The 47658-nt window shown below is 72.1% G+C and carries 45 protein-coding genes, 1 tRNA gene, 1 other RNA gene and 2 pseudogenes; 27 read left to right on the top strand and 22 right to left on the bottom strand.

Annotated elements, in window-relative coordinates:
* Positions 1 to 20: 20 nt before the first annotated feature.
* Positions 21 to 287: signal recognition particle sRNA large type (ffs, locus tag RB146_10105), an RNA gene on the top strand.
* 85 nt (positions 288 to 372) lie between these two features.
* Here the strand turns inward: ffs and RB146_10100 are convergent.
* From RB146_10100 to RB146_10090, 3 genes are read right to left on the bottom strand one after another with little or no spacing between them, the layout of a single operon-like run.
* On the bottom strand, positions 373 to 1311 hold the full coding sequence (locus tag RB146_10100) for a 2-dehydropantoate 2-reductase (GenBank protein MDQ7829326.1): 939 nt from the start codon (positions 1309 to 1311) through the stop codon (positions 373 to 375).
* Positions 1308 to 3803, bottom strand: a complete 2496-nt coding sequence (locus RB146_10095) for an ATP-binding protein (GenBank protein MDQ7829325.1) — start codon at positions 3801 to 3803, stop codon at positions 1308 to 1310. The genes RB146_10100 and RB146_10095 overlap by 4 nt, the downstream gene beginning before the upstream one ends.
* 1 nt (position 3804) lies before the next feature.
* Positions 3805 to 4191, bottom strand: a complete 387-nt coding sequence (locus RB146_10090; protein ID MDQ7829324.1) for a hypothetical protein — start codon at positions 4189 to 4191, stop codon at positions 3805 to 3807.
* A gap of 69 nt (positions 4192 to 4260) precedes the next feature.
* Between RB146_10090 and RB146_10085 the strand changes: the two genes are divergently transcribed.
* The 3 genes from RB146_10085 (at position 4261) to RB146_10075 (ending at position 6749) form a co-directional block, all read left to right on the top strand.
* Positions 4261 to 4629 carry a hypothetical protein gene (locus RB146_10085; protein ID MDQ7829323.1) on the top strand — a complete coding sequence of 123 codons (369 nt, stop codon included), beginning with the start codon at positions 4261 to 4263 and terminating at the stop codon, positions 4627 to 4629.
* A 46-nt stretch (positions 4630 to 4675) separates the two neighbouring features.
* Positions 4676 to 5557: a DMT family transporter gene (locus RB146_10080; GenBank protein ID MDQ7829322.1), complete on the top strand. Its 882-nt coding sequence runs from the start codon at positions 4676 to 4678 to the stop codon at positions 5555 to 5557.
* A 313-nt stretch (positions 5558 to 5870) separates the two neighbouring features.
* Positions 5871 to 6749, top strand: a complete 879-nt coding sequence (locus RB146_10075) for a hypothetical protein (protein MDQ7829321.1) — start codon at positions 5871 to 5873, stop codon at positions 6747 to 6749.
* 24 nt (positions 6750 to 6773) lie between these two features.
* Here the strand turns inward: RB146_10075 and RB146_10070 are convergent, their stop codons facing one another.
* From RB146_10070 to RB146_10055, 4 genes are all read right to left on the bottom strand, one after another.
* On the bottom strand, positions 6774 to 7283 hold the full coding sequence (locus RB146_10070) for a ferritin (protein MDQ7829320.1): 510 nt from the start codon (positions 7281 to 7283) through the stop codon (positions 6774 to 6776).
* A 62-nt stretch (positions 7284 to 7345) separates the two neighbouring features.
* On the bottom strand, positions 7346 to 8458 hold the full coding sequence (locus RB146_10065; protein MDQ7829319.1) for an MFS transporter: 1113 nt from the start codon (positions 8456 to 8458) through the stop codon (positions 7346 to 7348).
* 59 nt (positions 8459 to 8517) lie between these two features.
* A complete protein-coding gene (locus RB146_10060) occupies positions 8518 to 8964 on the bottom strand; it encodes a hypothetical protein (GenBank protein ID MDQ7829318.1) in 447 nt (148 codons plus the stop codon).
* A gap of 18 nt (positions 8965 to 8982) precedes the next feature.
* Complete coding sequence (locus tag RB146_10055; protein ID MDQ7829317.1) at positions 8983 to 9279, bottom strand: class I SAM-dependent methyltransferase; 297 nt, start codon at positions 9277 to 9279, stop codon at positions 8983 to 8985.
* 141 nt (positions 9280 to 9420) lie between these two features.
* Here RB146_10055 and RB146_10050 point away from each other — a divergent pair.
* Positions 9421 to 11163, top strand: a pseudogene (locus RB146_10050) (nitrite reductase (NAD(P)H) small subunit).
* Between the two features lie 9 nt (positions 11164 to 11172).
* Positions 11173 to 11670: an adenylate/guanylate cyclase domain-containing protein gene (locus RB146_10045; protein MDQ7829316.1), complete on the top strand. Its 498-nt coding sequence runs from the start codon at positions 11173 to 11175 to the stop codon at positions 11668 to 11670.
* A 180-nt stretch (positions 11671 to 11850) separates the two neighbouring features.
* Here RB146_10045 and RB146_10040 read toward each other — a convergent pair.
* The 5 genes from RB146_10040 to RB146_10020 all read right to left on the bottom strand — a co-directional run bounded on the left by RB146_10040 (position 11851) and on the right by RB146_10020 (position 16079).
* Positions 11851 to 11926, bottom strand: a tRNA-Lys gene (locus RB146_10040).
* A 154-nt stretch (positions 11927 to 12080) separates the two neighbouring features.
* Positions 12081 to 13358, bottom strand: a complete 1278-nt coding sequence (locus RB146_10035; GenBank protein MDQ7829315.1) for a TRAP transporter large permease — start codon at positions 13356 to 13358, stop codon at positions 12081 to 12083.
* Positions 13355 to 13825, bottom strand: coding sequence for a TRAP transporter small permease (locus RB146_10030; protein ID MDQ7829314.1), 471 nt, complete (start codon positions 13823 to 13825; stop codon positions 13355 to 13357). Before RB146_10030 ends, RB146_10035 begins: the two co-directional genes overlap by 4 nt.
* Positions 13826 to 13878: 53 nt before the next feature.
* Positions 13879 to 14856, bottom strand: coding sequence for a DctP family TRAP transporter solute-binding subunit (locus tag RB146_10025; protein MDQ7829313.1), 978 nt, complete (start codon positions 14854 to 14856; stop codon positions 13879 to 13881).
* A 212-nt stretch (positions 14857 to 15068) separates the two neighbouring features.
* Positions 15069 to 16079: a LacI family DNA-binding transcriptional regulator gene (locus tag RB146_10020; protein ID MDQ7829312.1), complete on the bottom strand. Its 1011-nt coding sequence runs from the start codon at positions 16077 to 16079 to the stop codon at positions 15069 to 15071.
* A 243-nt stretch (positions 16080 to 16322) separates the two neighbouring features.
* On the opposite strand from RB146_10020, the gene RB146_10015 reads away from it, so the two are divergent.
* The 6 genes from RB146_10015 to RB146_09990 all read left to right on the top strand — a co-directional run bounded on the left by RB146_10015 (position 16323) and on the right by RB146_09990 (position 23422).
* A complete protein-coding gene (locus RB146_10015) occupies positions 16323 to 17738 on the top strand; it encodes an L-fucose/L-arabinose isomerase family protein (GenBank protein MDQ7829311.1) in 1416 nt (471 codons plus the stop codon).
* Between the two features lie 9 nt (positions 17739 to 17747).
* A complete protein-coding gene (locus tag RB146_10010) occupies positions 17748 to 19403 on the top strand; it encodes a ribulokinase (GenBank protein ID MDQ7829310.1) in 1656 nt (551 codons plus the stop codon).
* A gap of 14 nt (positions 19404 to 19417) precedes the next feature.
* Positions 19418 to 20407, top strand: coding sequence for a tripartite tricarboxylate transporter substrate binding protein (locus tag RB146_10005; GenBank protein MDQ7829309.1), 990 nt, complete (start codon positions 19418 to 19420; stop codon positions 20405 to 20407).
* 10 nt (positions 20408 to 20417) lie between these two features.
* Positions 20418 to 20873, top strand: a complete 456-nt coding sequence (locus RB146_10000; protein ID MDQ7829308.1) for a tripartite tricarboxylate transporter TctB family protein — start codon at positions 20418 to 20420, stop codon at positions 20871 to 20873.
* Between the two features lie 15 nt (positions 20874 to 20888).
* Entirely contained in the window at positions 20889 to 22409 is a 1521-nt protein-coding gene (locus RB146_09995; protein ID MDQ7829307.1) for a tripartite tricarboxylate transporter permease, read from the top strand.
* A gap of 89 nt (positions 22410 to 22498) precedes the next feature.
* Entirely contained in the window at positions 22499 to 23422 is a 924-nt protein-coding gene (locus RB146_09990; protein MDQ7829306.1) for a dihydrodipicolinate synthase family protein, read from the top strand.
* Positions 23423 to 23452: 30 nt separating this feature from the next.
* On the opposite strand, the gene RB146_09985 is transcribed toward RB146_09990, so the two are convergent.
* From RB146_09985 to RB146_09970, 4 genes are all read right to left on the bottom strand, one after another.
* Positions 23453 to 23725 (bottom strand): DUF4242 domain-containing protein, encoded by a 273-nt coding sequence (locus RB146_09985; protein ID MDQ7829305.1) that lies wholly within the window; start codon positions 23723 to 23725, stop codon positions 23453 to 23455.
* 54 nt (positions 23726 to 23779) lie between these two features.
* Complete coding sequence (locus RB146_09980) at positions 23780 to 24157, bottom strand: hypothetical protein (protein ID MDQ7829304.1); 378 nt, start codon at positions 24155 to 24157, stop codon at positions 23780 to 23782.
* Positions 24158 to 24612: 455 nt separating this feature from the next.
* Positions 24613 to 26274: a LuxR C-terminal-related transcriptional regulator gene (locus tag RB146_09975; GenBank protein ID MDQ7829303.1), complete on the bottom strand. Its 1662-nt coding sequence runs from the start codon at positions 26272 to 26274 to the stop codon at positions 24613 to 24615.
* Positions 26243 to 27301 (bottom strand): AAA family ATPase, encoded by a 1059-nt coding sequence (locus tag RB146_09970; GenBank protein ID MDQ7829302.1) that lies wholly within the window; start codon positions 27299 to 27301, stop codon positions 26243 to 26245. Before RB146_09970 ends, RB146_09975 begins: the two co-directional genes overlap by 32 nt.
* A 70-nt stretch (positions 27302 to 27371) precedes the next feature.
* On the opposite strand from RB146_09970, the pseudogene RB146_09965 reads away from it, so the two are divergent.
* The 4 genes and pseudogenes from RB146_09965 (at position 27372) to RB146_09950 (ending at position 29762) form a co-directional block, all read left to right on the top strand.
* Positions 27372 to 27919: pseudogene (locus tag RB146_09965) on the top strand (phage integrase N-terminal SAM-like domain-containing protein).
* 375 nt (positions 27920 to 28294) lie between these two features.
* Entirely contained in the window at positions 28295 to 28705 is a 411-nt protein-coding gene (locus tag RB146_09960; GenBank protein ID MDQ7829301.1) for an SRPBCC family protein, read from the top strand.
* Positions 28702 to 29124 (top strand): VOC family protein, encoded by a 423-nt coding sequence (locus tag RB146_09955; GenBank protein ID MDQ7829300.1) that lies wholly within the window; start codon positions 28702 to 28704, stop codon positions 29122 to 29124. The genes RB146_09960 and RB146_09955 overlap by 4 nt, the downstream gene beginning before the upstream one ends.
* A gap of 134 nt (positions 29125 to 29258) precedes the next feature.
* The gene (locus RB146_09950) at positions 29259 to 29762 is read left to right on the top strand and encodes a GNAT family N-acetyltransferase (GenBank protein MDQ7829299.1); all 504 of its coding nucleotides are present in this window, start codon (positions 29259 to 29261) and stop codon (positions 29760 to 29762) included.
* A gap of 234 nt (positions 29763 to 29996) precedes the next feature.
* Here RB146_09950 and glnA read toward each other — a convergent pair whose 3' ends face one another.
* The gene (glnA, locus tag RB146_09945; protein ID MDQ7829298.1) at positions 29997 to 31454 is read right to left on the bottom strand and encodes a type I glutamate--ammonia ligase; all 1458 of its coding nucleotides are present in this window, start codon (positions 31452 to 31454) and stop codon (positions 29997 to 29999) included.
* A gap of 199 nt (positions 31455 to 31653) precedes the next feature.
* Here glnA and RB146_09940 point away from each other — a divergent pair, with 199 nt between their 5' ends.
* The 3 genes from RB146_09940 to RB146_09930 all read left to right on the top strand — a co-directional run bounded on the left by RB146_09940 (position 31654) and on the right by RB146_09930 (position 33805).
* Positions 31654 to 32730 carry an isocitrate/isopropylmalate family dehydrogenase gene (locus RB146_09940; GenBank protein MDQ7829297.1) on the top strand — a complete coding sequence of 359 codons (1077 nt, stop codon included), beginning with the start codon at positions 31654 to 31656 and terminating at the stop codon, positions 32728 to 32730.
* Between the two features lie 69 nt (positions 32731 to 32799).
* On the top strand, positions 32800 to 33576 hold the full coding sequence (locus RB146_09935; protein MDQ7829296.1) for an enoyl-ACP reductase: 777 nt from the start codon (positions 32800 to 32802) through the stop codon (positions 33574 to 33576).
* Between the two features lie 76 nt (positions 33577 to 33652).
* Positions 33653 to 33805 carry a hypothetical protein gene (locus RB146_09930; GenBank protein ID MDQ7829295.1) on the top strand — a complete coding sequence of 51 codons (153 nt, stop codon included), beginning with the start codon at positions 33653 to 33655 and terminating at the stop codon, positions 33803 to 33805.
* Positions 33806 to 33830: 25 nt separating this feature from the next.
* Here RB146_09930 and RB146_09925 read toward each other — a convergent pair whose 3' ends face one another.
* Positions 33831 to 34739 (bottom strand): CPBP family intramembrane glutamic endopeptidase, encoded by a 909-nt coding sequence (locus tag RB146_09925; GenBank protein ID MDQ7829294.1) that lies wholly within the window; start codon positions 34737 to 34739, stop codon positions 33831 to 33833.
* 91 nt (positions 34740 to 34830) lie between these two features.
* Here RB146_09925 and dnaX point away from each other — a divergent pair, with 91 nt between their 5' ends.
* The 4 genes from dnaX (at position 34831) to RB146_09905 (ending at position 38148) form a co-directional block, all read left to right on the top strand.
* Positions 34831 to 36564, top strand: a complete 1734-nt coding sequence (gene dnaX, locus RB146_09920; protein MDQ7829293.1) for a DNA polymerase III subunit gamma/tau — start codon at positions 34831 to 34833, stop codon at positions 36562 to 36564.
* 9 nt (positions 36565 to 36573) lie between these two features.
* Positions 36574 to 36888, top strand: coding sequence for a YbaB/EbfC family nucleoid-associated protein (locus RB146_09915; GenBank protein MDQ7829292.1), 315 nt, complete (start codon positions 36574 to 36576; stop codon positions 36886 to 36888).
* A gap of 12 nt (positions 36889 to 36900) precedes the next feature.
* Positions 36901 to 37494: a recombination mediator RecR gene (recR, locus tag RB146_09910; GenBank protein MDQ7829291.1), complete on the top strand. Its 594-nt coding sequence runs from the start codon at positions 36901 to 36903 to the stop codon at positions 37492 to 37494.
* Between the two features lie 183 nt (positions 37495 to 37677).
* Positions 37678 to 38148 (top strand): ribonuclease H-like YkuK family protein, encoded by a 471-nt coding sequence (locus tag RB146_09905; GenBank protein ID MDQ7829290.1) that lies wholly within the window; start codon positions 37678 to 37680, stop codon positions 38146 to 38148.
* 9 nt (positions 38149 to 38157) lie between these two features.
* On the opposite strand, the gene serS is transcribed toward RB146_09905, so the two are convergent.
* Together serS and gspE are read right to left on the bottom strand one after the other, a co-directional pair.
* Complete coding sequence (gene serS, locus RB146_09900; protein ID MDQ7829289.1) at positions 38158 to 39450, bottom strand: serine--tRNA ligase; 1293 nt, start codon at positions 39448 to 39450, stop codon at positions 38158 to 38160.
* Between the two features lie 97 nt (positions 39451 to 39547).
* Positions 39548 to 41290: a type II secretion system ATPase GspE gene (gene gspE, locus RB146_09895; protein ID MDQ7829288.1), complete on the bottom strand. Its 1743-nt coding sequence runs from the start codon at positions 41288 to 41290 to the stop codon at positions 39548 to 39550.
* A 227-nt stretch (positions 41291 to 41517) separates the two neighbouring features.
* Here gspE and RB146_09890 point away from each other — a divergent pair, with 227 nt between their 5' ends.
* From RB146_09890 to RB146_09880, 3 genes are read left to right on the top strand one after another with little or no spacing between them, the layout of a single operon-like run.
* Complete coding sequence (locus RB146_09890) at positions 41518 to 43077, top strand: hypothetical protein (GenBank protein ID MDQ7829287.1); 1560 nt, start codon at positions 41518 to 41520, stop codon at positions 43075 to 43077.
* Between the two features lie 19 nt (positions 43078 to 43096).
* Positions 43097 to 44188: a type IV pilus twitching motility protein PilT gene (locus tag RB146_09885; GenBank protein MDQ7829286.1), complete on the top strand. Its 1092-nt coding sequence runs from the start codon at positions 43097 to 43099 to the stop codon at positions 44186 to 44188.
* Positions 44185 to 45261 carry a PilT/PilU family type 4a pilus ATPase gene (locus RB146_09880; GenBank protein ID MDQ7829285.1) on the top strand — a complete coding sequence of 359 codons (1077 nt, stop codon included), beginning with the start codon at positions 44185 to 44187 and terminating at the stop codon, positions 45259 to 45261. Before RB146_09885 ends, RB146_09880 begins: the two co-directional genes overlap by 4 nt.
* A gap of 79 nt (positions 45262 to 45340) precedes the next feature.
* On the opposite strand, the gene RB146_09875 is transcribed toward RB146_09880, so the two are convergent.
* Positions 45341 to 45766, bottom strand: a complete 426-nt coding sequence (locus tag RB146_09875) for an archease (GenBank protein ID MDQ7829284.1) — start codon at positions 45764 to 45766, stop codon at positions 45341 to 45343.
* Between the two features lie 116 nt (positions 45767 to 45882).
* On the opposite strand from RB146_09875, the gene selD reads away from it, so the two are divergent.
* Positions 45883 to 46938 (top strand): selenide, water dikinase SelD, encoded by a 1056-nt coding sequence (gene selD / locus RB146_09870; GenBank protein MDQ7829283.1) that lies wholly within the window; start codon positions 45883 to 45885, stop codon positions 46936 to 46938.
* A gap of 100 nt (positions 46939 to 47038) precedes the next feature.
* Here the strand turns inward: selD and RB146_09865 are convergent.
* On the bottom strand, positions 47039 to 47658 hold a 620-nt coding region (locus RB146_09865), incomplete at its 5' end, for a CPBP family intramembrane glutamic endopeptidase (GenBank protein ID MDQ7829282.1).

Here is a 47658-nt window from a genome sequence, read left to right as displayed (position 1 = left end):
TAGGGTACAATGAGGTGCGGCCGTGCTAGGTGGGGAGCTAGCGGTTCCCTGTACCCGCAATCCGCTACAGCGGGGCTGAATCCCCGCCCGAGGCCCGGGGCGTGAGGGCCCGGTCCGCGGCGGTCCGACGACGAAGGTCGGGTCCTGCGCAACGGGATCTGACGAACCCCGCCAGGCCCGGGAGGGAGCAACGGTAAGTCAGTCCTCCCGTGTGCCGCAGGGGCACCTGACCGGAGCCGGTCCCGCGGCGCCCGCCTCGTGTCCTGGGGTCGACGGTGGGTGCACGGCCGCGTTCCCCGCGTGCGTCCGCTGCGCGCGCCCGCCGAGCCGTCTGCCCTTCCGGTGCCGACCCCCGCGCAACCGATCGGTCAATCATCCGCCGCCCGTGCCCATCCCCACGGCCCGCCGATGGTGGGGGAGCAGCGCGGCGTAGACCGCGAAGGCCAGCGGGGTAGGCACCCCCGCCTCGCGGCCGTAGCGCACCAGCGTCCCGTGGAGCGCCTCCACCTCCAGCCGCCGACCGGCCAGCAGGTCGGTGGCCAGAGAGGCCCGGCTGTCCGGCAGCTGGGCCTCCGCCAGGGCCAGGTGACGGTCCACCAGGTCCGGCGGCAGGGGCACGCCCCTGGCACGCGCCACCGCCACGCCCTCCTCCAGCAATCCCCGGAAGAGCGCCCAGGTGGGCGGCGAGGCCCGCACCTCACCGAGCGGCAGCCGGGTGAGCGCGCTCACGCCCGCCAGCGCGCAGATGAAGATGAACTTGCTCCATTTCTCGGGCCGGATGTCCGCCAGCGCCTCGGCCTCGAACCCCGCGGCGCGGAAGCGCGCCTCCCAGGCGCGCAGGCGGTCGGTCAGGCCACGCCCGGTCCAGGCGCCGAACCGGATCGCCCGCGGCCCCCCGGTCTGGCGCACCACCCCGGGGGCCTCGATGGCCGCGAAGATGTACGCCGTCCCGCCCCACACCCGCTCCGGCCCGAAGCGCGCCGCCAGCACCTCTTCGTTGTCGACCCCGTTCTGCAGGGAGAGGATGACGGTCTGCGGGCCCACCGCCGGAACGATGCGCGCGGCGGCGGTCTCCGTGTCGTAGGCCTTCACGGTGAAGAGCACCAGCTCGGCCGGCTCGTCCGGTGCGCCCAGGGCGCGGGCCGGGGCGAAGAGCTCGCCGTGGACGGTGTGCAGGCGCACCCCGCCCTGGGCCTGCAGGGCGTCCAAATGCGCCCCCCGCGCCATGAAGGTGACGCGCTCGCCGGCGCGCGCCAGCAGCCCCCCGAAGTAGCCGCCGACACCGCCTGCGCCGACGACCAGGACGCTCACGAGCGGGAGGGCTCGTCCTCTCCACCGGCGGCCGGGATGGGGGCCTCGGCGGGCTGCCGCTCGTCGCGGCCGGGGCGGGGGGCGAACTGGCGCAGCCGCTCCGCCAGCTCTTCAAGCCGCCGGGCCACGCGCGCGTTTACGGTCCCCTCGGGGAACTTCCCGTCCGGCCCGCGCTCGCCGGCGGGCAGGCCGGTGAGGATCTCCAGCCCCTCGTCCACGGTGCGCACCGCCCAGATGTGAAACTGGCCGCGGCGGACCGCCTCCACCACCTCGTCGTGCAGCATGAGGTTGCGCACGTTCTGGGCGGGGATGATCACGCCCTGGCGCCCGGTCAGCCCCAGGGCCTTGCACACGTAGTAGAACCCCTCGATCTTCTCGTTCACCCCGCCGATGGGCTGGATCTGGCCGTGCTGGTTCACCGAGCCGGTCACGGCGATCCCCTGCTCGATGGGCACCTGACCGAGGTCGCTCAGCAGCGTGTAGAGCTCGGTGGAGGAGGCGGAGTCACCCTCCACCTCCTCGTAGGTCTGCTCGAAGGTCAGCGAGGCGTTCAGCGTGAGCGGGCGGTCCTGGGCGTAGCGCCCCCCCAGGTAGTTGGCCAGGATGAAGACGCCCTTGCTGTGGATGCGCCCGGACATCTGCGTCTCGCGCTCGATGTTCACCACCCCCCGCGAGCCCACGTAGGTGCGGGCGGTGATGCGGTTGGGGCGCCCGAAGGCGTAGTCGCCCAGCAGGTGGACGGCCAGACCGTTCACCGTCCCCACGCGGGCGCCGTCGATGTCCACCAGGAGCTGCCCCTGGGCGATGGCCTCCCGGATTCGCTCCTCGATCCGGTTGCTGCGGTAGACCTTCTCCTCCAGGGCCCGGTCCACGTGCGCCGCCCGGACCACCGTGGCCCCCTCCCGCTGCGCCCACGCCGAGGCCTCGGCCAGGACTTTGACCACCTCGTGGAAGAGGGCGGTGAGCTTCTCCTGGTCTCCGGCCACGCGCACGCTGTACTCCACCAGCCGGGCGACGGCGTCGCGGTGGAAGGGGAGCAGGCCCTGCCGCCGGGCCACGACACCCAGGGCCTGGACGTATTCCCGCAGGGTGGCCTCGCTGCGAGGCAGGTCGACGTCGAAGTCGGCGCGGATCTTGAACAGCTCCCGGAAGTCCTCGTCGAACAGGTAGAGCAGGTGGTAGACCAGCGCGTTGCCGATGAGGACGACCTTCACGTCCAGCGGGATGGGCTCCGGGCGCAGGGTGGCGGTGGGGATGAGGCCCAGCTGCTCGCCCAGGTTCTCGATGCGGATCTCCCGGCTGCGCAGCGCCCGCTTCAGCGCCTCCCACGCCATCGGCGCCAGCGCCACGTCCCGCAGCTGCAGCAGTAGGAAGCCGCCGTTGGCGCGGTGCAGGGCGCCGGGCTTGATCATCGTGAAGTCGGTGACGAGCGCGCCGAACTCCCCCCGGTACTCCACCTTGCCGATGAGGTTGTAGTAGGTGGGGTTGGGTTCGATCACCACCGGCGCCCCGCGCGTCTCGGCGTGGTCCACCAGCAGGTTCACGCGGTAGCGCAGGAAGGGGTCGCGCCGCCGCACCTCGACCGGCAGGGGGAAGAGCGGACGCGCCGGCTCCTCCTCCTCTTTGAAGAGGTCGAGGTTCTCCACCACGTCGTGCTTGAGGCCGTCCAGGTAGGCGGCCACGCGCGGGTTGGCCCCGTACCGCTCCCGGACCGGCTCCACCGCCCGCTCCACCACGCGCTCCACCGCGTCCCGTTCGAGCTGGTGCAGGGCGTCCCGCGCCTCGCGCTCCAGGTTGCGCACCTGCCGCAGGGCCTCGCCGATGCGCTCGCCCAGCTGCCGGGCCCGCGCCTCCAGGGCCTCGCGTTGCTGCGCCGGCAGGCGCTCCAGGAGTTCGGGGGCCAGCGGCTCCCCTGAGGGCCCCACGGGCACCGGGAAGACACCCGCGGGCGTCCGCTGGATGGCAAAGCCCAGCTGCCGTCCCTCGGCCTCCAGCTGCTGCCAGACGGCGTTCACCCGGTCCTCGTAGGCGCGCAGCGTGTCGCGCCGCCGCTTGCCGAAGTGCTCGCTGGCCAGCAGCTGGCGGATGCCCTCGCGCAGCTCGTCGACCAGCCGGGCCATGTCCCGCCGGAAGCGCCGCCCCTCCCCGGGGGCGAAGCGGATCGCCACCGGCTCGTCGGGCTGCTGGAAGTTGTAGACGTAGCACCAGTCGGACGGGGTGGGGCGCAGCGCGGCCAGCTGCTCGATCTTCTGGCGGGCGTAGGTGGTGCGCCCGGTGCCGGTGGGGCCGGTGACGAAGACATTGTAGCCCGGCTGCGGCACGCCCAGGCCGAAGTCCAGGGCGCGGACGGCGCGCTCCTGTCCCACCATGATCTCGTCGTGCGGCAGCTCGTCGGTAGTCTCGAAGGGGAAGATGGCGGGGTCGCACCACCAGCGCAGCCGCTCGACGGGGACGCGGAGCCGCTCGCGGGCGTCGGTGGCGGGGACGCTCACGTCACGACCCGGCCGTCCCGTGCCCGCCGGCCGGGCCGCCTGCCCGGCCGCGCGGAGCGGCGGGCAGGCTGATGAAGCCGGCCTGTCGCCCTCTGCTGGTACCTCGCCCCTGGGGGACGCGGGGGTGGTGGGCGATGTTCACGTCGAGGTGCTTGCCGCAGGCGCAGACCACCTGCTGGGTCTCGGCGGCGTTCACCCAGACGTGCCCCGACGCCTCGGCCCGGCGCCGCGCCGCCTCCACCGCGCCGGAGCGCTCGTCCTCCTCGTCCTCGCGGCGCCCCATCTCCGCCGTCCCGGTCCCGCTCAACCGGTAGAGGAGGGCTTTCGGGTAATAAACTGTATAGCGGCGCCCGCACCCGCCGCAGGGGAACGTGAAGACGAGAGCCATCGTTCAGCATTCTAGACCGAAAGGAATGGCAGGCATAGAGCGGGAAGGGTCCTCGGGGAGGCGACGCCGATGCGGATGCTGATGCTGGGGATGGTCCTGGGCATGCTGGTGAGCGGGCTGGCGCTGCTCACGCCGATCGTGCTGGCGCAGGGCGTGCCGCCGTTGCAGGAGTTCATCCCCCTCCCCGGCCCCGGTGACCGCACCCCGGGCACCCGCCCCGGGCAGCCGCAGCCGGGACAGGGCGACTGCCCCATCCTCTTCTACTACAACGGCCAGCTCTACGAACTCCGCCCGGGCCAGGGACCCGAGGACGGTCCCGGCCGCCCGGGCAGCCCGCCGGAGTTCTTCTACCTGAACCCGTACCGCGGGCCGGCCATCCCCGGGCTCCCGCAGCCGGGACCGGGGCCGAACTTCCAGCCGGTCCAGCCGCGCTCCTGAGCGCACCCGCGCCCGCCTCCTGACCGTCCCGGCGCACGCGGCCGGGATGGCGGCCGTCTTCGCGTTGCTCTCGGCGGCGTTCTTCGCAGGCAACGCCGTCGCCGTCCGCCTGGCCCTGCACGGCTCCACCCCCGAGGTGGTCACGCTCCTCTCCGTGGCCACCAACGTCCTGACCCTGTGGACGCTGGCCGCTGTCACCGGCCCGCTCGTGCCGGCCGACCGGGGCGCCGCCCTCATCTTCCTCGCCGCCGGGCTGCTGGCGCCCGGGCTGGCCCGCCTGGCCATGTACACCGCCATCGGACGCATCGGGATCGCGCCCACGGTGGTGGCCAGCAACACGACGCCGCTCTTCACCGCGGCCGGCGCGGCCCTGCTCCTCGGGGAGCGGCTGACCGCCGACATCGTGCTCGGGACCGTGGCCGTGGTCCTGGGCGTGGTCCTGACCGCCAGCGCGCCGCCCCTGGGCCACGGAACGGCCTCTCCACCGGAGGCCCGACCGCGGCGCGGCGGCATAGCCCTCGCCCTCAGCACCGCGGTGCTGGCCGCCGTCTCCTTCCTGCTGCGCAAGGTGGGGCTGGAGCGCCTGCCGGCCCCGGCGCTCGCGGCGGCGCTGACGCAGACCGGGGCGCTCTTACTGCTGCTGCCCCTGGTCCTGCTGCGCGGGCGGCGGGAGCGTCCCCGCCTGGCCCGCACGGCCCTCCTCCCGGCGCTGGCTGCGGGGCTGCTCAGCACGGGCGGGTTCCTCACCTACTTCCTCGCCCTCCACCAGGGCGAGGTGAGTCGGGTGACGCCGCTCGCCAGCACCACGCCGCTGTTTGCCGTGCTGCTGCTGGGCGTCGGCTACCGTCAGGTCGAGGCGGTGAGCGCACGCACCGCCGCCGGGGCGGCGCTGACCGTGGCCGGCGTGGTCCTGGTGGTGGCCGGGTAGCGGCCCCCACTGTGGAGGGTGGTCAGCCCTGTTAGACTGGGCGTGATGGTTCATCCAGCTGCAGCCGCAGCGCTGTGTCCCGCCGATGACCCCGGAGCAGCCTGAAGGACGTCCGGCTCGCCGACGCCGCCGCGGTCGGCGCCGCCGCGGGGCCGCGCAGGCGGCGACTCAGGCCACAGCGGCGGGGGCGCCTGCGCCGGAGCCGGAGCGGGCTGCCGGGACGGGCTCCAGCCCCGACGGCAGCGCCGCAGCTGGCGCCGCCCTCCTCCTCCCGCCGGCGCTCTCTGCCGGACCCAGCGCCCCACACCAGGCCGTGCCCCTCCCCGAGGGCAGCCCCCAGCCCGCACCGTCGGCGGTTGAAGGCGCCCCGGCCCCCGGCGATCTCCGCATCCGCATCCGGGCGGCCATCCTGGACTTCCTGGCGCGCCACCAGGAGACCCAGGTCCCCACGCTCCTCGACGCGCTGGCGCGGCAATTCCCGGGCTTCGGCCGGGCCGAGGAGACGGTCGCGCTGGAGGTCCTGCACGAACTGGCCACCAGCAACATCCTCCTGCCCGCGCTGGACCGCCGGCACCTGGGCTGGCCGTGGGTGCGCGTCACCGAGTACGGTCGGCAGGTGCTGCAGACCGGGCGCCCGGTCCCCTACGACCCCGACCGGTACCTGGCGGCCGCCCAGCAGCGCCTGCCCACGCTGCCTCCGTTGGTCCTCGACGTCCTGCGCGAGAGCGTAGCCGCCTTCCACCGGGGGTTGATCCGGGCGAGCGCGCTGCTGCTCGGCGTGGCGTCGGAACTGCTGATGCTGGAGCTGACCGAAGCGTTTTTGGCCACGCTGCCCGAGGCGGAGCGGCGGTCGCTGTCGGAGTGGTGGGCGGAGAAGAGCCTGTACGCGCGCTACCGCCTCTTCCGGGAGGCCTTCGAGGCCAGGCGGGAGGCGCTGGCCCTGCCCGACAGCGTCAGCAAGGACATCGACGCCATCCTGGACCTCGTCTTCAACGCGGTACGCCTGCAGCGCAACGAGGCCGGCCACCCCACCGGGGCGCCCCTCAACCCGGTGCTCATGGCCGCCACGCTCCAGGTCTTCCTGGAGTACGCCGAGCGCATCACCGGGCTCATCGCCTTCCTGCGGCAGACGACAGTCCGCCCGCCCTCGCGCCGCCGGCGCCGACGCACCCGGTCGTCCCGGGGCGAGTGAGCCGGCGGCGAGCCGGACCGCGGGCTACTCCTCCTCGCTCTCCTCGTGCGGGTGCCCCTCGCGGGCCAGGAAGTCCTCCACCAGGAGCAGCTGCGGGCCGGCCCGGCGCACCACGCTCAGCAGGCGCTCCATCGTCGAGACCTCCTCCAGTTGCTCCCGCACGAACCACTGCAGGAACTCCTGCGTCGTGTAGTCCCCTTCCTTGACCGCCTGCGCCAGCAGGCCGTGGATCTGCCGCGTGACCTCCTGCTCCCACTCCAGGGAGAGGCGCACCGGCTCTTCCGCGCCGCCGAACTCGCCGCGAGCACCGGGCGTGGCGGGCACCTCCACGCGGCCGCCCGCCTCCACGACGTAGCGGACGAAGCGCATGGCGTGCTCCCGCTCGTCGTCGGCCTGCTGGAAGAAGAAGCGGGCGAGCCGGGGCAGGTTCTCCGCCTCGAAGTAGGCCGCGATCGCCACGTACTGGAGCATCGCCCCGAACTCCCGCCCGATCTGCGCGTTGAGGGCGGCGTTCATCTCCCGGCTGATGAGCATCGTGGCCTCCACCGTGCGACCTGGATCTGTGCCGCGTTCCATTATAGGCGCCGTGGGCACCGCTATCGGCGCCACCCCACCGCCCATACCGCCGCCGCCTGCACCCCCACCAGGGCCAGCCAGGCCGGCGGGTACCCCACGCGCTCGACCAGCCCGCCGAATGCCGGGGAGGCCAGCATCGTGAAGACGTAGAGGACCGTGAAGAGCACCCCCAGGGTGGCGGCCCGCGCCACGGCGGCGCGCTCGGCCACCGCGGTGAGCGCGAGCCCGTTCCACCCCAGGAACGTGAAGCCCCCGGCAAAGGCGAGCAGTGCGGCGGCAGCCGGGGAGAGGTGGCCGGACGCCCCCACCGCGGCCAGCGCCGCCGCCGCCCCGCCCCCGGCCAGCGCGGCCAGCGCCAGCGGCCGCCGCCGGTCGCCGCGGAAGTGCCAGTCGGAGAGCCACCCCCAGGCCAGACGGCCGGCCACGCCGCCCAGGTGCACCAGCAGGAGGAGGCGCGCGGCGGGGGCGAGCGCCCACCCGAAGCGGTCGACGGCGTACAGCGGCAGGTAGCCGGTCAGGCTGAACTGGCTCACCACCAGCAGGCACGCGGCCGCCGTCGTGGATCGCAGGATCGGGTCGCCGGCGAACCGCCGGGCGGTGGCGCCCAGCCCTGTCGCGGGCGGCGGCGCGCCCGTCCCGGCCAGCCCGGGCACGACGAGCCAGGTCACCGCCGCGGCGACCAGCGCCGCCAGGCCCGAGGCCAGCAGCGCCGTGCGCCATCCCCACGCCTCGGCCAGCCACGGCAGGAGGAGCGCCCCGGCGAAGCCGCCGAGCGGCAGGCCGGCCTGACGGATCCCCATGGCCACCCCGCGCTCTTCCGCGGGGAACCAGCCCACCACGGCGTGGCTGCCGGTGATCTGGCTGGAGGGGAACCCCACGCCGGCTGCGGCCATCAGGAGCACCAGGGGAAGGAAACCCGGCGCCGCGGCAGCCAGGCCCACCACCACGCCCGTGGTTGCCGCGCCCAGGGCCATGACCCGCCGCTCGCCCAGACGGTCTGTGAGCGCGCCCGTGGGAAGGAATGTCAGCAGGGCGCCCAGGTCGAAGGCGGCCAGCAGGACCCCGACCTGGACCAGCGAGAGGCCGAAGTCGGCGCGGATGAAGCCGACGATGGCCGGGAGCCCGAACCGCACGACGGTCAGCCCGGCCTGGTGGACCGTGGCGGCCGCGAGCAGCCACCAGCGCGATCGGCTCAGGGGCGATCTTCCCGCTTCCGCAGGACCGTCAGGCAGAACGGGTCGCGTACGACGATGCGGGCGTCCGGGTCCCGCCGCAGCTCCCGGATCAGGCGCTCGCGCGTCTGCGGCGGGAGGTGGGCGGCCGTCCACTCCCGACGCAGAAACTCCTCCAGCGCGGCCAGGGAGCGGAAGACGGCGGCCAGCATGAACTGCTCCCGCCCTGCGAAGCCGAAGAGCCCCTGCCGGATCACCCGCTCGACCGCCCGCTCGCTTGCGACATAGTCGGCGTGGTAGTCGCCACGCTCGTGGAGGTGGCCGACAGGGACCGCCCGGCCGGCCACGCGCACTTCGACGGGCAGGTACTTGGTCCGCCGGCCGCCCGGGTCACGGTCGGGCCGCAGGTCCAGGAGCCAGCCCTCAGGCTGCAGGACCCGGTGCGCCTCTGTCAGGGCATGGACCATGCCCCGGTGGGCGATGCATCAGAGCGACCACGAGAAGAGGACGGCGGTGAAGGTGGCATCCGGGAAGGGGAGCGCCTCGGCGCGGCCCACCTCCAGCCGCACCCTGTCCTGCCACCGTCGCAGCCGTGTCCGGGCCCGGGCGACCTGGTCGGGATCGGGGTCGATACCCACCGCCGACCGGACGAGGGGGGCCAGGCGGCGAGTCAGCCGGCCGTCCCCGCACCCCACGTCGAGGAGGACGGACCCGCGCAACAGCGCATGCCGGAGGACCGTCCGCACCTCCCGCCGTTCCGGGTCGAGCCGCACGCCGCGCATGGCGTCACCTCCAGAAGAGAGTTCGGCTCGGGGAGATGGTGTCCTGTCAGCGCCAGGCTCCTCGCGTGCCCGGGCGCCCCGGGCGGCGTGTGACATGGGTCACAGGGCGCCTGCGGCCCGGCCCTGCTAGAGTGGAGCCGGATGGACCGCTTCGTGCGCGTCGCCACGCTGGAGGAGTTGCGCGCCGCCGGTCGCCTGGTCGTCCAGGCGGACGGGTACACGCTGGCCCTGTTCCTGGACGGCGACCAGGTCTTCGCTGTCGACAACCGCTGCCCCCACATGGGCTTTCCGCTCCACCGCGGGACGCTCAAGGACGGCATCCTCACCTGCCACTGGCACCACGCCCGCTTCGACCTGCACAGCGGCGGGACGTTCGACCGGTGGGCGGACGACGTACGCACCTTCCCCGTGGAGATCCGCGACGGCGAGGTGTGGGTGGACGTCACGCCGCGGGGCGACGTGCGCGCCCACCAGCGGGAGCGCCTGTGCGAGGGGCTCGAGTACGACATCCCGCTCGTCATCGCCAAGGCGGTCGTCACCCTGCTGGAGACGGGCGACGACCCCGACGAGGCCTTCCGCATCGGGCTGGACTTCGGCGTGCGCCACCGCAAGGCGGGATGGGGGAGCGGCCTCACCATCCTCACCTGCCTGCGCAACCTGCTGCCGGTGCTGGACCGCGAGGACCGGGCGCGGGCCCTCTACCACGGCCTGGCCGCCGTGGCCGCCGACACCTTCGAGCAGGCGCCCCGCTTCGAGGTGCGGCCCCTGCCCACCCTGGGGGCCAGCCTGCGGGCGCTGAAGCAGTGGTACCGCCGCTTCATCGAGGTCCGGGACGCCGAGGGCGCGGAGCGGTGCGTCGTCTCGGCGCTGCGCGCCGGCGCCACGCCCGCACAGATGGCCGATCTGCTGCTGGCGGCCGCCACCGACCACCGCTACCTCAGCGACGGCCACGTCGTCGACTTCACGGTGAAGGCCCTGGAGGCCCTCGACCATGCCGGATGGGCGGGCGCGGAGATGGTGCTCACCAGCGTCGTGGGCGCCTGCGCAGGCGCCGAGCGCATGGAGGAGTCGAGCGCCTGGCGCCACCCCGTCGACCTGGTGGCGATCCTGGAGGAGGCGTTCGAGCGCCTCCCCGATGCCCTGCGGGCCCAGGCGACGGCCGGGGACGGCGCCGTCCCCTGGGAGGGCGGCCCGGCCCTCGTCGATGTCCTCCTGGGCGAGGACCCGCAGGCGATCGCCGACGCGCTCCTGGCGGCGCTGCGCGAGGGCGCCGCCCCGGAGGCGGTGGCCGCCACGGTGACTTACGCGGCGGCGCTGCGGTTGGCCCGCTTCCCCACGACCAACGAGTTCACGGACTGGAACACGGCGCTGCACACCTTCTCCTTCGCCAACGCGGTGCAGCAGGCGCTCGGGCGGGTGCGCTCCCCCGAGCTCGTGCGCGGGGTGTTCGACGCGGCGATGAGCGTCTACCTGGACCGCTTCCTCAACGTGCCGCCGGCGCCCCTCCCCGCCCCGGCCGAGGGGGAGACGCCCGAAGCCCCCGAGGCGCTGCTGGCGGCGCTACGCGCGGCGCTGGACCGGCAGCAGCAAGTGAACGAGGCCGGGGCCCTGGTGGCCCGCTACCTCTCCGGGGGCGGCGACCCGGCGCGCTTGCTGGCCACGCTGGGCAGCCTGCTCCTGCGCGAGAACCGCATCTTCCACGCCATCCAGGCGGTGGAGGCCGCCGTCCGCCAGTTCCAGGCGCTCGGCCCCACGGCGCAGGGCGTGCACACGCTGGTCGCCGCCGCGCGCTTCCTGGCTGCGCACAGTCCCACCACCCGGTCGCAGCAGCAGACCTTCCAGATCGCCTACCGCCTCCACCGCGGCGAACGGCTCTACGCCGAGCCCGACCGGGTGCTGCGCACCGTCCTCTTCATCGACATCGTCCGCTCCACGGAGGTGGCCGCCGAGCTGGGCGACCGGCGGTGGCGCGACGTCCTGGGCAACTTCCAGGCCCTCGTGCGCAACGAGCTGGGCCGCTACGGGGGCCGGGCAGTGGACCTGGCCGGCGACGGGGGGCTGGCCACCTTCGACAGCCCGGGCCGGGCCATCCGCTGCGCGCTGGCCATCGCCGCGGCGGTACGCCGCTGGGGCATCGCGGTGCGGGCCGGGGTCCACACCGGCGAGGTGGAGGTGAGCGGCGACCGGGTCACCGGCATCGCCGTGCACGTGGGCGCGCGGGCCGCGGCCGCCGCCGCGCCGGGCGAGGTGCTGGTCACCGGCACGGTGCGCGACCTGGTGGCCGGCTCGGACATCCGGTTCGAGGACCGCGGCACCCACACGCTGCGGGGCGTCCCCGGCACCTGGCACCTCTTCGCCGCCCACGCCGACCACATGGGGCGGCGAGGGTGACCTCGCCCGCGTGAGTCCGGCCGGCCGGGTGCTCGGCGGGCCGGGCCTGCACGTCTTCTGGCAGGCCCTGAGGATCTGCGCGTGAGGGCGCATACGCCCGGGCGCGGGGGCGCGGGCTCGTCTGACTGCGCCGGGAGCAACACAGGCGGGACGCCGGAGCCCGGCGTCCCGCCTGGATCCTGGAGGGCCGTGAGGGACTCGAACCCCCGACGCGCGGGTTAAAAGCCCGCCGCTCTACCCGCTGAGCTAACGGCCCCCCTGGTCCACCAAACCATGGTATCCCAACGTTGCCGGTCTCTCAACGCACCGCACTGCCTCAGAATGGTCCCTCTTTGACCAGCGGGGCAGGCCGTGCAGCGGCCCACCTTCAGCGAAGTCGGCGGCTGCCCGCAGGCCCTGGAGCCCGCGTGCTAGCCCAGGACGAGCCGGGGCAAGAAGAGCACCAGGTCCGGCCACACGGTGATGAGGAGGAGGACGATCACCAGTGGGATCAGGAACGGTGCCGTCGAGCGCACCACCGTCTCAAAGGGCAGCCCGGCCACCCGGGAGATCACGAACAGCACGATCCCCACGGGTGGAGTGAGCGTCCCGATCATGAGGTTCAGGACCATCACCACCCCGAAGTGCACGGGGTCGATCCCCAGCAGCTTCGCGGCCGGGAGGAGGACCGGAGTCAGGATGATGATGGCGGCAAGACCCTCCAGGAAGCATCCCACCACCAACAGAAGGAGGTTGACCGCCAGCAGGAAGACCAGGGGGCTCGGGGCCACGCTGACCAGCCACGCGGCCAGGTTCTGTGGGACCTGAGCCCGGGCGAGCACGAAGGCGAACAGCGAAGAGGTCATCACCAGGATCAGGATGACCCCGTTGGCCTCCACCGTGTCCAGAAACAGGCGCGGGAGGTCCCGCACCCGCAGCTCCCGGTGAATCACCAGGCCCAGGAGCAGGGCGTACGCGGCGGCCACCGCACCGGCCTCCGTGGGGGTGAAGACGCCGCTCAGCATGCCGCCGAGGAGGATGGCGGGGGTGGCGAGGGAGGGCAGCGCTGCCCACGTGCGGGCCGCCACGGTACGCACCGGCGGCAGAGGGTGCCGGGGGTAGCCGCGGCGCCGGCTGACCCACGCGAGCTGCAGCATGAGCGCCAGAGCCATCAGCAGCCCCGGCACCACGCCGCCCAGAAACAGCCGACCGATGGACGCGTCCGCGGTGACGGCGTACACCAGCATGGGCACGCTGGGCGGGATGATGGGGCCGATGGTGGCGCTGGCTGCGGTGACGGCGGCTGCGAAGTCCCGCTCGTACCCTTCGTCCGTCATGGCCTTGATCTCGATGGCGCCCAGCCCGACGGCGTCTGCCACCGCAGATCCGGACATCCCCGCGAAGATCACGCTGCCGACCACGTTCACGTGGGCGAGCCCGCCCCTCAGCCAGCCCACCAGGCACTCCGCAAACGTGTAGATCCGGTTGGTCACGCCGGAAGTGTTCATCAGCATGCCGGCCAGCATGAAGAAGGGGGCGGCGAGGAGGGTGAAGGAGTTGGCCGCGGCCGTGACCCGCTGCGGGACCGCCAGGAGGACATCCCCCTGCGCCCACAGGTAGAGCGCCGAGGACAGCCCCAGGGTGACGAACAGCGGGAGGCCAAGCGCCAGCAGCAGGATCCAGAGAACGAAGAAGGCCCCCGCGCTCACCGCTCCCGGGCCTCCCGGAAGTGCTCCCACAACGCCTCCCATGTGTACAGCAACATCAGGGAGCCGGAGAGCACCGCGGCCGCGTAGATGACCGACCAGGGTAAGGGAAAGGTGATGGCCAGCGTGCTGCGGGACAGCCAGACCAGCTTGGCGCCCTGCACTGCCAGGACACCCAAGAAGCCAGCCGTGCCCAGCAGCCCCAGCCGGTGCACCCACAGGCGGACCGCGGGGGGCACCCGGTCGACCATGGCCCCGATCCGGACGTGGGTGCCGCGCCGGAAGGCCATGGCGGCACCCAGGTAGCAGGTCCAGATGTACAGGTAGCGGGCGGCCTCCTCGGTCCACACGAGCGGTCGGGCCAGGACGTAACGGAACGCCACCTGCGCCAGGATCACGAGGAAGATGGCGAACAGCAGGACAGCCCCCAGGGACGAAGCGGAGCGGTAAAGGAACTCTCCACCCGACACGGAACGGCTCCGGCGGGAAGGCGTCCATCCGGCGGCCCCGGGCCGCGTCGGCTTCAGCGGGTGTTCACGATCCGCTGGAACAGCCCCGGACCCCACTGCGCCTCGAACTGCTTCGGCAGGCTCTCCAGGACCGGCCTCCGGAAGGACTCCACGTCCGGCTGGATGACCTCCATGCCAAGCTGGCGGAACTTGTCCAGCAGCGTGCGCTCCCGATTCAGGATCTCCTGGTTGTGCCACGCCACAGCCTCCTCGATCGCCTCCACCAGGGCACGCTGGAACGGCCGGCCCAAGGCCCGCCACGTGCGCTCGTTGATGAGGATCAGTCGGGGCGTGAGGATGTGGCCGGTGAGGACCAGGTACTTCTGGACTTCGTACAGTTTCGCTGCGTCGATGGTCGGCAGAGGGTTCTCCTGACCCTCCACCACATTCTGGCGCAACGCCAGGTACAGCTCCCCGAAGGGGATCGGAGTGGGCTTGGCACCCCACGCGCGGACCATGGCCACGAACACCTCGTTCTCCGGCACCCGCAACTTGAACTCACGGAGGTCCGCCACGGTGTGCACGGGCTTCCGTGTCGTGGTGAGGTGGCGGACACCATAGTACGTGGCCGCCAGGATGCGGACCCCGCGCTTCTCGATGAAAGCCCTCGAGAGCTCCTCCGCAATGGGGCTCTTCATGACCGCGCGGAGGTGCGCCTCGTCACGCCACGCGTAGGGCGCCTCGAGCGCGCCCAGAGGAGGGAAGAACTGACCGATGGCCGCCGCACCCTCCGTGGTGAGCTGCTGGGTCCCCACCATGACGTTCTCGATCTGGTCCCGAGTAGTGCCCAGCTGGCCCGCGGGGTAGGCCTGGATCTGGAGGTACCCCTGGGTCCGCTGGGACACGCTGCGCGCGATGCGTTCGACCATCTGAACCGAAGGGTGGTCCGGCGGGAGGACCTCCCCCCACCGCAACACCATGACCGCGCCCGCGGGCACGCTCCACGTGAGGGCCACGAGTGCCAGGGCAACCCCGAGTGCGCGCCAGACCATGATCCCCACCCCCGGGGGTGCAAGATGTGATAACGATTGCAGATTATCAGACGCGTCCCGGCTGTCAAGGGGCGCATTGCCTCACAACGGATCCAGGTGAGGGCGGGGCCGTCGCCTCGTCGCACATCACTCCGGAGGGTGCGTGAGGCACCGGGCCCCAGAAACTCAGGTTTCCCTATGAGTCAACCCGCACACCGCATGGCCTCAACCGGTCAGCGCCGCTGCAGCACGGCGCCGCAGGACTCACGGATCACCAGGCGGGTCTTCAGCACGATCTCCTGTACGGGCCGCGCGGGGTTCTCCAGCCGCTGCATCAGCAACTGGGCTGCGCTGGTCCCCAGCGTGTAGGCCGGCTGGGCCACCGCCGTCAGGGTGGGTGTCAGGATCGGCGCCCAGTCCATGTCATCGAAGCCGATCACGGCCATCTCCTGGGGGACGCGCACCCCGGCCTCCTTCAGAGCCAGCATGGCGCCGATGGTCATCAGGTTGTTGGCCACGAAGAGGGCCGTAGGCGGACGGTTCATCTCCAGGAACTCCCGGGCCAGCCGGTAGCCGCTCTGCTGCTTGAAGTCGCCCTCCCGCACCAGGGCCGGATCGGCACGCAGGCCTGCCGCCTGCAGGGCCGCCAGGTAGCCGGCCAGCCGCTCCCGCCCGGTGAAGACACGGACCGGGCCGCTGATGATGCCGATGCGGCGGTGGCCCAGCGCGATCAGGTGGCTCACCGCGGTGCGGGCCCCCTCCATGCTGTCCACCAGGGCGGCGTCGGCCCGGATCCCCTCCAGGCGCCGGTCCACCAGCACCAGGGGAAGGCCGGTGCGCAACCAGCGGCGCAGGTGCGGGGTGACCTGGCCGCTTGACGCCAGGAGCAGCCCGTCCACCTGCTTCTCTCGCAGGATGCGCAGGTAGAGGTCCTCCTTCTCGGGGCTCTCGTCGCTGTTGCACAGGATCACCGCGTAGCCGTGGCGGCGGACGACGTCCTCCACGCCGCGGACCACCGCGGCGAAGAAGGGGTTGGCGTTGTCGGAGACGATCACCCCGATGGCGTGGGTCCGCTTCTTCACCATCCCCCGGGCGAGGGCGTTGGGGGTGTAGTCCAGCTGCCGGGCCGCACGCAGGACCCGTTCCCGCGCCCGCTGGCTGGCGTAGCCGTACCCGCCCAGCACCCGGGCAGCCGTGGCCACGGACACCCCCGCTTTGCGCGCGACGTCCTTCAGGGTCGCCATCGAGGCACCATCATACTCCGGCTCGTTTGGCCCGTCTCCTGCCGCATCCTGCACCGGCAAGCAGGATCCCACGGCGAACTCCCCCTACTCCGGGACTGGCAACGGACGGCCTCCGGGCGGGAGGAGTCGGCGGTCCGGCGGCAGAATACCAGGATCTGAAACCGTTATCACAACCGGGCCGGCGCACGGGGACGGGGCAGGAGGAGGGACCGGCCGGTCAGGCGTAGGGGGCGAAGGTCAGCCATGGGGTCTCCGAAGGTCGGCATCCTCACCTTCTCCGACGGCAGACCCCACGTCCACGAGGAGCTGCTTCCCCTCACCCGGCAGTTCCAGGACCGCCTGGCGGCGCGGCTGCGGGCCGCCGGCTGGGAGGTGGTCACCGGCCGGGAGATCGTCTGGACCACCGACCTGGCCCAGAGCGAAGGGAGGTACCTGGCGGCCCAGGGCGTCGAGGCTACCATCTTCAACTACGCCATCTGGGCCTGGCCGCACTACTCGGCTATCGCCGCCCAGTTCGTCCCCGGGCCGATCCTGCTCCTCTCCAACGTCAACCCCCGGTATCCCGGGCTGGTAGCCATGCTCGCAGCGGCGGGCAGCCTGGACCAGGTGGGGGTCTTCCACGGCCGCATCTCCGGCGACATCGACGACGACGCGGTGTTCCTGCGGGTGCAGCAGTTCCTCCGCCCGGCGGTAGCGCGGAACCGGCTGCGCGGCCAGGTCTATGGGGTGATCGGCGGGCGCTCCATGGGCATGTACACTGCCGTCCCCGCCCTGGACCAGTGGCGGCGGGACTTCGGCATCGACATCGAGCACATCGACCAGTTCGAGATCGTGCGCCGGGCGGAGCAGGTCCCCGATGCCCGCGCCGAGGCGGCCATCGCCTGGCTGCAACGCCACGGCGCCACCATCCACTACGACGGCCAGAAGCTGACGCCGGAGCTGCTGCGGCGCCAGGTCAAGGCCTACCACGCCGTGCGCCAGCTCGTGACCGAGTGGCGGCTGGACTTCTGCGGCATCAAGGGCCAGCCGGAGATGACCACCCACTTCGCCACCATGGATGTGGCCGAGGCCTTCCTCAACGACCCCTACGACTGGGAGGGGCCGCACGAGCCCATCGTCTGCGCCACCGAGGCGGACAGCGACGGTGCGCTGACCATGCAGATCTTCAAACACCTGGCCGGCACACCCGTGCTCTTCGCGGATGTACGGCACTACGACGCCGCCGACGACGTCTGGGACCTGTGCAACTCCGGCCAGCACGCCACCTACTTCGCCGGCCGCTCCTTCGACCCGGCGGTGAACCTGAAGCGCGTCCACCTCTACCCGGCCATCATCTACTTCCCCGCCGGCGGAGCGTCGGTGATGCACGTGGCCGCCCCGGGGCCGGTGACGCTGGCCCGGCTGGCCCGGCGCAACGGCACGTACTGGATGGCCATCGTGCCGGGGGAGTTCGTCGAGTTCCCCCCGGAGGTGCAGGCGGAGAAGGTGGCGGCCACCACCCCGCAGTGGCCGCATGCGTTCGCCCGCTTCCGCGTTCCCGCCGAGCAGTTCCTGGCCGAGTACGACTCCAACCACATCCACGGGGTCTACGGCGACTGGGTGGCGGACCTGGTCTGGTTCTGCCGGATGAGCGGCATCGAGCCGCGCGTCTTCGCCTGAGGGACTCCCGTGGCGCGCTACAGCATCGGGATCGATTTCGGCACCGAGTCGGCGCGGGCGGTGCTGGTGGACGTCGGCAGCGGCGAGGAGGTGGCCACGGCGGTCCATCCCTACCGCCACAGCGTCATTGACCGCGCCCTGCCCGATGGCACCCCCCTCGGCCCCGACTGGGCGCTGCAGCACCCCGGGGACTGGCTGGAGGCGCTGGAAGTGCTGCTGCGGCAGATGGCCGCCGCCGGCGGCCACGCGGTGGCCGGCATCGGTGTGGACTTCACCTCGTGCACGCTGCTGCCGGTCCGGGCCGACGGCACGCCGCTGGCGCTGGAGGAGGCCTTCCGGGACCGGCCGCACGCCTGGCCCATGCTCTGGAAGCACCACGCCGCCCAACCCTACGCCGACAGGATCAACGCCTCCGGGTGGGAGGGGCTGCGCTGGTACGGGGGCCGGACATCGTCGGAGTGGCTGTGGGCGAAGGTCTGGCAGGTCCTGGAGGAGGCCCCGGAGGTCTTCGCTGCCGCCGACCGCTTCATCGAAGGGGGAGATTGGATCGTCTGGCAGCTGGTCGGCCGCGAGGTGCGCAGCGCCTGCCAAGCCGGCTACAAGGCGCACTGGCAGCCGGGCGACGGCTATCCGCCCGCGACCCTGCTGCAGCGGCTGCGCCCGGGGCTGCCGGCGGTGCTCGACCGCCTGGGCCCACCACACCCGCTGGGCACGCCAGCCGGCGGCCTCACGACGGGATGGGCCGCCCGCAGCGGCCTGCGGGCGGGTACGCCCGTCGCCGTGGCCATCATCGACGCGCACGCCGCCGTCCCCGCCGTCGGCGTCGCCGAGGCCGGGCGGCTGGTGGCCATCGTGGGGACGTCCACCTGCCACATGATCCTGGGCGAGCAGCGCCACCCGGTCCCCGGGATCTCGGGAGTGGTACAGGACGGCATCCTGCCGGGGTTCTACGGCTACGAAGCGGGCCAGGTGTCGGTGGGCGACATGTTCGAGTGGTTTGTGCAGACGTACGGGGTCCCCCGCTACGGCGCCCCGGTCACGGCCTTTGCCCGTCTGGAGGGTGAGGCCGCAGCCCTGGCCCCGGGCGAGTCGGGGCTGCTGGCGTTGGACTGGTGGAACGGGTGCCGCACGCCCCTGGTCGATGCCGACCTCTCCGGCGCGCTGCTGGGCCTGACCCTGGCCACGCGGCCGGCCGAGATCTACCGCGCCCTGCTGGAGGCCACCGCCTTCGGTACCCGGCTGGTCCTCGACACCTTTGAGGAGGGCGGCGTCGCCATCACGGAAATCCACGCCTGCGGGGGGCCGGCCAGCAGGAGCCCGCTGCTGCTGCAGCTCTACGCCGATGTCACCGGCCGGCCGCTCTACGCCTATGACGTGCCCCACGCCTCGGCGCTGGGGGCAGCGGTCCACGGAGCGACGGCCGGAGGGGCCTATCCCGACCTGCTCGCGGCGACCCGAGCCATGGGAGCGCGTGCTGTGCAGCGGTACGAACCGCGTGACGGTCCGCGCCAGGTCTACGATGCCCTGTACGAGGTCTACCGGGAACTGCACGCAGCGCTCTCCCGGCCGGAGGGGGCCATCAAGCGGCTGCGCCGCCTGCGACGCACGGCCCCGCGCGAGCCGATCCCGACCGGAGCGCGACGCCCGACCACGGCATTCTCTTGATGGGAGGTGCGGGGATGAGACAGTCTGCACTGTTCCGCGGAGCGCTTCTGCTGCTGGGAAGCGCTCTGGTGCTGCTCGCAGCCGCGCCGCTGAGCTCGGCGCCGCCGCCCTATCCGACCAAGGCGATCACCATCGTCGTGCCCTGGTCCCCCGGGGGTGGGACGGACCGCACGGCCCGGGCCATCGCCGCCGTGCTGGAGAAAGACCTCCGGGTGCCGGTGGGGGTGGTCAACCGCACGGGCGGTGGGGGCGTCATCGGCCACATGGCCACCGCCACCGCCGACCCCGACGGGTACACCCTGGGGATGATCACCATCGAGATCACCATGATGAGCTGGCTGGGGCTGACCCACCTGACCTATGCCGACTACAGGCCCATCGCCCTGTTCATCAACAACCGCGCGGGCATCACCGTGCGCGCCGACGCTCCCTGGAAGGACTACAGGGAGCTGATGGCCTACATCAAGGCCAACCCCGGCAAGCTCAAGGCCTCCGGCACCGCTGCCGGAGGGATCTGGGACCTGGCCCGGGTCGGCTGGCTCCTGGCCGCCGGCCTGACCGCAGACCACGTCAAGTGGGTCCCCAGCACTGGGGCGGCCGCCGCCCTGGCGGAGCTGGCCGCGGGTGGCGTGGACATCTGCACCTGCAGCCCGGCCGAGGCCCTGCCCCTGGTGGAGGCGGGCAAAGCGCGGGTGCTGGCGGTGATGGCGGACAAGCGGTGGGATCCCCTCCCCAAGGTACCCACGCTCAAGGAGATGGGCGTCGACTTCGACATCGGCGGCTGGGCCGGCATGGCCGCTCCCGCCAGGACGCCGGACCACATCATCGCGTTCCTGGACGCCGCGGTGGGGAAGGCCGTCCGGTCCGCGGAGTTCACCAACTTCATCAAGACCAGCGGATTCTGGTTCGACTACAGGAACGCGAAGGACTTCACCGGGTTCCTGATGCGGGAGCACCTGAAGAACGGCAACCTCCTGAAGGCGGGAGGGTTCGTCACCAAGTAGGCGAGGGGCCATGGGAGCCTGGGACGCCGTAGCAGGTGTGCTGCTGGCGCTCCTGGGCTCCTATGTGTTCCTCGCTGCGCGGACGTTTCCCCACCTGCCGGGAGGGTATCCCGGGCCGGGCCTGTTCCCCCAACTGCTGGGGGGCCTCCTGGCGCTCTCCGGAGCGGGACTGCTGGCTCACGGTGCGCTGACGGGCACGCTGCGGCGGCGGATACCGCTGTTGGGGGCTTCGCGGAAGGAGCAGGTTCGCGCGCTCCTGGTGGTCCTGGCGGTCATCCTGTACATCCTGCTGGTGGACCGCCTGGGCTTCGTCCTCCTCGCCTTCCTGATCCTGGCGGGATTGATGCTCGGACTGGGGGTCCCGGCCCGCTGGAGTGTCGGCCTGGGGGTCGCGCTGACGGTCCTCTTCTACCTCCTGTTCGGAAGACTCCTGCACGTGCCGCTGCCGGGCGGGCTGGTCCCCTGAGGATGCCCTCCCCCGATGGCTGAGCTCATCCTCGAGAGCCTGACCGCCCTGGCCGACCCGGGCGTCATCCTGGTCATCCTGCTCGCGGCGCTCTACGGGCTGTTCATCGGCGCGATCCCGGGGCTGACCGTCACCATGGCCGTGGCCCTCTTCGTCCCCTTCGCCATCTTCCTGGACCCGATCCCGGCCCTGGCGGCGATCATCACCCTGCAGGCGCTGGGGATCTTCGCCGGCGACATCCCGGCGGCGCTGGTGCGCATGCCGGGGACGCCGGCCTCCGCCGCCTACGTCAGCGACTCCTACGCCCTCAGCCAGCAGGGCCAGGCCCGCCTGGTCCTGGGCGTGGATGTGGTGGCCTCGGCGCTCGGGGGCCTGATGGGATCCGTCGCCCTCATCGCCGGGGCATCGGCGCTGGCGGAGTTCGCCCTCACCTTCAGCAGCTACGAGATCTTCTGGCTGGCCCTGCTGGGGTTGAGCACCACCGCCTTCATCGCCACCGCCTCCCCGCTGAAGGGCCTGGTCTCCGTCACCCTCGGCCTGCTCCTCTCCACGGTGGGCATCGACATCACCCTGGGATTCCCCCGGTTCACCTATGGCGTGCCCTTCCTGCTGGGCGGGATCAGCTTCATTCCCGCCATGATCGGCCTCTTCGGGGTGAGCGAGATCCTGCGCACGGTCCTCAAGGGGGAGATGCACCTGGCCTACGCCCGGCTGGAGCGGGGGCCGTCCTTCCTGCCGGCCCTGCGCACAGTCTGGCGCCACCGGATCAACGCCGTGCGGGGCGGGCTGGTCGGGCTGATCTCTGGGGTGCTGCCGGGTGCGGGCGCGGACATCGGCGCCTGGCTGGCCTACGGGGTGGCCAAGCGCTTCTCCAGGGAGCCGAGGAAATTCGGCCGGGGATCGATGGAAGCCATCGTCGAAGCGGGGGTGGCCAACAACTCCGACCTAGCCGCCGAGTGGATCCCCACCCTGGTCTTCGGCATCCCCGGCGACGCCTTCACCGCCGTCGTCCTGGGGATCCTCATGATGAAGGGGATGCGGCCCGGCCCGGCCATCCTGCACAACTACGCCGACGTCCTGGTGGCCGTCTACATCACCTTCATCCTGGCCAACCTGCTCATGGTCCCCCTGGGGTTCCTGGCCATTCGCGCCAGCAGCCTGCTGGTGCGCCTGCCGCGCAACGTGCTGGTCCCGGCCATCCTGATGATGTGCGTGGTGGGGGCCTACGCCATCAATAACAACCTCTCCGACGTGGGCCTGATGCTGGCCATGGGCGTCCTGGGCTTCATCCTGGAGGCGTTAGAGTTTCCCGTAGCGCCCATCGTCCTGGGCTTGGTGCTCGGCCCGCTGCTGGAGCAGAACTTCATGATCAGCCTGATCAAGAGCGAGGGCCACCTCGCCCTCTTCTTCAGCCGACCCGTGAGCGCGGTCCTGGGCGTGCTCACCGTGGCGGTCTGGCTCCTGCCGCCGGCCACGCTGGCCTGGCGGCTGCTGCGGCGTCGCAGGTCCGCCCCACAGCCCGTTGCCGAGGGGTAACCGCGGGCCGGCGCGCACGCTTTCTGCCGAGGCCGTCACGCGCTCGGCAGCTGCAGGCTCACCGGGCATAGGAGCATAGGAGGGCAGCGATGTTCGACCGGACGAAGCTGCGCGGCGTCGTCGTCCCTGCGGTCACCCCCTTCGAGGAGGACGGGTGCACCGTGAGCGAAGCGGGCGTGCGCCAGCTGGTCGACTTCCTCGTGGAGCAGGGCGTCCACGGGATCTTCGTGGCCGGCACCACCGGGGAGGCGGCCGCCCTGGACGACCTGCAGTGGCGTCGCCTGGTGCAGGCCGCCAGCAACGCCCTGCGTGGTCGGGTTCCGCTTCTCGCGGGTGTCATCGCCCCCACCACGGCCCTGGCCGCGGCGCGGGCCCGCCAGGCATCCGACCTGGGTGCAGACGTGGTGGTGGCCACTACGCCCTACTACTACCTGCCCACGCGGACCGAGCTGGTGGCCCACTTCCGGGCAATTGTCCAAGCCACGCCGCTGCCGGTCCTGCTCTACAACATCCCCCAGAACACCAAGGTGCCCATCACCCTGGCGGCCTGCCGGGAGCTGGCCGACCTGGAGCAGGTCGTGGGCCTGAAGGACTCCGCGGGCAACGTCACCGAGTTCCGCCAGGCCGTCCTGGCGCTGCGTGCCGGGGGGCGCGACTTCCGCATGTTTCTGGGCACCGACCACCTGACGGATGTGGCGGTGCTGGTGGGGGCGCAGGGCACGGTGCCCTCCCTGGGCAATGTGGCCGGGCGGGAACTGGTGGCGGCCTTCGAGGCGGCAGAAGCCGGCGACTGGGCGCGCAGCGCCCACCACCAGGAGCGGGTGGCCGCCCTGGCCCGCATCTACGACGTGCGGGGGGAGGTTCACCAGACGGGCATCATCGTCGGGCTGAAGTGCGCGCTGACCCTGCTGGGGGTCGCCGCGGGCCCGCCGGCACCGCCCGCGCTGCCGCCAAGCAGCGAAGAGGTCCGGCGGGTGGAAGCGATCCTGCGGGAGGGCGGACTGCTCCGTTGACGCCGCATCGCGATCGCCTCCTCTCAGTGACTACGGTGAACCCCTCCCGGCATCACCGCGGGAAACGTCGACCGCCTCAACGACCCGCAGGAACGGGATCTGCGCCGCCCGGCAGACGGCTTCCACGGCCGCAGCGTCGGGGGCCTCGAACAGGTACATCACGCGCCAGTCGCCCGGCACCCAGATCGCCCGCAGGTAGCGGACGGCCGTTCCCCCCGCACCCGGCGCGCATGCCCGGCGGGCGCGCTCCTCGGTCCCCCTCAGTTGCTCCGGCGTCATCCCGGGGAAATCGCAGTCGGCCATGTATACCGGCATCGTCCCGATCGAGATGTCACCCAACGGCCGCCAGGACGGCAGTCACGATTTCAGCTCGGCCCGCAGCTCCTCCAGGATCCGGGGATCGATGGTCCGAACCATGTCGGCCACGCTGACCTTCAGCAATCCCACGTCGGCCAGCAGCTGTCCGTAGAAGCGGAGGCTGCGTTCCGGGCTCAGGTTGCGCCAGTTCGCCGGCACCATGCTCGCGGCGTAAACGACGTTCTGGAAGTTGGCGGGGCCGCCGAAGAGGCCGCGGTCGGTTGCGCGTTTCACGGCGTCGGCACGGCTCGCCGTCTGCGCGTCCGCCGACCGGAGGATGGCCCGCACAGCGCGCTTTGTCGCCATGGGGTTGGTGCGGTACCACTCCTGCTTGGCGACAAGCAGGCAGCAGGGCAGCGTGGACCACGGCCGGTCCATGGAAAAGCCACGTCGATGTCAACACGCCCGCTGGCCAGTTGCCCGCCAGCGAGGAGCTCCGTCCGGGTGAAGCCTTCCTGCTGGAGGAATGGTTCAACCGCCATGACCGGGTGATCGCAGGGAAGCATGCCGAGCCGGATCGTGGTGGTCTCGGGCGGGGGCTGCGCCGCGCCCTGCGCGACCTGGCCGGTTTGAGCGGGCGTCATGATGTACTCGGTAAGCCAGGGGACGGCGGCCAGTCCCGCGGCAATGCCGGCGCCGCGGCGAAGCACCTCACGTCGAGTCAGCATGGGCATCCCCCTTTCTCCCGCCCACGCCCGAGCCCGTCCGCCGCAGCCACCAACCAGGTGGACCGACCTCGGGCCATGGTGCCGGAACCCGCCCCGAGAGCGTAGCAACGGGCGGGCCAGGAGGCGTCACCAGAAGTCAGTAGGACGATAGTGATTCTGGCGGGGTCAGGAGGAAGGTTTCAGGCTCCGCTCCACAGCCCAGGCGGCGACCTGCGCGCGCGAGGCGAAGTCCAGTTTGCCCAGAATGTGCTGCACGTGGGTGGCGGCCGTGTTCTCGCTGATGAACAGCCGGCGGGCGATCTCCCGGTTGGGAAGCCCCAGGGCGATCAACGCGGCGACCTCCCTCTCCCGCGGCGTCAGAGGATCCACCGGGCGCGGCATCCGGCTCGGCGGGGGCAAAGGCATCTCCACGCCCAGGGCCTCGGCCACCGCCACGCTCAGGGAGAGCCCCGTCCCCGCAGCGACCGCACGGTGGAAGGCTTCGGAGCCCAACTGGTCCTCGGCGCCGGAACGCGCGCGTGCCAGGCGCTCGGGCCGCGGCACGGAGGGGAACCAGCCCGGCCACCGGGTGATACCGATCCGGTCCAGCAGCGCGTCGGCGGCACCGAACAGTCTGGCCGCCCGTTCCACCTGCCCGTGGTCCGCGGCCAGCAGGGCCAGTCCTTCCAGGCAGCGGGCCAGCCCCAGCCGGTCCCCGACCTGCTGGAACAGCTCCAAAGATTCCCGGTTGTAGACCATCGCCCGGTCGTCAGCACCTGCGTCCTGCCAGACGACGGCGAGTTCCCCAAGGGAGGATGCGATCATCCCGGGATCGCCGAGCTCCCGCCGCATCCGCAGGGCTTCCTCATGAAACTGCCGTGCTCCGTCATGATCGCCGCGCACCAGCGCCACGCGCCCCAGGTGCACAAGGGCCTGGGCCATACCGTCCCGCTCTCCGAGCGCCTCAAACGCGCGCCAGGTGGCTCCACCCAGGGCCGCGGCCTGGACCAGGTCGCCCTCCGCCAGTGCGGTGGCGGCCACGCCGTACGTGGACCAGGCTGCGCCGCGGTCGTCGCCGAGTTCCCGGGAGAGCGCGAGGCTGCGTTCAAACGGCTCCCGCGCGCTGCGGAAGTCATGCCCCTCGATGGCCACAAGGCCCACCAGCCGCAGCGCTGTGGCAATCCCCTGCGAGTCCGACAGGGACTCAAAGAGCGCCAGGCTCTGCGCAGCCAGTTCCCGGGCCCGCCCCATCTCCTGCCGGTCCCGGGCGATCAGGGCAAGCGTACGCAGGCAGTGCGCCGCGGTCTGATGGTCCTCCAATTGCCCGGCGAGAGCAACAGCCTCCCTGGCCAGGGAGGCTGCCGCGGTGTAGTCGCGCACACGCCAGGCGAGCACGGCCGCGCCGTGCAGGACCCTCAGGCGGAGGGAAGGAGGTGCCGCCTTGACCAGGGGGAGCGCCACCGCGGTCCAATGATGGCCCTCCATCCAGTATCCGCGGACGTTCCAGAAGCGCCACAGTGCGGCGACGAACCGCAGCAGCGGCGCGGAGTCTCCCCCCTCCGCGCGCACTCTGTCCAGAGCGGCGCGGAGGTTGGGGTAGTCGCGATCCAACCGGTGTATGACGCAGGCCTGCTCCCGGCCGGTCAGCGCAGGTTCGGCGCCCTCGACCAGGGCCAGGTAGAACTCGGTGTGGCGGCGCTGTGCCTGCTCCACGTCGCCGCTGGCGACCAGTTGCTCCAGGGCGAACTCCCGGATGGTTTCCAGCATCCTGAAGCGCGGAGTCGCCCCGGGTTCCGTCTCCCGCCGCAGCAGGCTCTTATCCACCAGGGCGGCGAGCCCTGAGAGCACATCCTCCTCGAAGTCCGCGCACACGGCTTCCGCCGGCATCAAGGGCGAAGTCACCGATGAAGACCGCCAGACGGCGAAAGAGCGCCTGCTGGGATGGTGTCAGACGTGAGTAGCTCCAGCCCACCGCCGCCCGCAGCGTCCGGTGGCGGGCCGGCAGGTCGCGCGCCGCCCGCTGCAACAGCGTCAGCCGGTGGTCCAGGCGCTCGCGGATCGCTTCCGGGGAAACCGCCTTGACCTGCCCCGCCGCCAGCTCCAGCGCCAGCGGGAGACCGTCCAGGCGGACACAGATCTCGGCGACGGCGCGCGCGTTTTCGGGGGTCACGGCAAAGGCGTAGTCGACGGCCCGGCCGCGGGCGATGAACAGGGCGACCGCGGGAACCGCAGACAGTGCCGCGGGGTCCGGCAGGTTACGCAGGTCGGGAACCTGCAGGGGCGGGACGGCGATCTGATGCTCCCACATGAGGCGGAGGGGTTCTCGGCTCGTCACCAGAACCTTCAGCTGCGGCGCCGCCGCCAGCAGGGCGGCCACCTCGGGAGCCGCCTCCACGACGTGCTCGAAATTGTCCAGCAGCAAGAGGAGGTGCCGCTCGCGCAGGGCCCGGATCAGGGCCTCCACCGCGGACAGCTTGGCGCGCGGGCGAATTCCCAGCCTCTGCGCGACGGACCAACTGACCCGCGCCGGATCCGTGACCTGAGCGAGATCCACGAAGACCGCGCCGTGGGCAAACGCTGCGGCCGCGGAGCGGGCTGCCTCCACGGCCAGGCGGGTCTTCCCGATCCCCGGGGCCCCGGTGAGCGTGAGTAACCGGATGTCGGCCCGCTGCAACGCCGCCGCGATGGTGGCGAGTTCCGCCTCTCGCCCGACAAGCGGAGTGGCGGTGGCCGGTAAATCCACTGGCACGACGGCCCTCTCCCTGGCCTGCCCCGCTGGGCTGCCGCCCCGGTTGCAGTGTCCGTTCTCGCTGGCGATCCCTTGCTCCTGCGCGGTCGAGGCGCCCGCGCCCAGACCAAGGGCAACGACGAGCAAACCAGCAGCTCCCCCCCACACACAGCGCACATTGGGACGATTACTGGTAGTGGAGCGTCTCTCTTCGACCATGGAACCCGTTCCTCTGCCTGCGGCGGGCCGGTCGGGTCCGCCGCCGCGGCTCCTCGACCGCGTGCGGGACGCCCTCCGCGCGCATCACTACAGCCGACGCACCGAGGAAGCGTACATCGCCTGGATCCGCCGGTACGTCCTGTTCACGGCAAGCGTCACCCGACCGAGAGGGGCGCCGCGGAGATCGCGCAGTTCCTCACATCGCTGGCCGTGCAGCGCAACGTGGCGGCCTCGACCCAGAACCAGGCCCTCAGCAAACTCCCCGGGGCCCTGATGCGGAAGTACCTCAGCGCGGGCCGGGAGTGGGGCTGGCAGTGGCTCTTCCCGGCCACCCGGATCTACGTCGACCGGGCGACCAGGCAGGCGACCTGCCACACCCTCCGCCCCTCGTTTGCCGCCCACTTGCTGGGGGACGGACATGACATCCGTACGGTTCAGGAACTGCTCGGCCACCGCGACGTGAGCCCGACCATGATCTACACCCACGTGCTGAACCGCGGCCCCGGGGCGGTTCGCAGTCCGGCCGATCGGTTGGCCGGGCTGTAGGGGAGGTGGCCAGGCCCCGGCGAGTCACCGGCCGCCAGAGGGCCTTCGGGATTGTAGAAGCAACGTCAGCATGTGATGATGGGCGCCAAGGACAGCCGGCATGCCAGCGGTGGCCACAGGTCGGGGCAGGACAGGTTAGGCAGGTCTGCCTATCACGGAGCCGGGTAGCTGGTCGCGGGCGGGACTCGTTAGGGAAGCGGGTGGGATCAAGGAGAGAAAGGCGACAGGTGCTAGACTGCGAGACTCGCTGCGTTGGAAGTGCTAGACAGGTCTACCCAATTCTTGTTGGGCCCCAGAAGGCGACCCGGGGTGTTGATTTGATCCCTCGTCGTTCGACTGGCGGGTGCGCACCCACGGGCGTTAAAGGAGAGAGACATGAAGATCACCGTTGAGATCTTCGTAAAGGCCGACCTGAGCAGGGTCTGGGATGCCTGGAACAACCCGGAGGACATCAAGCAGTGGAATGCCGCCCAGGACGACTGGTATACGACCCGGAGCTCCGTCGATTTGCGCGAAGGCGGACGGTTCCTGTCGCGCATGGAAGCCAAGGACGGCAGTAAGGGATTCGACTTCGAGGGCACATATACCCGTGTCGTGCTCCATAGGATCATCGAATACCGGATGAGTGACGGGCGCGAAGGCACGGTCGCGTTCGTCGGGCAACCCGGGGGCGTTTTCGTGCAGCAGACGTTCGATGCGGAGACCGAGAACTCGCCTGAGCTCCAGCGAACGGGTTGGCAGGCCATCCTGAACAACTTCAGGCGGTACGTGGAGGCGAAGAAGTGAAGCCGCGTATCACGGTTCTCACAATCGGGGTCGCAGACTTGGAGCGGTCGGTCCGGTTCTATCGGGATGGCCTGGGGCTCCCTACCGAAGGCATCATCGGCAAAGAGTTCGAGTATGGTGCGGTCGCCTTCTTCAGACTCGAAGGTGGACTGACACTGGCGGTGTGGCCGCGCCAAAGCCTCTCACGTGATACGGGGCTTCCTGTGGATGCGGTGAGTTCGACCGAGTTCAGCCTCGGTCACAACGTAAGGTCCAAGGCCGAGGTTGACGCAGTTATGAAGGAGGCTCAGGCGGCGGGAGCGACGATCGTGAAGAAGGCTCAAGACACTTTCTGGGGCGGGTACTCCGGGTACTTCAAAGACCCGGATGGTCATCTCTGGGAGGTCGCTTGGAATCCACAACTATTACCCGAAGACTGAGGCCCAACAGGCGCTTGCAGCCGACGCGGCTACGCCGCGCGGCTGAAGCGCGGCGTTAGGGAGACGAACTTCATGTGAGCCGGATGAGCCCGGGGCCCGTGACTATCCGTCTACTTTTGGGTGAACGCTCGGAGATGGCAGAGCTCCAGCGCGTCATCGAAGAGGCGCCCACGTACGCTCAGCTCGTGACAGGTGTCCCGCCGGGACCCGCGGACGCTCAGAGCACGTTCACCATTCTGCCTGAAGGCAAGACCTACGAGGACAAGTTCGTCTTCGGCATCTACCGCGGGAGCGAAATGGTCGGTTGTGCAGACTTGATCCGCGGCTATCCTGACGCGGCGACGGCTTACCTCGGGCTCCTGCTCGTCTCGGAGAAGCATCAGGACCAGGGAATCGGCCGTCTAGCCTTCCATCTGCTCGAGGAATCCGTCCGAGGCTGGAGGACCTGTGACCGAATTCGCACAGCCGTGGTATGGACCAACGATCGCGTCATCCCCTTCTTGAAGGGGCTCGGGTTCGAGCCTACCGGGGAGATCAAACCCTACCGCTACGGGTCGGTTGCATCCGAGAGCATTCTCTTCGAGAAGTCCTTGGATCTCCGGCTGCCTAACACGGGGCTGGAGCGAGCCGGCGGATGAACGAGCCGTTGTCCGAGCGCGTACCGGTGCCATCCGACCGCTCAGCCGCAGGTCGTTGGTTGGGCAGCGGCATCGCGTTCGAAGTCGAAGACGTCGATGCCGACTACCGGCGGCTTGCTGCCGCCGGGTATCCCGTCAAGGGGTCAACGCAGTTCCCCTGGGGGGCCTCAGCCTCCCTCGGAGATCCCGACGGGCGCATGGTTGAGCTGGATGGGCCAGACCTAGCCGCGTGGCCTACGCGTCGTAGTACAGGTAGAACTCCGCCGGGTGCGGCCGCAGGCGCACGTAGTCGACGTCCCGCCGCCGCTTCGTGGCGATCCAGGTCTCGATGACGTCCGGGGTGAAGACCCCGCCCTCCAGCAGGAAGGCGTGGTCCTCCTCCAGCGCCCGCAGCGCCTGGTCGAGCGACCCGGGCACCTGCGGGATAGCCGGACCCTCGCCGTCCAGCTCGTAGAGGTCCACGTCCATCGGCTCCCCGGGGTGGATGCGGTTCCGGATGCCGTCCAGCCCGGCCATGAGCATCGCGGCGAACGCCAGGTAGGGGTTGGCCGTGGGGTCGGGCGGCCGGTACTCCACGCGCACGGCCCGGGGGCTGGCCGAGTAGACGGGGATGCGGATGGCCGCGCTGCGGTTGCGCTTCGAGTAGACCATGTTCACGGGGGCCTCAAACCCGGGCACCAGCCGCCGATATGAATTGGTGGTGGGGGCGCAGAACGCCATCAACGCCGGGGTGTGCCGGAGGAGGCCGCCGATGTAGAACAGCGCCGTCTCGGACAGGTTGGCGTAGCCCTGGGGGTCGTAGAAGAGGTTGGTGCCGTCCTTCCAGAGGCTCTGGTGCGTGTGCATGCCCGAGCCGTTGTCGCCGAAGATGGGCTTCGGCATGAAGGTGGCGGTCTTGCCGCGCAGGCGGGCGAACATCTTCACCAGGTACTTGTAGAGCATCAGCCGGTCGCCCATCTCCACCAGCGGGGCGAAGCGCATGTCGATCTCGCACTGGCCGGCGGAGGCGACCTCGTGGTGGTGCACCTCCACCTCCACGCCCATCTCCTCCATCTTCAGGACGAGCTCGCTGCGCCACTCCTGCAGGCTGTCCACGGGCGGGACGGGGAAGTACCCCTCCTTGTGGCGCGGGCGGTGGGCCAGGTTGGGGCGGTCGTCGCGCCCGCTGTTCCAGATGCCCTCGTCGCTGTCGACGGCGTAGAAGGCGCTGTTCGCGCTCTCGCTGAAGCGGACGTCATCGAAGACGAAGAACTCGGCCTCCGGGCCCCAGTAGGCGGTGGTGGCGACCCCGGAGCGTACCAGGTGCGCTTCCGCTTTGCGGGCGATGTAGCGCGGGTCGCGCGAGTAGGGACCCCGGGTGACCGGGTCGTAGACGTCGCAGATGAGCAGGAGGGTGCGGGTCGCCGCCAGCGGATCGATGCGGGCCGTCGCCGGGTCGGGGACCAGGTTGAGGTCGCTCTCGTGGATGTGCTGGAAACCTCGGATGCTGCTGCCGTCGAACCCGACGCCCTCGCTGAAGATGTCGACGGTGAGTTCGCGCACCGGCAGCGAGAAATGCTGCCACTGCCCGAAGAGATCGGTGAAGCGCAGGTCGACGATCTGCACCCCCTGCTCCCGCGCCATGGCCACCACCGCTTCCGGGGTGGCCTCGGGAGCCTTGGTCTGGCGCTCGCGGGTCACCGCCACGCCCATCGCCTCCTTCCCCTGCCGCGTCCGGCAGGAGGCCCAAAATGCGACGGCGCCCCGCTGCAACGGGGCGCCGTGGCCCAACGACGTGCTGTAAACTTCAACAAACGTATAGCACGCCCGCCCCGGCCCGTCAACAGGCAGTAACGCGGGAGGGGGTCTCCTGGACGAGCGGGGGGCGGACCAGCCTGGGGGGCTCGGGAGTATGGAGATCGCCGTCCTCACCGGGGATCAGACCGGCCAGGAGCTGCTTGAGGAGGCCCTGCGTGTCCTGGACCCCCGGGTGACGGGTCTGGACCTGCAGTTCGTCCGCTTCGACCTGAGCCTGGCCACCCGTCGGGCCACGCGCAACCGGACGGTCTACGAGGCGGGAGAGGCCCTGCGCCGCCTGCGCTACGGCCTCAAGGCCGCCACCATCACCCCCGAGGGTGCGGAAGATGTGGGCAGCCCCAACGCCATTCTGCGGGAAGTCATGGGGGCCCACGTGATCCTGCGGACGGGCCGGCCCATTCCCGGGGTGCGCCCGCTCACGGCCGCCGTCCGACCCATCGCCGTGGTCCGCATGGCCGTGGGCGACGCCTACGGCGCCCGGGAGTGGCGGGAGACCCGGGACGGCGATGAGGTCGCCTACCGGACCACGGCCATCAGCCGCAGCCTCTGCCGGGCGGTGGCCGAGTTCGCCTTCCGCCACGCCGCCCGGACGGGGGCGCGGGTCTTCGGCGGGCCGAAGTACACGGTCAGCCCCATCTACGAGGGGCTCCTCAAGGAGGAGATGGACGCCGCCGCCCGCCGCCACCCGGAGGTGCCCTACGAGCCGCAGCTGATCGACGCGGTCTACGCCCTGCTGCTGCAGGCCACAGGCGAGGCGCTCGTCATCCCCGCCCTCAACCGCGACGGGGACACGCTGAGCGACCTGGTCCTGCAGATGTTCGGCTCGATCGCGGGAGCGGAGTCGCTGGTCCTGGCGCTGGGAGCGGACTACGCGCCCGAGGTCGTCCTGGCCGAAGCCCCGCACGGCACGGCGCCGCGCCTGTTCGGCCGCAACATCGCCAACCCCATGGCCATGATCCTGGCCGGGGCCGCACTCCTCGGCTACCTGCCGCTGCCGGGGGCGGGGCGGGTCGCCGCAGCGGTGCAGGAGGCGGTCTTCGGCGCCGTCCGTGACGGGATCCGGACGGTGGACCTCGGCGGGGTCGCCACCACCACCGAGTTCACCGACGAGGTGATCCGCCGCGTCGCACGGCCTGCGCGAGGCGGTCCCGGAGGAGCGCCGGGAGAATGATGGAGGCGCGTCGAACCTCCGCCGTGGAGGTGATCGCCCGTGCTGCTGCGGGGCAAGCGCGCCCTGATCATGGGCGTGGCCAACAAACGCTCCATCGCCTGGGGGATCGCCACCGCCTTCCACCGCGAGGGGGCCGAGCTCGCCTTCACCTACCAGAACGAGCGGTTGAAGGCGAACCTCGACGAACTGCTGGACACGCTGGGCGGGCGGGAGCGCTTCCTCGCCCTCCCCTGCGACGTCACCTCCGACGAGCAGCTGGACCAGGCGTTTGGGACGCTGCGGGAGCGGTGGGACCGGCTCGACGCGGTGGCCCACTGCATCGCCTACGCCGGTCGGGAGGAGCTGGCCCGCCCCTTCCACGAGATCTCCCGCGGCGGCTTCGCCCTGGCGCTGGACGTGAGCGCCTACTCCCTCATCGCCGTGGCGCGGCACGCCGCCCCCCTGATGACCGCCGGCGGCAGCATCCTCACGCTCACCTACAACGCCGTCGAGCGGGTGGTCCCGGCCTACGGGGTCATGGCCGTGGCCAAGGCGGCGCTGGAGACCGCCGTGCGCTACCTGGCCGCCGACCTGGGCCCGCGGCAGATCCGCGTGAACGCCATCTCCGCCGGCCCGCTGCGCACGCTGGCCGGCAGCGCCGTGCGCGGCATCTCGCGCCTGCGTGACCTGACCGAGGAGCTGGCGCCGCTGCGCCGCAACATCACCCAGGAGGACGTGGGCGATGCGGCGGTCTTCCTCGCCAGCGACCTGGCGCGGGCCATCACCGGCGTGGTGCTCTTCGTGGACAGCGGCTTCCACGTCATGGCCGTCCCGGCGGCGCCGGAGGGCGGGCCGACGGCCGAGTGAGGGCCTCCAGGAGGCGCGCACCGCCGCGTCGAATCCCTTGGCGCATTGCCGAATCCTTGACGAGGCGGCTCACGACATGTTCTGGAAAGATCCCTTCCTCCGCGCCCCCGTTCGCCGGTATGGCCCCGCTCCCCGCCCCTCCTCCCCGCCCGCCTGGGCGTGGGCGCTCATGTGGTTCCTCACTGGCGCAGTCGCGGCGCGGGTCATCAGCGGGCTGTTCGGCTTCTAGGGTTGGGGCCTAAGGTCGGGGGCCGTCAGAAGTCCCACCCGTACAGGCGGCCGAGCACCGCCACCACGTTGTTCACCGCGTGGATGACGACAGGCGGGAGCAGGCTCCCCGTGCGCCCGTAGGCCACCGCCAGCACCACGCCCAGCAGCAGGATGGGCAGGGCGTGGATGACCTGCTGGTGGACGGCGGCGAAGAGGACCGCACTGCCGGCGGTGGCCCAGCGCGGGCCCCACCGCGCCCGCAAGCCGCCGTAGATCACGCCACGGAAGTAGACCTCCTCGCCGAGCGGCACCACCCCGGCCAGCAGCGCCAGGAGCCAGGCCAGGCGCCACCCGTGCGCGCCGGCGACCACTGCGGCCAGCGGGTCCTGGGCGTGCTCGGCCACGGCGCGGGCCGCGGCCTGGGCGTGTCCCTCCACCAGCCCGACCAGGAAGATCGCCACCTCCTCGGCCCAGACAGCCACCGGAATCATCACTGCGCCCAGGAGGAGCCCGAGCAGCACCAGCGGGACGGGCCGGGGGGCGCTCAGGCCCAGCCGCTCCACCGGCAGGCGGTAGCGGTAGGCGATCCCGAAGACGGCCAGGGCCACGAACCCCAGGTTCTGCAGCAGGATGAGCCCGGAGAGCTCGGAGAGGTGCAGCGGGCCGTCCAGCACACCGGCCAGTTCGGCCACGAGCGGCAGCGTGAGGGCGAAGTAGACGGCGATCCCCACCATCTCCGCCAGCCCCCAGGTGCCGGAGGGATCGGGGGAGCGGGCACCCAGCAGGTACAGCGGGAGGAAGATCGGCAGGGTGAAGGGGATGAGGACGCCGAGCCCCCACAAGGCGGCCTCGAACCGCGGGCGCTCGGGGGGCAGCCGGCGCAGGGCGTCCTGGAAGACCCACACCCCCGCCGCAAGCGCTATGATGAGGAAGAGGAGGTAGGCGATCGGCACGCCTGCAGGGGATTCGGGCAGGCCGCCCCTGGCTCCTGTCGAACTATCCGGTGACGGCGCCGCTCGCGCCGATTCCCCCGAGGTGACGTCCGTGTCCGTCGTCTCCGTGTACCGCCGCTGGCGCCCGCAGACCTTCGAAGAGGTCATCGGGCAGCAACGGATCACCCGCACCCTGCAGAACGCCCTCCGGGCGGGGCGGGTGACGCATGCTTACCTGTTCACCGGCCACCGCGGGACCGGGAAGACGACGCTGGCCCGCATCCTGGCCAAGGCGCTGAACTGCGAGCGCGGCCCCACCCCCGAGCCGGACAACACCTGCGCCGCCTGCGTGGCCATCACCCATGGCACCAGCCTGGACGTCATCGAGATCGACGGCGCCAGCCACACCCAGGTCGACCACATCCGCGACCTGAAGGAGCGCATCGTGCTGGCCCCGGCGGAAGGGCGCTACAAGGTCTACATCATCGACGAGGTGCACATGCTCAGCACCAGCGCCTTCAACGCGCTGCTGAAGACGCTGGAGGAGCCCCCGCCGCACGCCGTCTTCGTCCTGGTGACCACCGAGCCGCACCGCGTCCCGCCCACGGTGGCCTCGCGCTGCCAGCGCTTCGACTTCCGGCGCGTGCCGCTGCGCGAGATCGAGGAGCGGCTGCGCCGCATCGCCCGCGAGGAGGGCTTCCGCATCGACGAGGCGGCGCTGCGCGCCATCGCGCGGCTGGCCGACGGGTCGGTGCGCGACGCGGAGTCCATCCTCGACCAGGTGAGCGCCTACCGGGAGGAGGGCATCACGGCCGAGGACGTGCTGGCGATCCTGGGGGCCCCGGCCGAGGAGACGCTGCAGGCCCTGGCCGGCGCGGTGCTGCGCGGCGACGTCGTGGAGGCGCTGCGCGTGGCCTCCGCCCTCCTCGACGAGGGGCGGGATCCCCGCCAGGTGATGCGGATGCTGCTGGAGCACTTCCGGGATTTGCTGGTGGCGCAGGTCGCGGAGGACCCGGCGTCGGCGCTGGACACCACGCCGGAGCGCCTGGCCGGCCTGCGCGCGCAGGCGGAGGGGGCCGACCAGGGGACGGTGCTGCGCGCCCTGCGGGTGCTCAGCGACGCCATGGTGGAGACGCGCACCAACCCGCAGCCGCGCCTCCTCCTGGAGGTGGCGCTGATCCGGGCGGCCCGGCCCGAGATGGAGGCGGCGGCCCCGGGCGCGGGCATCCTGCCCGCAGGGCCATCCGGCGTCGCCACCCGCCAGGGACCGACCCGGCCCACGGCCACCCGCCCTGCCCCCTCGCCCCCCCCGAGGCGACGGCCCGCACCGCCGGGGCCGGCCAGCGCGCCCCCCGTTGAGCCGGGGCCGACCGGCGGATCCTCCGCACCGCCAGGGCCGGCCAGCGCGCCCCGCGCATCGCCGAATGCGGCCGAGCCCTCGACAGCATCGGACGGCCGCCTCCCCACGCTCGACGAAGTGCGCGCGCGGTGGGCGCGGGTCCTGGAGGAGGTCAAGCGGGCCAGGATGCTGTGCCACGCTCTCCTCATCGACGGCGTGCCGGTGGCGGTGGAGGGGAACACCCTTGTGGTCGGCCTGCGCCCCGGGTACAACTTCCACGTGGACAGCCTCCACCGCCCCGACAACCGGGAGATCGTCGAACGGGCGCTCCTGCAGGTCTTCGGCCGCCCCCTGCGCCTGCGCTGCCGGGTGCAGGAGGAGGCCGAGCTGGCCGCCGCCGTCGCCGCCCCTGAGCCCGCGGCGACCGGCGACCCGCTGGTGAGCCATGCGGTCGAGCTGTTCGGCGGCGAGGTCGTCGAGGTGAAGCGGGTCGACGAGACGGGGTGAGCGGGGGCCATGTTCAACGTCGGGAAGATGATGAAGCAGGTGCAGAAGCTCCAGGCCGAGATGGCCCGCATGCAGGAGGAGCTGGCGGCCGAACGGGTGGAGGTCACCGTAGGGGGCGGCGCGGTGCGGGCGGTGGCCAACGGGCACGGGGAGCTCGTGGACCTCACCATCGACCCTGCGGCCGTGGACCCCGGCGACGTGGCGCTCCTCCAGGACCTGGTGCGGGCGGCGGTGAACGAGGTTCAGCGCAAGGCGCGGGCGCTGGGCGAGGAGCGGATGCGCGCGCTGACGGGAGGAGTCCGCTTCCCCGGTCTCGCCATCTGAGGCGGCCCGCGCATGCACGCCCCACCCCTGGCCCGTCTGGTCGACGCGCTCGGCACCCTCCCCACCATCGGCCCCAAGACGGCGCAGCGCCTCGCCTACCACATCCTGCGCCTCCCGCCCGAGCAGGCGGAGGCCCTGGCCCAGGCCATCCTGGAGGCGCGGGCGCGCACCCGCTACTGCAGCGTCTGCTGGAACCTCACCGACGAGGACCCCTGCGCCATCTGCCGGAATCCCCAGCGCACCGCCTCGGTGATCTGCGTCGTGGAGGACCCGCGGGACGTCGTGGCGCTGGAGCGCACGCGCGAGTTCAAGGGCCGCTACCACGTCCTGCACGGCGCCATCTCCCCGCTGGACGGGGTGGGGCCCGACGACCTGCGGATCGCAGAGCTGCTGGAACGCGTGCGCACCGGCGAGGTGGACGAGGTCATCGTGGCCACCAACCCGCAGGTGGAGGGCGAGGCGACGGCGATCTACCTGGCCAGGCTGCTCAAGCCGCTCGGCGTGCGGGTGACGCGCATCGCCCACGGCCTGCCGGTGGGGGCCGACCTGGAGTACGCCGACGAGGTGACCCTGGCGCGCGCCCTGGAGGGGCGGCGGGAGCTGTAACCGCCGTCGTCGCGCCTGGCTCGGCACGGGCGGGAAGCCGCGCCCGGCCTGCCCTGCGGCTCGTCCGGCTCGTCCGGCCCTGGGGTCCGTCCGGCTCGTCCGGCCCTCCACGGCGCGAACCGCCTGCTATACCGCCCTCCACGGCGCGAACCGCCTGCTATACTGGATAGGGAGCGATCACCGATGGACTTCGTCAGCCCGACGCACGGGAAGCTGACCTTCAGCCAGATGTTCCGGCACCTGGTGGCTTTCATGGAGGAGGAGCCGGACCAGCGCTACCACCTGATCATCGGCACCGACTCCCTGCTGGGGGACGAGACCCACTTCGTCACTGCCATCGTCGTGCACCGGGTGGGCCACGGGGGCCGGTACTTCTACCGGAAGCTGCGCAACCGCAAGATCGAGAGCCTGCGCCAGCGCATCCTCTTCGAGACGGCGCTGAGCCTGGAGGCGGCCAGCCTCATCACCGCGGAGCTGGCCCGCAACGGCTACTCCAAGCTCCCCGTGGAGATCCACCTGGACGTGGGGGAGAAGGGGGAGACGAAGCGGATCATCCGCGAGGTGGTAGGCATGGTGACGGGCTCGGGCTACGCCGCCGTCACCAAGCCGGACGCCTACGGGGCGAGCAAGGTCGCCGACAAGCACAGCAAGTAGCCGGCCGGGTCAGGAGGGGGTCATCGCGCGCCGGGGCGTGACCGGGCGCAGCACCGTCCGCCCGTCGAGGTAGGGCCGGAGCACCTCCGGGACGGCCACGCTGCCGTCGGCCTGCTGGTAGTTCTCCAGCACGGCGATGAGCGCGCGGCTCGTGGCCACGGCCGTCCCGTTCAGCGTGTGCACGTAGTCGCTCCGCCGCCCCTCCCGGAAGCGCAGACCCAGGCGCCGCGCCTGGAAGTCGGTGGTGTTGCTGCAGGAGGTCACCTCCCCCCACCCGCCGCGGCCGGGCATCCACGCCTCGATGTCGTAGGTTTTGGCCGAGGCCGCGCCGGTATCGCCGCCCGCCAGCAGGACCACCCGGTAGGGGATGCCGAGCCCCTGCAGGATCTCCTCCTCGACGCGCACCAGGAACTCGTGCTCCTCCCAGGAGCGCTCGGGGTGGGCGTACGAGAACATCTCCACCTTGTCGAACTGGTGGACGCGGAAGAGGCCGCGCACGTCGCGCCCGTAGGAGCCGGCCTCGCGGCGGAAGCACCAGGAGATGCCGGCGAGGCGCAGCGGCAGCCGGTCGGCCTCGAGCGTCTCGTCCATGTAGAGCCCGGCCAGGCTCTGCTCCGAGGTGCCGATCAGCGCCAGGTCGTCCTCCGGCAGCAGGTAGGTCTGCTGCGGGTCGAAGGCCACGCCGCCCCAGGCGCCGGTGATGACGCGGGGCCGCACCAGCACCGGCGGGATCACCGGCAGGAAGCCATGGCGCAGGAGGACGTCGAGGGCGTAGCGCACCAGGGCCATCTCCAACAGCGCCCCGTCGCCCAGCAGGTAGTAGAAGCGCGAGCCGGCCACCTTGGCCCCGCGCTCCAGGTCGAGGATGCCGAGCGCCGTGCCCAGGTCGACGTGGTCCTTCGGCGGGAAGGGGAACTGCGGCGGTGCGCCCCAGGTGCGGACGACGCGGTTCGCCGCGGCATCGCCCGGGGGGACGGTCGCGTGCAGCAGGTTGGGCAGCGCCCGCACCGCCGTCTCCAGCGCCTCGTCGGCGGCGCGCAGGTCGGCCTCCAGCGCGCGCAGCCGCTCCGCCAGCGCGCGCGCCTCGGCCAGCCGCGCCGCCTGCGCCTCCCCCTCCAGGCGGGCCACCTCGGCGGAGAGGCGCTTGTGGGCGGCCCGCGCCGCCTCGGTCTCCTGCACGACCGCCCGGCGGCGCTCGTCCAGGGCCAGCACCCGGTCGACCAGCGCCGGATCGAGCCCGCGCCGGCGCAGGGTCTCGCGCAGGAGGTCCGGCTGCCGCCGGATCAGCCTGAGGTCGAGCATGGCCTCACCGTCACCTCATGCCCACGTTACTGTGCCGCCCCGTAAATCACAAACGCCCGCCTCCCGTGAGGCGGGCGGTCCGGAGGGGCGGGCGGGGTCAGTCGACGAGGACGACGCGCAGGACCTCCTCCAGCGAGGTCGTCCCGTCCAGGGCCCGGGCCAGGCCCTCCTCGCGCAGGGTGCGCATCCCCGCCGCCAGAGCGGCCTCCCGGAGGGCGGCGGCCCCCGCCCCGCGCACGATCAGGTCGCGCAGGGCGTCGTCCACCGTCATCACCTCGTACAGCCCGAGGCGCCCCCGGTAGCCCAACCCCCCGCAGCGCGGGCACCCCCGGGGACGGTAGACGACGGGAGCCTCCGCCGGCTCAAGACCCAGGCGGGCCAGCACCTCCGGCGTCGGCGCGTACGGCTCGCGGCACTCCACGCACAGCGCCCGCACCAGGCGCTGCGCCACCACCCCCAGCACCGAGGCGCCCACCAGGAAGGGCTCGATCCCCATGTCCGCCAGGCGCGTCACGGCGCTGGGGGCGTCGTTGGTGTGGAGCGTGCTCAGGACCAGGTGGCCGGTGAGCGAGGCCTGCACGGCGATGCGCGCCGTCTCCTCGTCGCGGACCTCCCCCAGCATGATGATGTCCGGGTCCTGCCGCAGGAAGGCGCGCAGGCCGCGGGCGAAGGTGAGGCCGGCCCGCGGGTTCACCTGCACCTGCACGATGCCGGGGAGCTGGTACTCCACCGGGTCCTCGATGGTGAGGATCTTCACGTCGGGCCGGTTCAGGCGGTTGAGGGCGGCGTACAGCGTGGTGGTCTTGCCGCTGCCGGTGGGGCCGGTGACGAGGATCAGCCCGCAGGGCTTGGCGATGAGCCGCTCGAAGCGGGCCCGGGCCTCCGGGCGGAAGCCCAGGCGCTCAATGGGCACCATGGCGTTGCCCTTGTCCAGGATGCGCATGACCACGCTCTCGCCCCACATGCTGGGGACCGTGGAGACGCGCAGGTCCACCGCGCGCCCGTCGAGCGCCATCTCGATGCGCCCGTCCTGGGGCACGCGCCGCTCGGCGATGTCCAGGTTGGCCATGATCTTCAGGCGGGAGACCAGCGCGGCGTGGGCCTGCATGGGCACCGCCATGACCTTGTGGAGGGTGCCGTCCACCCGGAAGCGCACCACCACCTCCCGCTCCTGCGGCTCGACGTGGATGTCGCTGGCCCGCTGCCGGACGGCCTGCACCAGGATGCTGTGGGCCAGCCGGACGATGGGCGCCTCTTCGGCCACCGCCCGCAGGTGGCCGACCGCCGCTTCGCCCTCGGGCTCGTCGCGGCGCACCTCCTCGAGCACGTCGCCCACGGCCCGGTCGAGCGCCGGGTAGCGTCCCAGGGCCAGGCGGAAGTCCTCCGGGGTGATGAGGACGGGGACGGTGTCAAGGCCGGTCACCTTGCGCAGGTCGTCCAGGGCGACGACGTCGAGGGGGTCGACCATCCCCAGGCGGAGGGTCCCGCCGGCGACCTCCAGCGGGACAGCCTGGTAGCGGCGGGCCAGGTGCTCGGGGACGAGGGCGAGGAGCTGGGCGTCCGGCGGCCGGTCGGAGAGGGTCGCGAACTCCACGCCCAGGTGCGCCGCCACGGCCGCGGCCACCTCGCGGCGCGGCTCCACCTCCATCTCCAGGATGACGCGGGCGAGGTGCTGCGAGGTCTCCTGCTGGCGGCGGGCCGCCTCGACGAGCTGCTCCGGAGTCAGGAGGCCGGCGGCGAGGAGCGCGTCGCCCAGGGACGCGACCCGGCGCCACCCGCGCTCGCCCTCCAGGACCGAGAGGCCCTGCCCGGGCCGGCTGCCTCCGTCGGATCCCGCCATTGCACGCGCAAACCTCCCCGGGGATGCCCTACACCTTCCCTGCCCAAGCCGCGACGGGGCATAGACGTCGGCCCTGCCCAAACCGTCACGGGGCGTGCCCTGCCCAAACCGTCACGGGGCGTAGAGGTCGGCCGCGCCCAACGCCACAGCCGGCGACCCGGCCTGCCGGCGGCGACTATGGAGCGGGCGGGATTGGGCAAGAGGGTCTGGAAGCGAAAGGAGCGCGCATGCGCCTCGGAGAGATCCTGGTCTCGGCGGGGCTGGTCACGCCCGAGCAGATCACCGCCGCCCTGGCCATCCAGCGCGAAACCGGCGAGCGCATCGGCGAGGTCCTCCTGCGTCAGGGGTGGATCTCCGAGGACGACCTGGCCTGGGCGCTGAGCAACCACCTCGGGTTCCCCTACGTCTTCCTGACCCCGGAGATCATCGACCCGGACGCGGTGCGGCTCCTCCCGGAGGAGGTCCTGCGCACGCACCGCGTCGTCCCCATCCTGCGCTTCGAGCGCGAGCTGACCCTGGGGATGGTCGACCCCACCGACGAGGAGGCGGTGGAGACGGTGCGCCGCCTGACGGGGCTGGAGGTCAAGCGCGCCCTGGTCCGCCCGGCCAACCTCTCGGCGGTGCTGGGGCGGCTCTTCCACCGCCGCGACGGCGAGCCGGCCGGCGGGGAGGGGGTCTCGGCGGCCCGGCAGTTCCTGCGCTTCCACCTGGTGCAGGCGCTCCAGCAAGACGCCACGGAGATGTACGTCGACCCGGCCGCAGACAGCCGTGTGGCGCTCGCCTACCGCATCCGCGGCGTGGCCGTCGGCCGACCGGCCATCCTGCGCGAGCTGTACGAGGACATCCTCACCGACCTGCGGGGGGAGACGGGTCTCGCCGACAGCGGACAGGGGAGCTTCACGACCCGCCTGGGCCAGAGCACCCTCACCGTCGAGGTGACGCTCACGCCCACGCGGTGGGGGACGGCCGCCGCTCTGGTGCTCCACCCGCTCCGCGAAGCGCCCCCGGCTCTGGAGGCCCTCGGCGTCGCCCCGCTGGACCCCCCGCCCGTGGGGCGCGGACTGGTGCTCGTGGCCTGTCCCGACCCGCGCGCCCGCCGGGCCGTCCTGCACGCGCTGGCCGCGGCGCGGGCCCCTGCGCGCCTGGTGTGCGTCGAGGCCGTGGCGACGGTCGACTACCCCCGCACGCCCCACATCGTCCTCGGTCCGGGGATGCAGGCACGCTCCCGCTACGCCCGGGCCGTCGCCGAGGGGCGGGCGTTGGGACCGGACCTCCTGCTCGTGGATGACCTGCCCACCCGCGGCGCGCGGCGCGCCGCGCTGGAAGCGGCGGGCGGGACGCTCGTCCTGGCGGGGGACGCCTCCCCCACCGCTGCCGCCGCGCTGGAGCGGTGTGCCCGGGCACGCTCCCGGAGCGCGGTCCTGGCCCTGGTCCAGGGGGTGCTGCTCGTCCGGCCGGTGCGGCTGCTCTGTCCGGTCTGCGGGGGGCGAGGGGAGCGCGCGGGCGGGCGTGGGTGCGACGCCTGCCTCTTCACGGGGTTCAGCGAGGAGCGGCTGCTCAGCGCCTACGCGCCCGTGGCGGCCGGTCCGGCCGGCGCGGCGAGCGCCGACGCCGCAGGCGCCGGTGCGACGGGCGGGCGCGTGGCGGACGTCGCTGCCGGCGCGGCGGCCGCCCTGCGCCGCCAGGCCGAGCGGCTCCTGGCGGCCGGCCTCGTCAGCCCCGACGAGGTCCGGCTGGCGCTAGCCGGGCTCGCCCTCCCCTGGCCCCAGGCGGCAGAGGCCCGCTGATGCGCCAGGATCTCCCGCCGTGGACATAGTCGACCTGCTGCTCCTGGCCCGCGAGCGCCGCGCCTCGGACCTGCACCTGGCCCCCGGCATGCCCCCAGCCCTGCGGCTGCAGGGGCGGTTGGTCGCCCTGGAGGCGCCTCCGCTGGAACCCGACGAGACCCACCGGATGCTCTACGACATCCTCACCGACGAGCAGAAGGCCCGCTTCGAGGCCACCAGCGACCTGGACTTCGCCATCGAGCTGAGCCGCGCCGGCCGCTTCCGGGTGAACGCCTTCGTGCAACGGCTGGGGGTGGCCATGGTCCTGCGCCTCATCCCCTCCACCGTCCTGACCCTCGACGAGCTGGGGATGCCGCCGGTGCTCAAGGACCTGGCGATGAAGGAGCGGGGGCTCGTGCTGGTGACCGGCCCCACCGGGTCGGGGAAGTCGACCACGCTGGCGGCCATGGTCGACCACATGAACACGCACCGCGACGACCACATCATCACCATCGAGGACCCGATCGAGTTCGTGCACACGCCCCGCCGCTGCCGCATCAACCAGCGCGAGGTGGGGGTACACACTCACTCCTTCAGCGCGGCGCTGCGCAGCGCGCTGCGCGAGGACCCCGACATCATCCTGGTCGGGGAGATGCGCGACCTGGAGACCATCGCCCAGGCCATCACCGCGGCGGAGACCGGGCACCTGGTCCTCTCCACGCTGCACACCAACAGCGCCCCCCAGACCATCAGCCGGATCGTGGACGTCTTCCCGCCCCACCAGCAGGAGCAGGTGCGGGCGCAGCTGGCCGAAGCCCTGCTCGGGGTGGTGGCCCAGACGCTGGTCCCGGCGCTGGACGGCTCGGGGCGCGTGGCCGCCCTGGAGGTGATGGTGGCCACGCCGGCCATCCGCAACCTGATCCGGGAGAACAAGACGCACCAGATGCTCTCGGCCATCCAGACCGGCGCGCGGGAGGGGATGCAGAGCCTCGACCAGGCCCTCAAGGCGCTGGTGAAGCAGCGGCGCATCCACCTGGACGAGGCGCTGAAGCGCGCGGTCGACCGCGACGCCTTCCTGCACGACCGCCCCGCGCCGCTCCAGCCGCCGTCCCCCAGCCCGATCCGCCGGTGACGGCGCCGGACCTCCACGACCTGCTGAGGCAGATGGCGGCGCACGACGCCTCCGACCTCTACCTGAAGGTGGGACGCCCGCCGATCCTGCGCGTCGCCGGCGGGCTGCGGCCGGTGGAGGCGCCGCCGCTCGACGCCGCGGCGGTGACGGCGCTGACCGCCCCGGTGATGGAGGAGCGCCACCGCCGGGAGTTCGAGGAGGCCCGGCGCGCCGACATCGCCTACAGCGCCCCGGGGCTGGGGCGCTTCCGCGTGAACGTCTACGTCCAGCGGGGCACGCCGGCGGCGGTGATCCGGCGCGTGCGCAGCCGCATCCCCTCCTTCGAGGAGCTGCGCCTGCCCCCCGCGGTGGCGGAGCTGGCGCTGGCGCCGCGGGGGCTCGTGCTCGTCACCGGCCAGACCGGCTCGGGGAAGTCCACCACGCTCGCGGCCATGGTGGACTACCGGAACCGGCAGCGGCCCGGGCACATCGTCACGGTGGAGGACCCCATCGAGTTCCTCCACGAGGACCACCGGAGCCTGGTGAGCCAGCGCGAAGTGGGCACGGACTGCCCCTCCTTCAGCCAGGCCCTGCGCGACGCCCTGCGCCAGGCCCCTGACGTCATCCTCATCGGCGAGATCCGCGACGAGGAGACGGCCGCCGCCGCCGTCTACTTCGCCGAGACCGGCCACCTGGTGCTCTCCACCCTCCACGCCAGCAACGCCGGGCAGACGCTGGAGCGGCTGCTGCACTTCTTCCCGCCGGAGCGGCACGCCGGGCTGGCCCTGCAGCTCTCCCTCACGCTGAACGGGGTGCTGGCCCAGCGCCTGCTGCCCCGCGCCGACGGGCAGGGGCGCGTGGTGGCGGTGGAGGTGCTGCTGGCCACCCCGCGGGTGCGGGAGCTGCTGCGCCGGGGCGACCTGCCCGGCATCCGCACCGCGATGCAGTCGCCCGCCGGCGTGGCGGAGGGGCTGCAGACCTTCGACCACGCCCTCTACGAGCTGATCCAGGCCGGGCTCGTCGACGCCGAGACCGGGCTGCGCGCCGCGGACAGCCCCAACGACCTGCGCCTGCGGCTGAAGGGCCTGCGCTGACGGCCTCCCCGGGCCTCCCCGCCGCGACCTTGCAGCGGCCGGGGCGCCGGGGCCGGGCGGTTGCGCCCCCGCGGCCGGTCTACACGTCGAAGATGATCCGGGCGCGCCAGAGGCCGTCCTGCCGCTCCACCCGCAGCCCGTGGTAGGTCACCGCCTTCACGTCCAGGCGGAAGGCGTGGCGCGCCGGGTCGACCGGTTCGCCGGCCACCTGCGCCTCCAGGGACGTGGGGGTGACCGTCTCGACGTGGAAGCGTGCCGGGAGGAAGCCGTCGCCGTTGAACAGGACCAGCAGTTCGGCCAGCCAGGCCACGAGCAGCCCCTCCAGGTCCTCGGCGGTCGCGCGCACCGGTCGGGTCTCGCGCTCGGCCACGGTGGCCGGGTCGACGATGAAGTGGAACATCCCCCGGGCGGCGTTGGCGAACAGTTCCGGCAGGTCCCGCCCGTAGGCCACCAGGCCCACGTCGGCGGTGTGGTCGATGGTCTCGAACGAGGGGACGTGGCTCACCGCCTCATCAATAGCAGGCGGAGGGCGGCGGTGCTAGAATGGGGCACCGCCGCGGCGGAAGTCCTCGCGGCGATCCCCTGCCGGGCACGGCGGGGGCGGCAGAGAGGAGGTCGCGGATGGACGACCAGCGTGAGCGCATCCGCCTCACGGCCACGGTCGCCTGCGCGGGGTGAGCGTCGAAGCTCAGCCCGGCCGACCTGGCGCAGGTCCTGCGCCACCTCCCACAACCCAGTGACCCCCGCCTGCTGGTGGGGTTCGAACACGGCGACGACGCCGCCGTCTACCGCCTGACCGACGAGCTGGCGCTCGTGCAGACGGTGGATGTCTTCACGCCGGTGGTGGACGAGCCCTACCACTACGGGGCCATCGCCGTGGCCAACGCCCTCTCCGACGTCTACGCCAAGGGGGCCCGGCCGCTGCTCGGGCTCAACATCGTCGGGTGGCCGCGCGGGAAGCTCCCGCTGACCGTGCTCGGCGAGATCCTGCAAGGCGGCGCGGCCAAAGCCCAGGAGGCCGGCGTCCTCATCGTGGGCGGCCATACCGTCGACGACCCCGAGCCGAAGTACGGGCTGGCGGTCACCGGCGTGGTCCACCCGGACCGGGTGGTGACGAACGCCGGGGGGCGGCCGGGCGACGTGCTGGTGCTCACCAAGCCCATCGGCATCGGCGCCATCACCACGGGGATCAAGCAGGGGAAGGCGTCGGTGGAGGCGGCGGAGGCGGCGATCCGGCTGATGGGGGTGCTGAACCGCGGGGCCGCCGAGGCCATGCTGGAGGTGGGCGTACACGCCTGCACCGACGTCACCGGGTTCGGGCTGCTCGGCCACCTCCACGAGCTGGCGCTGGCCAGCGGGGTGGCGGCGGTGGTGGAGGCGGGACGGGTGCCGGTCCTGCCCGGGGCGGCCGACCTGGTGCGGGCCGGGGCGGTGGCCGGGGGGACGGCGCGGAACCTGGAGTTCCTGGCGGACTGGGTGCAGTTCGACGAGGCCATCCCCGAGGAGGTGCGCATCCTCCTGGCCGACGCCCAGACCTCCGGGGGCCTGCTGATGGCCGTCCCTCCCGAGCGAGTGGACCGGCTGGAGGCGGCGCTGCAGCATCGAGGGGTGCCTGCGGCGGCCCGCATCGGCACGCTCGTGGAGGGGCCTCCCGGGCACCTGTCGGTCTCCCCGTGACAGCAGGGGATCCCCGAGCCTCTTCTGAGGGCTTTGAGCCCTCGGAGCCGCTGACGGAGGCCGCGTCCCCGGAACCGCTCCTGCTCAGTGACGGTCCAGGTCATCCTGGCATGCGCGGGGTCATGATGCTGGCCGTCAGGTTCAGGATGAGGTGAGCGATGGTCGAGGCTGCGGTGCCCCAGCGCAGCCGCAGCCAGCCTAGCGCGAACGACCCGGTCAGCAGACTGGTCGGGCGGGCCAGCGAAAAGTCGACGACGCTGTGTTTCGCCGCGAACAGAAGCGCGGTCCTCGTCAAGCCCAGCTCGCCCTGAATGTACCCTCGCCAGAAGAACTCCTCCACCACCGGGCCGAGCACGCCATTGGCGACGATCTGGAGGACCCAGGCAACGACCGTCACCCGCTCCTCCGGCTCGATCTGCCCTGTCAGGGTCTGATCGAGATGGTGCGTGCCAAAGCTGAGGAGCGGGACGAGGAGGACGCCGCCGAGGATCCCGGCGAGGACGGCGGAACGGTCCCAGCGGTACCCCAGCGGGTAGCCGCGAAGGCGCCGGCCAAAGTACCAACCCAGGATGACAAGGGCGAGACCGGTCATCACCATCTGCAGCGTGAAGATCCCTGGGGGCAGAACCGCGGTGCGAGGAATCCATCCCAATTCCATGAGCCCGGTGCCGACCGCCACGAATAGCACCAGCCGCACCGCCAGCTCGATGGCGATCCACA

It is taken from the genome of Armatimonadota bacterium, from assembly GCA_031081585.1.
In the GTDB taxonomy this organism is placed as follows: Bacteria; Sysuimicrobiota; Sysuimicrobiia; order Sysuimicrobiales; family Humicultoraceae; genus Geohabitans; species Geohabitans tengchongensis.
This window is presented reverse-complemented; position numbering and strand designations above follow the sequence as displayed.

Coding starts and splice junctions, on each gene's coding strand:
- RB146_10090 (MDQ7829324.1), bottom strand. CDS start 4,191: ATGGCTCTCGTCTTCACGTTCCCCTGCGGCGGGTGCGGGCGCCGCTAT.
- RB146_10085 (MDQ7829323.1), top strand. CDS start 4,261: ATGCGGATGCTGATGCTGGGGATGGTCCTGGGCATGCTGGTGAGCGGG.
- RB146_10080 (MDQ7829322.1), top strand. CDS start 4,676: ATGGCGGCCGTCTTCGCGTTGCTCTCGGCGGCGTTCTTCGCAGGCAAC.
- RB146_10070 (MDQ7829320.1), bottom strand. CDS start 7,283: ATGCTCATCAGCCGGGAGATGAACGCCGCCCTCAACGCGCAGATCGGG.
- RB146_10060 (MDQ7829318.1), bottom strand. CDS start 8,964: ATGGTCCATGCCCTGACAGAGGCGCACCGGGTCCTGCAGCCTGAGGGC.
- RB146_10055 (MDQ7829317.1), bottom strand. CDS start 9,279: ATGCGCGGCGTGCGGCTCGACCCGGAACGGCGGGAGGTGCGGACGGTC.
- RB146_10025 (MDQ7829313.1), bottom strand. CDS start 14,856: ATGGTCTGGCGCGCACTCGGGGTTGCCCTGGCACTCGTGGCCCTCACG.
- RB146_10020 (MDQ7829312.1), bottom strand. CDS start 16,079: ATGGCGACCCTGAAGGACGTCGCGCGCAAAGCGGGGGTGTCCGTGGCC.
- RB146_10015 (MDQ7829311.1), top strand. CDS start 16,323: ATGGGGTCTCCGAAGGTCGGCATCCTCACCTTCTCCGACGGCAGACCC.
- RB146_10005 (MDQ7829309.1), top strand. CDS start 19,418: ATGAGACAGTCTGCACTGTTCCGCGGAGCGCTTCTGCTGCTGGGAAGC.
- RB146_10000 (MDQ7829308.1), top strand. CDS start 20,418: ATGGGAGCCTGGGACGCCGTAGCAGGTGTGCTGCTGGCGCTCCTGGGC.
- RB146_09995 (MDQ7829307.1), top strand. CDS start 20,889: ATGGCTGAGCTCATCCTCGAGAGCCTGACCGCCCTGGCCGACCCGGGC.
- RB146_09990 (MDQ7829306.1), top strand. CDS start 22,499: ATGTTCGACCGGACGAAGCTGCGCGGCGTCGTCGTCCCTGCGGTCACC.
- RB146_09985 (MDQ7829305.1), bottom strand. CDS start 23,725: ATGGCCGACTGCGATTTCCCCGGGATGACGCCGGAGCAACTGAGGGGG.
- RB146_09980 (MDQ7829304.1), bottom strand. CDS start 24,157: ATGGACCGGCCGTGGTCCACGCTGCCCTGCTGCCTGCTTGTCGCCAAG.
- RB146_09960 (MDQ7829301.1), top strand. CDS start 28,295: ATGAAGATCACCGTTGAGATCTTCGTAAAGGCCGACCTGAGCAGGGTC.
- RB146_09950 (MDQ7829299.1), top strand. CDS start 29,259: ATGGCAGAGCTCCAGCGCGTCATCGAAGAGGCGCCCACGTACGCTCAG.
- glnA (MDQ7829298.1), bottom strand. CDS start 31,454: ATGGGCGTGGCGGTGACCCGCGAGCGCCAGACCAAGGCTCCCGAGGCC.
- RB146_09940 (MDQ7829297.1), top strand. CDS start 31,654: ATGGAGATCGCCGTCCTCACCGGGGATCAGACCGGCCAGGAGCTGCTT.
- RB146_09935 (MDQ7829296.1), top strand. CDS start 32,800: ATGGGCGTGGCCAACAAACGCTCCATCGCCTGGGGGATCGCCACCGCC.
- RB146_09930 (MDQ7829295.1), top strand. CDS start 33,653: ATGTTCTGGAAAGATCCCTTCCTCCGCGCCCCCGTTCGCCGGTATGGC.
- RB146_09915 (MDQ7829292.1), top strand. CDS start 36,574: ATGTTCAACGTCGGGAAGATGATGAAGCAGGTGCAGAAGCTCCAGGCC.
- recR (MDQ7829291.1), top strand. CDS start 36,901: ATGCACGCCCCACCCCTGGCCCGTCTGGTCGACGCGCTCGGCACCCTC.
- RB146_09905 (MDQ7829290.1), top strand. CDS start 37,678: ATGGACTTCGTCAGCCCGACGCACGGGAAGCTGACCTTCAGCCAGATG.
- serS (MDQ7829289.1), bottom strand. CDS start 39,450: ATGCTCGACCTCAGGCTGATCCGGCGGCAGCCGGACCTCCTGCGCGAG.
- gspE (MDQ7829288.1), bottom strand. CDS start 41,290: ATGGCGGGATCCGACGGAGGCAGCCGGCCCGGGCAGGGCCTCTCGGTC.
- RB146_09890 (MDQ7829287.1), top strand. CDS start 41,518: ATGCGCCTCGGAGAGATCCTGGTCTCGGCGGGGCTGGTCACGCCCGAG.